The sequence below is a fragment of the Oscillibacter sp. MSJ-31 genome, from assembly GCF_018918025.1.
GTDB lineage: Bacteria > Bacillota > Clostridia > Oscillospirales > Oscillospiraceae > Hominicoprocola.
The window spans coordinates 169,141-225,073 of the sequence record NZ_JAHLPT010000003.1 but is presented as its reverse complement, the minus strand read 5'-3'; the positions used below and the strand labels follow the sequence as shown (position 1 = coordinate 225,073).

The window sequence follows — 55,933 nt, the reverse complement described above, 5'->3', positions numbered from 1 at the left end:
CGATCTCGCTGCACACGGAGGAGTATAAGCCGTTCGAGGGCAAATCTCTCGCGGAGATCGCGGACACGCTCGGCAAGGACCCCTATGACGCACTCTTCGACCTGCTCGCCGCCGAGCGCTGCGAGGCTGGCATGATCGACTTCATCGCCGCGGAGGAGGACATCGAGGCCATCCTGCGCGCGCCGTTCTCCGTGCCCATTTCCGACGCGACCTATCCCGTCGAGGGGCTGTGCCACCCGCGCGTGTACGGCAGCGCGGCGCGCTTTCTCGCGCACTATGTCCGCGAGCGCGGCATCCTCACGCTGCCGCAGGCCGTGCACAAGCTCACGATGCAGTCTGCCGACCGGCTCGGTCTTTCCCGCAAGGGACGCATCGCCGTCGGCGCGGACGCCGACCTGTGCCTGTTCTCGCCGGAAAATATCCGGGAGAACGGCACCTATACCGCCCCGCGGCAGCTCGCCGCAGGCATGGACGCCGTGTTCATCGCGGGCGTACCGGAGATCATGGACGGGCAGTTTACCGGCGAGACACGGGGACGCGTGCTGCGGGCACACTAACGAACGCTTCATTATTTCGGAGGAAGCTATGACAAAACGTATGTTGACAGCCGTTCTGACTGTGGCGCTCGCGCTGTCCCTTACCGCCTGCGGCGGGAGAACGCAGCAGGAAGCGGGCGAAACGCGCACGGTCTACACGATGGACACGGTGATGAATCTGACCGCCTACGGCGAAAACGCCTCCGCCGCACTCGACGCGGCGGAGGAAACGCTGCGCACGCTCGACGCGAAGCTCGACCGCCACGACAAGGCAAGCGCGGTGAGCGCGCTCAACCGCGACGGCACGGTCGAGGACGCGGAGCTTGCCCAACTCACGGACATCGCGCGGACCATCGGCGAGCTTTCGGGCGGGGCGTTCGATCCTACCGTCGCGCCCGTGATGGACGCATGGGACTTCACCGGCGATGCGCCGCGCGTGCCGTCGGACGAGGAGCTGTCCGCGCTGCTCGCGCACGTCGGTTTGGAAAAGCTGTCGGTGGACGGCAATACGATCGCCCTCTCGGACGGTGCGCAGCTCGACCTCGGCGGCATCGCCAAGGGCTATGCGGGCGATGCGGTACGCACCGTCCTCGCGGAGCTCAACGTAACGAGCGCGGTCATCGACCTCGGCGGCGACGTCGGGCTGCTCGGCGCGAAGCCGGACGGCAGCGACTGGCGCGTCGCGGTCAAGGACCCTGCCGACCCGTCGGAATTTCTCGGCGTGCTGACGGCGGCGGACACCTTCGTGGTGACCTCCGGCATCTATGAGCGCGGCTTTGAGGAAAACGGCGTGCGCTACCACCACATCATCGACCCCAAGACCGGGAAGCCTGCCGAGAGCGGGCTGGTAAGCGTGACGGTCGTGTGCGGCGACGGCGCGTGGGCCGACGCGCTCTCCACCGCCTGCTTCGTGCTCGGCGAGGCGGGAAGCCTTGCACTGCGTGATACGCTCGCGGCAGAGAAAAATCTGCGCATCGAGCTGATCCTTGTGACCGATGACGGCCATGTGCGCTATACTGCGGGACTGGCGGAACGCTTTGAGCCGAGCGAGGAGGGAACCTATGTCTACGAAGCCATCATCGCCTGAGCTGCGCCCCAACCGCTATGACGCGCTCGTGGTGCTCGTCGTGCTGGCGCTCGCCGCGGCGCTGGCGGTCAGGCCGTTTCTCGCCGCCCGCGCGCCGCAGAGCGGTGCGCTGACGGTCGTGGTCTCCGCCGACGGACAGGAGCTCGACCGGCTCCCGCTCGCGCAGTTCGGCACGCATACCTATGCGAACAACGGCTACACGCTGACGGTCACGGCGGCGGGCGGCGCGGTGTCGGTCACGCAGAGCGACTGCCCGGGGCAGGACTGCGTCCACTCCGGCGCGATCTCCCGCGCGGGGCAGAGCATCGTGTGCCTGCCCGCGCGCATCGTGGTGGAGCTGGTCGGCGCCGCCGACGGCTACGACCTCGTGACGGGTTAGGAGGGGCGGCATGAGGTTCTCAACGAAAGCTATCACGACCTGCGCCGTGCTTGCCGCGCTGGCGCTCGCGCTCTCCTATCTGGAAGCCTTTTTCCCTCCGCTGCTGCCGCTGCCCGGCGTAAAGCTCGGGCTCGCGAACATCGTGACGGTCTACGCGCTCTATGCCCTCGGCGCGTCGAGCGCGCTCGCCATCCTCGTGGTGCGCTGTCTGCTCGGCTCGCTCTTTGCGGGCAATGCCTCGTCGCTCCTTTTCTCTCTGCTCGGGGGACTTGCCGCCATGCTGGTGATGATCGCGCTGCACGCTCTGCCGCGGCTTTCGGTCTACGGCGTGTCCGTCGGCGGCGCGGCGGCGCACAACTGCGGACAGGTCGCCGCCGCGATGCTCACGCTCGGCTCGGCCGCGCCGCTCGCTTACCTGCCGTTTCTGCTGCTCGTGTCGGTGTTCACCGGCGCGCTGACCGGCTTTGTCGCCGCGCTGCTGTTCCGCGCCATGCGTCACGCGCGGGCGAAATGAAGTGTAAAAATCAAACGCTCCGACGAAGGTCGGAGCGTTTGATTTTTATTTGGGGACTGTTTTTCACAGATCGTGCACGCGCAGGGCGCGGATGGCGTTGAGCACCGCAAGGACCATCACGCCGACGTCGGCGAAAATGCCCATCCACATATTGGCGAAGCCGAGGGCGACGAGCAGCAGGCACAGCAGCTTCACGCCGAGGGAAAAGACGATGTTCTCATGCACGATGCGGATGCACTTGCGGGAGATCTTGATGGCCTTGGCGATCTTCATCGGATCGTCGTCCATCAGCACCACGTCGGCGGCCTCGATAGCCGCGTCGCTGCCCATCGCGCCCATGGCGATGCCGATGTCCGCGCGGGAGAGCACGGGCGCGTCGTTGATGCCGTCGCCGACGAAGGCGAGCTTCGCGCCCTCCGGCTCGGCCTTGAGCAGTTCCTCGACCCGCGCGACCTTATCGGCGGGCAGCAGCTCCGCGCGGACCTCATCCACCCCGAGGTCACGCGCCACATAGTCCGCGACCTTCTGAATGTCGCCGGTGAGCATGACGGTCTTGGTGACGCCCGCCGCCTTGAGCGCGGCGATGGCGTCGCGGGAATGGGGCTTTTCCACATCGGAGATGACGATGTGGCCCGCATACTCGCCGTTCACCGCGATATGGACGATGGTGCCGACGCTGTGGCACTCGTGCCACGCGACGCCCAGCTCCTCCATGAGCTTACCGTTTCCGGCGGCGACGGTCACGCCGTCCACCACCGCGGTCACGCCGCGGCCGCTGTGCTCCTGAATGTCCGTGACGCGGGAGCGGTCCAACGCACCGCCGGCAGCCTTCTGCAAGCTCTTGCTGATGGGGTGCGAGGACGCGCACTCGGCAAGCGCCGCGTATTCGAGCAGCTTTTCCTGCGCCATCGGGCTGTGATGCACGGCGCTGACCTCAAACACACCCTGCGTGAGCGTGCCGGTCTTGTCGAACACGACGGTCTTCGTCTGGGAGAGGGCCTCGAGGTAGTTGGATCCCTTGATGAGCACGCCCTCCTTGCCCGCGCCGCCGAGGCCGGCGAAGAAGCTGAGCGGGATACTGATGACGAGCGCGCAGGGGCAGGAGATGACGAGGAAGGTCAGCGCACGGTAGACCCAGGTGCCCCAGTCCGCGTCCGCGCCGGAGACGGTCAGCGCCAGCGGCGGCAGAATGGCGAGCGCGAGCGCGCTGTAGCACACGGCGGGAGTGTAGACCTTAGCAAAGCGGGAAATGAAGCTCTCGGAGCGGGACTTGTGGCTGCTGGAATTTTCCATCAGCTCCAGAATTTTGGAAACCGTGGATTCGCCGAACGCCTTCGTTGTGTGGACTTTCAGAACGCCCGTCATGTTGATGCAGCCGCTGATGATCTCGTCGCCCGCGCTCACATCGCGCGGCAGGCTCTCGCCGGTCAGCGCGGCGGTGTTGAGCGTGGAGACGCCGTCCTCGACCACGCCGTCGATGGGCACCTTTTCGCCCGGCTGGACGGTGATGACCGTGCCGACGGCGACGTCGTCGGGGTCGACCTGCTCGAGCTTACCGTCGCGCTCGATGTTCGCGTAGTCGGGGCGGATGTCCATGAGCGCGGTGATGCTGCGGCGGGACTTTCCGACCGCGTAGCTCTGGAACAGCTCGCCGATCTGATAAAAGAGCATAACGGCGACCGCCTCGGAATAGTCGCCGCTCCTTTCATAGAGTGCCAGCGCGATGGCACCGACGGTCGCAACCGCCATGAGGAAATTTTCGTCGAACACCTGCCGGTTGCAGATGCCCTTCCACGCCTTGCGCAGGATGTCGCAGCCGACCGTCAGGTAGGCCGCGAAATAGAGCGCGGCGGAGACGGGCGCCGGCAGGGGAATCAATTTCGCCGCGAGGAACAGCACCGCCGCGGCCAGGATGCGATAGAGCATCTTTTTCTGTTTCTTCGTCATGGGAAAGCCCTCCGTAGAAGTCCGCCCCGAGGTCTGTCCCCGGGGCGGTGTGATTTACAGGTAGATCTCGCAGTCGTCCTCGACCTTTTTGCAGTTCTTCAAAACGGCCTTCATCACGGTCTTGGGGTCCTGACCGTCGGCAAATTCCACCGTCATCTTCTGCGTCATGAAGTTGACCACCGCATCCGCGACGCCCTCGGTCTTCTTCGCGGCATCCTCCATCAGGTTCGCGCAGTTGGCGCAGTCCACTTCGATCGGATAGGTCTTTTTCATCCTAAAATGCCCCTTTCTTTTTTGTCGCTTAAACAATTAAGCACTTGTTTAATTCTTATGGCTGTACTATACTGAAGATACCCGAAAAAGTCAAGGACTTCGCCGCGTTCTCTGCCGAACGGGCGAAAAGTCCTGCCAAACGGGAGATTCGGCACACAGGGACTACCGGAAAAGGAGCGGAAATATGCAACCGTTTGAGCTTCCCCATCAGCACGAGGACGCCTCGCATCTGCATGAATTGGAGGAGTACCTCCGCAGGACCGAGTATTTTCAAACCGTCGCGCTGGTCTTTCGCCAGCTCTCCGACGCAAACCGCGTGCGGCTCTTCTGGCTTTTGTGCCACTGCGAGGAGTGCGTGGTCAACCTCGCGGCCATGATGGGCATGAGCCCGCCCGCGCTCTCGCATCACCTGCGCCAGCTGCGTGAGAGCGGACTGATCGTCAGCCGCCGCGACGGCAAGGAGGTCTACTACAAGGCTGCGGAGAGCGAACAGGCGCAGCTGCTGCACCGCATGATCGAGCGCACCGTGGAGATCGCCTGCCCCGAGGAGGGCGAGGACGTCGCCTCCGCCCCGCACCTGCCGCCGCTCGACGCGCACGCGCTCGAGGGCGCGCACGGGTGCAGCGCCGAGCAGCTTGAGACCATCCGCCGCGTCCACGAGGCGCTGACCGCAGACCTCTCCAGCCGCATCACCATCGACGAGCTCTCGCGCCGCTTCCTGATGAACCCCTCCACGATGAAGGAGGTCTTCAAGACCGTTTACGGGCAGTCCATCGCCGCGCACATCCGCGAGCACCGCATGGAGCGCGCGGCAGAGCTGCTGCGCGAAACGGACGCGAGCATGGCGGAGATCGCCGCTGCCATCGGCTACGAGAGCGCGAGCAAATTCTCCGCCGAATTCCGCAAAGCCTACGGCGCGCTGCCGACGGAGTATCGCCGCGCCGCACGCGTGGAAAAAGGATAGGGGCTTGCAGTCCGCGGAAAGTATGTTATCATGGAAACAGAAACCAACGAAACGGAGAGAAGAGAAATGGGTATTGTCGTTTTGGGCGCGGTCTTTGTGGACATCAAGGGCTATCCCTCGGACGTTTACATTCCCGGCGGGCGCAACGCCGGTCGGGTGGAGCAGATGCACGGCGGCGTGAGCCGCAACATTGTGGAGGACATTGCCAACGTCGAGCTGCAGCCGACCTTCATCGGTCTGGTGGACGACACCGGCGCGGGCGCGGATGTGGTGCGCAAGCTCAAGGCGCATAAGGTCAACACGGACTACATCCGCGTAACGAAGGACGGCATGGGCACCTGGCTCGCCATCTTCGACAACGGCGGCGACGTGGTGGCGGCCATCTCCAAGCGGCCCGACCTCCGTCCGATCCTGAGCATTTTAGAGGAGCAGGGCGACGAGATCGTTTCCCGCGCCGACAGCATCGCCTTTGAGATCGACATGGATAAGGAGATCGTGAAGAAGGTCTTTGCCCTTGCCGAGAAATATCACAAGCCGGTGTACGCGGTGGTGTCGAACATGAGCATCGCGGTGGAGCGGCGCGACTTCTTCCGCTCAACGCACTGCTTCGTCTGCAACCAGCAGGAGGCTGGCATCCTTTTCTCCGAGGATTACGACGACAAGACGCCGGAGGAGATGCAGAAGCTCCTCGCCGCGCGCATCCGCAGCGCGCAGATCCCGCGCATGGTGGTGACGATGGGCGCGCAGGGCGCGGTGTATGCCACGAACGACGGTGAGGAGGGCTGGTGCCCCGCCAAGAAGGTGGACGTGAAGGACACCACCGGCGCGGGCGACGCCTTCTTCGCGGGCGTGACCATCGGCCTGACCTACGGCAAGACAATGGCGGAGGCCTGCGAGATCGGCACGCGGCTGGCCGCGTCGGTCATCTGCACATCGGAAAACGTCTGCCCGCGCTTTCTGCCGAGCGAGTTCGGCATCGACCCGAGCGGGCTTGAGCGCGAGCAGCTTTCGCTGGAGCTGTAATAGGGGAGAGGAGAAGGCCGCAGCCTTCTCCTCTTTCGCGTCAAAAGGTCTTTCCCAGCGCATCGGCGCGGGCAAGGGCCTCGTCCATCCGCGCTTGCGCGTCCACGCGCTCGTCGTCCAGCCCCTCGGCACAGAGCAGCTCAAATTTCGGGATGCCGAACATGGCGCACAGCGCCTTGAGCTGGCGCGCGCCCATCTCCATCCATTCCGTTTCCGGCAGGGAGTAATCCCCGCCGCGCGTGGTGACGAGCAGCAGCTTTTCCGCGCGGCAGCGGCCGACAAGCCCGCTTTCCTCGTAGCCGAAGGTGATGTCGCGCATGGAAACGCGCTCAAGGTAAATTTTCAGAATGGCGGGGAAGGATAATTCCCAGAACGGCGCAGCGAGCACGATGCGGTCCGCGCGGGCAAACTGCCATGCGTCGGCGAACAGCGGATCGTCGAGCTTCCCCGCTGCGGCGAGCGCGTCGCGGCGGGCCAGCACCTCGGGGTACTGCGGCTCGAGACGGTCGCGCATGAGATTGCGGTGAAGGATCGCTGCGTCCGGATTCGCAGCAGCGTAGGACGATAAAAAGCGTTCGGCGAGCATACGGGAGCGGGACTCCGCGCCCCGCACACAGGCATCCACAAACAAAAGCTGCGGCATAGTCGGCCTCCTTTGGTCGGGAAAATCTTGCTCCCATTATATCCGCTTTGCCGCGGCGCGGCAAGCCGCGCTGAAAATTTTTCGCGCGGGCGTTGCCAAACGGCGAAAAACAGCGTATCATGCTTGCAGATCAATGCTCAAGAGGTGCCGTATGTTTCTTCTTTACATGAATCCCATTCTGATCGCCGCAGCGGTCGTGCCGGCGGTCTTTCTGCTCATCAGGGTCTATCACGCCGACCGTCTGGAGCCGGAGCCGTCAGGGCTTCTGCTCTCGCTGATCCTGCGCGGCGTGTTCGCCACGGTCATCGCGATGGTGCTCGAGGAGCTTGGCTCAGCCCTGCTTGGGAGCGTCTATGCGGAAAACTCCCTGCCCTACAACGTCATCATGTACTTTGTCATCGTCGCCTTTTCCGAGGAGGGCGCGAAGTATATCCTGCTCCGCCGCCGGACATGGCGCTCGGACGCCTTCAACTGCCAGTTCGACGGCGTGGTGTACGCCGTGTTTGTCTCGCTCGGCTTCGCCCTGTGGGAGAATCTCGGCTACGTCGCCATGTACGGCCTGAGCACCGCGCTCGTGCGCGCCGTGACCGCAGTCCCCGGCCACGCCTGCTTCGGCGTGTTCATGGGCGTCTACTACGGCCGCGCCAAGCGCTATGACAACGACGGCGACTTCGTGAAGGCCAAGCGCTGCCGCACGATGGCGGTTCTGATGCCCGCGCTGCTGCACGGCGCCTATGATTTCATCGCCACGATGGAGGACCCTAACTGCGAATGGATGTTCCTTGTCTTTGTCCTTGCGCTGTTCGCCGTGTCGCTGAAGCTCGTGCGTGTCGGCTCGCGCAGCGACCGCTACATCGATGGCGGCGAGGGTCCGCTGTTCTTCGGATAACGGCATAAGAAAAGAGACGAAAGCGCGTGCTTTCGTCTCTTATTTCATCGCATCCGCCGCTTATTCGGCGGCGTATTCCAGACCGTTCATGCGGCAGAGCGTGTTGATGACCGCAAAGATGATGACCGCGCCGAGGTTGGCGGTGGTGTTGTCCTGATCGAAACGAGGGGATATCTCGCAGATGTCGAAGCCACGGACCTTGCGCGTGCGCAGAACGTGCTTGAGCAGCGGCAGCACGACCTCGGGATCGAGTCCCAGCGACTGCGGCGCGCTGACGCCGGGCGCGAAGGCCGAGGAGAACACGTCCGTGCAAACGGTGATGTAGGCGTCGCGGCAGCGGTAGAGGAAGGTGTCCATGCGCTCCAAAATGGACTCCATGTTGCTGCCCTGGATCTCCTTGGCGAGCACATAGTCCACGCCCAGCTCCCGCGCCTTTTTGAACAGGCTCACGGTGTTGCTGTGCTGCTGGATGCCGATGGGGAAGTAGTGGTACGGCGTGCCCTCGGCCCTGCACACGTCCGCCATCTGGCGGAACATCGTGCCGGAGGAATTGCCCATGTCGTAGGGGCGCAGGTCAAAGTGCGCGTCGAAGTTCACGATGCCGAGCTCCGGCGTGCGGCCCTTGTCCTTGAGGTAATTGTGCTGGCCCTGAAAGTGGCCGAAGGTCGTCTCGTGACCGCCGCCGAGCACGATGGGGAAGAGCTTGCGGCGCAATATCTCCTCGACCGCGAGGCCCAGCTCACGCTGGCCCTCCTCAAGAGAGATCTCGTCGCAGACGATATCGCCCGCGTCGAAGAGCTTGACCTCCTGCGAAAAGGTGCAGGGGAGGTTCGACATCTGACCGCGCACGAAGTCCGGCGCGAGCGCCGTGCCGGTGCGGCCCTTGTTGCGCGCCACGCCCTTGTCGCTGCAAAAGCCGACAAAGGCAAAGCCGAGCGCCCCGTCGAACGGCGCGCCGCCGTCGTTGAGATCGAGCGGCTGCACCCACTGGTGCCATCGGAAGGCGTCGTAATCGCTGTCGCTGTCTACGCGGCCCTTCCAGCAGGGCATGGCGCTGACATAATGATCCAAAAGCATGAAAAAGCCTCCAATCCGAAAAATCACTCGTCCAGCTTGAGGACGGCAAGGAACGCCTCCGTCGGCACCTGCACCGTGCCAAGGCTGCGCATCTTCTTTTTGCTCGAAAGGGCTGCGCCCTTTCGGCGGCTCCGCCGCCGTCATTCAACGCACGCCGCTGCCGCGGCGGCTCGCTTGCGCTCGCAGGAGGGCAAAAATCACTCGTCCAGCTTGAGGACGGCAAGGAACGCCTCCGTCGGCACCTGCACCGTGCCGAGGTTCCGCATCTTCTTTTTGCCCTCCTTCTGCTTCTCGAGCAGCTTCTTTTTGCGCGTGATGTCGCCGCCGTAGCACTTGGCGAGCACGTCCTTGCGCATGGCCTTGACCGTCTCGCGCGCGATGACGCGTCCGCCGATGGCGGCCTGCACCGGCACCTCGAAAAGCTGGCGGGGAATGTTATCCTTGAGCTTTTCGCACAGGCGGCGCGCACGGGGATACGCCTTATCCTTATGTGCGATGAAGCTCAGCGCGTCCACCTGGTCGCCGTTGAGCAGCATATCGACCTTCACCAGCTCGCTGCGGCGGTAGCCGGAAAGCTCGTAGTCAAGCGAGGCGTAGCCCTTGGTGTTGGCCTTGAGCGCATCGAAGAAATCGTAGATGATCTCGTTGAGCGGCATTTCGTAGTGCAGCTCGACGAGGTAGGTATCAAGATACTGCATATCCTTGAACTCGCCGCGGCGCTCCTGACACATCGGCATAATGTTGCCGACGTAGTCGGGCGGCGTGACGATGGTGACCTTGACGTAGGGCTCCTCCGCGTGCTCGATGACGCTCGGGTCGGGGTAGTTGTGCGGATTGTCCACGCGCACCATCGTGCCGTCGGTCTTGTAGACCTCGTAAATAACGCTCGGCAGCGTGGTGACGAGGTCGAGGTCAAATTCGCGCTCAAGCCGCTCCTGAATGACCTCCATGTGCAGCATTCCGAGGAAGCCGCAGCGGAAGCCGAAGCCGAGGGCGACGGAGCTTTCCGGCTCGAAGGTCAGGCTGGCGTCGTTGAGCTGGAGCTTTTCCAGCGCGTCGCGCAGGTCGGGGTACTTGCTGCCGTCCTCGGTGTAGATGCCGCAGTAGACCATCGAGCGCACCTTGCGGTAGCCGGGCAGCGGCTCGCTCGCGGGGTTCTCCGCGCCGGTCACGGTGTCGCCGATCTGCGTTTCGTGGACGTCCTTGATGCTGGCGGTGAAGTAGCCGACCTGACCGGCCTCGAGCTGCTTCGCCGGCTCAAGCCCCAGCGGGCGCATCAGACCGCATTCGAGCACCTTGAAGGTCGCGCCGGTCGCCATCATTTTGATCTCCATGCCGGGCCTGATGGTGCCGTCCTTGAGGCGCATATAGACGATCACGCCGCGGTAGGCGTCGTAATAGCTGTCGAAGATCAGCGCCTTGAGCGGGGCGTTCGGGTCGCCCTTGGGTGCGGGGAGGTTGTGGACGATGTCCTCAAGCACCGCGTCGATGTTGATGCCGAGCTTGGCGGAGATCTCCGGCGCGTCCTCGGCGGGGATGGCAAGGATATTCTCGATCTCCTCCTTCACACGCTTGGGATCGGCGGCAGGCAGGTCGATCTTGTTGATGACGGGGCGGATCTCCAAATCGTGCTCCATCGCAAGATAGGTGTTCGCGAGCGTCTGGGCCTCGATGCCCTGTGAGGCGTCCACGATGAGCAGCGCGCCCTCGCAGGCGGCGAGAGAGCGCGAGACCTCGTAGTTGAAGTCCACATGACCCGGGGTGTCGATGAGGTTGAGCGTGTAGACCTGCCCGTCCTGCGCGGTGTAGTCAAAGGTGACGGCGCGGGCCTTGATGGTGATGCCGCGCTCGCGCTCGAGGTCCATATTGTCGAGGATCTGATCCTCCATCTCACGCGCGGAGACGGCGTTGCACTTTTCCAGCAGGCGGTCCGCCAGCGTGGACTTGCCATGGTCGATATGCGCGATGATGCTGAAGTTGCGGATGTTTTTTTCGTTCATAGCGGTTGCTCCTGCATGGTGTTAATGGGAAGATGGCATCTGCGCGATCCATTTATTAGCCTGCTCGTCGGCGGCGTGCAGCACCTGCGTCATGCTCTGCGCGAGGCCGGGGTAGCTGCCGGTCAGCGTCTCGGCGTCCATCGCGGGAAACGCGCCGTCCCCAGCGGCGTGCCGCTCGAGCGCAAGGCGGTAGAGCGCGCGGCTTTGCAGCATCGCGGCGTCGCTTGCGCCGGCGGAGAAGGCCGCCGCGTCGAGCGCGAAGAAGGCGTCCTTCCCGCCCGCGGCGCGGTGCAGCGCACGGTAGAGCGGATAGATTGCCGCGCCGAGATACTGTCCCGCCGCGGTGACGGCCTCACGGCAATTCGTCTTGCCGAGCAGCTCGAAGAGCAGGTTGACGGTGTTCACCAGCAGCTTCTTTTGCAGCGTAGCGGCGATGCTGCCGCGCAGGGTGCCCTTCTCGTCGCTCGAGTCGTACAGCTCGTCGGAGTCGATCATGCCGCCGTCGCGGTCGAGCGTGCGGCCGAGCAGATAGTCCGCGGAGACATGATAGTAGTCGCACGCCTTCTTCACAAAGGCGAGGCCCGGCTCGCGGACGCCGTTTTCATAGTGGCTCAAAAGCGCCTGCGAGATGCCGAGGTCGGCAGCCGCCTTGCGCTGGGAGATCTCTTTCTCCTGCCGCAGCAGGGCCAGGGTGCGCGAAAAATCAGCGTTCATGCGCGTTTTTCTTCCTCATTTCTACAGATTGCAATTACAGCTCGTAGAGTATAGCAGGTTTTATACAGCTTGTAAATGATTTTTTAGAACTCCGGCGTGTAGCTGCTGCGATCCTGCCGCGGCGGCTCCTCCGGCGCGGTGGCGCGCAGGTAGAACCCGCATTCCGAGAGGGCGAAGTAGGGCGTGAGGTAAATGTCCACGACTCCGGTGAGCACCGTGAGGATCAGCGAGCCGAGCATGATGCCGAGGAAGCTGTCCGGCATGAGCGCGAGGATAACGCCCTCGTAAACGCCGACGATCACAAAAACGATGAGGTACCAGCCGATGAAGCTCAGATGCAGACCGAACAGCTGGCCCTTGTAGCCGATCGTCTGCCGCTTGCTGCGGTTAAGCGCCTCCATCACGCCAAGCTCCGGATCCTGGCAGAGGTTCCAGATGGCGAAGGAGTAGCGGTAGACCGCAATGATTCCGGGGATCACGAAAAGCATCGACCACAGGGCGACGAAAAATCCCTCGACGATGTACAGGGCGATGACCTTGCCGGCAAAGGTGAAGCCGTCGAACAGGCTCTCGTAGGGCATCTCCTCGCGGCGGTGGACGCCGAGACAGTAGCACTTATAGCCCGCGTCGAGCACCTGCGTAATGAGGCCGACGAGGATGCTGACGAAGGAAACGGACACAAAGGCCACGCCGACGATGCGGCCGGTCAGGCTCGTGAGCGCCGTGTCGAGCAGGCTCAGGGCAAGCGAAACGGCAAGAAACAGCAGCGTGAATTTGATGGGCGAGACCCTCGCCGTGCGGATCAGTTCTCTGGCCTCGCGCCTGATCGCAGCGCGGTCGAGCTGACGGATGGGCATGATACGGTCCTCCTTATCCTTTGTAGAAAAAGTATAGCACCCGCTCTCCGGCGCGTCAAGCGGGCATAGCCGGCGGCGCGGGGACATAGCATGGTTCGGCGGAAGAGGCAAAATCGGAAGCCGCTTCGCATACAGGAAGCGTAAAAATTCAACAAATTTCGATAAACTGCCGGAAAATATGCGTTTTGGCAAAAAGTTATGACTGGACAACGCTTTGCAGTTGATGTATAATCTCAACGATTATGGAGTAGTGTGCGCATTGCTCCAAGCAGTAAAAGATGAGGTGAAGACAATGGCACAAGCTTTCTTTGGCGGCGTTCATCCCAACGACATGAAGGCCGCAACGAATGAGAAGGCCATCGAGCAGCTCTCTCCCCCGCCCGCTCAGGTGGTCATTCCCATGTCGATGCACTTCGGTGCACCGTGTACCCCCATCGTGTCTGTCGGTGACTATGTGAAGGTCGGTCAGAAGATCGGCGAGTTCAAGGGTCTCGGCGCTCCCATCCATGCCAGCGTTTCCGGCAAGGTGGTCGCGATCGAGCCGCGCCCGTATTCCATGGGCGGCAACATGACCTCCGTCGTGATCGAGAACGATTATCAGAACACCGTCAGCGAAGAGGTCAAGGCTCCGGCCGACCCGAACGCTCTGACCACGGAGGAGATGATCGAGATCGTCAAGAACGCCGGTATCGTCGGTATGGGCGGCGCGACGTTCCCGACCCACGTCAAGATCTCCGGCGGCATCGGCCAGGTCACGACCGTGATCATCAACGGCGCGGAGTGCGAGCCCTACATCACCGGCGACCATCGCGCGATGCTCGAGCGCACCGAGGAGATCATCGGCGGCGCGAGCTATCTCGTCAAGATGTTCGGCGTGGATAAAGCCATCATCGGCGTGGAGGACAACAAGAAGAACGGCATCGACGCGCTCAACAGGGTCATTGCGGAGACCAAGGCGCCCGTCATCGTCGTGCCTCTGCACTGCCGTTACCCGCAGGGCGGTGAAAAGCAGCTCTGCCAGGCCATCACCGGCAAGCAGGTGCCCCCCGGCGGCCTGCCCAGCGCCATCGGCTGCGCCGTGTTCAACATCAACACGACCATCGCCATCTTCCGCGCCATCACGACCGGTATGCCCGTTGTGAGCAAGGTCGTCACCGTGTCCGGCTCCGGCGTGATCGAGCCGAAGAACGTCGAGTGCCCCATCGGCACCCCCGTTTCCTGCCTGTTTGATTACTGCGGCGGTCTGAAGGACGAGACCTTCAAGATCATCGCGGGCGGCCCGATGATGGGTATGGCGCAGTACACCTGCGATATTCCCGTCGCCAAGGGCACCGGCGCGATGCTCGCCTTCGCCGCCGACGAGGACAAGACCGTTGAGAACCCCACCTGCATCCGCTGCGGCCGCTGCGTGGAGGCCTGCCCCGTGCATCTCGAGCCCCTCTATATGTATATGTATGAGCAGAAGGGCATGATCGAGGAGCTGGAGGCCGCCAACATCATGGACTGCATGGAATGCGGCGCCTGCGCCTACATCTGCCCGGGCCGTCTGCACCTGACGCAGACCTTCAAGACCGGCAAGCAGAAGGTCAAGGACGCTGCCGCCAAGAGAAAAGCCGCCGCCGAGGCCGCCAAGGCTGCCGAGGCTGCGAAGAAGGAGGCATAAGAGAAATGACTGATTATAAGAATCTGAAGCTCAGAGCTTCCTCCAACCCCCACATCCGCAACGGCGAGGACACGCGCGGGCTGATGCTCGACGTCATCATCGCCCTGATGCCCGCCCTGCTCTTCGGCGTGTGGCAATTCGGCGTCCGCGTGGCGATCTCCGCGGTCGTTTCCGTCGCCTCCGCCATCTTCTTTGAGTGGCTCTACCGCAAGCTGCTGCACAAGCCCCAGATGATCGGCGACCTGTCCGCCGCCGTCACGGGCCTGCTGCTGAGCATGGTCTGCCCGCCGGAGCTTCCCGTGTGGATGCTCGTGGTCGGCAACTTCTTCGCCATCTTCGTCGTCAAGCAGCTCTACGGCGGTCTGGGCAAGAACTTCCTCAACCCCGCGCTCGCCGCGCGTGCCGCGCTCGTCGCGTGCTACGCCTCCGCCATGACCAGCTGGAGCAAGGTCGACGCCGCCACCGGCGCGACCCCGATGGCTCTGCTCAAGGCCGGCGACATGGAGGCGCTGACCGCCGCCTATCCCATCAAGGATATGGCCATCGGCTTCATCAGCGGCTCTGCCGGTGAGGTCTCCGCGCTGATGCTGCTCATCGGCGGCGTTTACCTCATCGTCCGCAAGGTCATCTCCTGGCAGACTCCGGTCGCCTACATTGCCACCGTCGCGGTCGTCACCTTCCTGTTCCCGCGCGGCAACGACCCCATGACCTTCATGCTCTACAACGTGCTCGGCGGCGGTCTGTTCCTCGGCGCCTTCTTCATGGCGACCGACTATGTGACCTCCCCTGTCACCAAGAAGGGCCAGCTCATCTTCGGTCTCGGCTGCGGCCTGATCACGGTGTTCATCCGCTACTTCGGCTCCTATCCCGAGGGCGTGTGCTACTCCATCCTGATCATGAACTGCTGCACCTGGATCATCGACAAATACACCAAGCCCACCCGCTTCGGCGTTGACAAGAAAGCCAAGAAGGAGGCGGCAAAATAATGAAGATCGAAGGTAAATTCATTCTCAAGGTCGCCGGCACGCTGACCGCCATTTCTCTGGTCGTCGCGGCGCTGCTCGGCGCGACCAACGCGCTCACCGAGGACAAGATCGCAGCCATCAACAAGGCGAACACCGAGGTCGCTCTCGCGGCGGTCGTCAGCTCGCCCGACTGCGAGTTCCCGCCCATCGAGGAGATCCCGCAGGCCGCTATCGACGCCGCCAAGACGCAGAGCGGCAAGCTCACCGAGGCCTACCGCGTCGTCGTGAACGGCGAGGACGCCGGCTATGCGTTCAAGATCGTCGCCGGCGGCTCGCAGGGCGACATCGAAATGATCGTCGGCGTGGACGCCGACCTGGCCATCACGGGCATCTCCGTGGTCGACGCCGCCGAAACGAGCGGCATCGGCACCAAGGTCATCGCCAATGAGGCGACCACCGCCGGCACCGGCGCGCTCGATCAGTTCGTTGGCAAGTCCGGCGCGGGCTCGCTCGTCGTCAAGACCAACATCGACGCCGTTTCCGGCGCGACCGTGACCACCAAGGGCATCACCAAGGGCGCGAATGCCGCTTTGGCCGCCGCGGAAGCCATGGCTTAAGAAAGGGGGACGAGATCAATGAATTTTAAGAAACAGCTCAAAGACGGTCTTATCTATCAAAACCCCGTTCTGGTGCAGGTCCTCGGTATGTGCTCCACCATGGCCATCACCACCAGCATCTCCAACGGCGTCGGCATGGGCATTTCCGTCCTCATTATCCTGACGCTCTCCAACATCTTTATTTCGCTCCTGCGCAAGATCATCCCCAATGAAGTGCGTATCGCGTGCTACATCGTCGTCATCGCGGGCTTCGTCACCATCGTTGACCTGTGCCTGCAGGCGTTCTTCCCCGACATCGCCAAGAGCCTCGGCGTGTTCATTCCGCTGATCGTCGTCAACTGCATCGTGCTCGGCCGTGCCGAGGCCTTCGCCAGCAAGAACTCCGTCGCCGCCTCCGCGGTGGACGGCATCTGCCAGGGCATTGGCTACACCGTCGTTCTAGTCATCATGTGCACGGTGCGCGAGCTGCTCGGCGCCGGCACCCTGATGGGCATTCAGATCATGCCCGCGTCCTACACGCCGGCTCTGATGCTCGTGCTGCCCGTCGGCGGCTTCCTGTGCCTCGGCACGCTCATTGCCGTGATGCAGTGGGCGCTCGCCAAGGGCGAGAAGAAGGCCGCGGAAAAGAACGAAAAGGAGGGCAACTAAATGAGTATCACGTCCTTGCTTGCCATTTCCCTCGGCGCGATCCTGACCAATAACTTCATCTTCGCACAGTTCCTCGGTATCTGCCCGTTCCTCGGTGTCTCCAAGAAGAGCGACACCGCCATCGGCATGGGTCTCGCGGTCACCTTCGTCATGGGCATCGCCTCCGCCGTCTGCTTCGGCGTGAACAAGCTGCTCATCGCGCTGGACCTCGGCTATATGCAGACCGTGGCGTTCATTCTCGTCATCGCCGGTCTCGTGCAGTTCATCGAGATGTTCCTCAAGAAGTCCATGCCGTCTCTGTACACGGCTCTGGGCGTGTATCTGCCGCTCATCACCACCAACTGCGCCGTGCTCGGCGTGGTGCTGCTGAACGTGCAGAACGACTACACCTTCATCGCATCTGTGGTCTACGGCATCACCGGCGGCCTCGGCTTCCTGCTGGCGATCTACCTGTTCTCCACCATCCGTGAGCGCGTGCAGTTCGCCGACTATCCCAAGTGCTTTGAAGGCTTCCCCATCGCGCTGATCACCGCAGGTCTGATCGCCCTGGCATTCATGGGCTTCTCCGGCCTGCAGGTCTGGCCCGTGTAAGGAGGGTAATGGAATATGGAAAATATCATTTTTGCTGTCCTCGTTCTGGGCGCGATCGCGATCGTGTTCGGCCTGATCCTCTCGGTCGCCGCAAAGGTCTTTGAGGTCAAGGTCGACGAGCGTCTGCCCAAGATCCAGGAGTGCCTGGCCGGCGCGAACTGCGGCGGCTGCGGCTACCCCGGCTGCGCCGGCTGCGCGGAAGCGATCCTCGCCGGCAAGGCTCCCGTCACCGCCTGCGCGCCCGCCGGCGCGGAGGGCGCTGCCAAGATCGCCGCGATCATGGGCATGGAAGCGCCCAGCGGTGAGAAGATGGTCGCTCACGTCATCTGCAACGGCGGCGATGCCGCTGTGAAAAACTTCGAGTACGTCGGCATTGCCGACTGCGTGGGCGCGCTCAAGGTCGCCGGCGGCCCGACCGCCTGCTCCTTCGGCTGCCTGGGCTTCGGCTCCTGCGTCGCCGCCTGCCAGTTCGACGCTCTGCACATCAACGACAAGGGTGTTGCCGAGGTCGACAAGGAAAAGTGCACCAACTGCGGCGCCTGCCGTGAGGCCTGCCCGCGCAAGCTGATCGTCGAGGTCCCCTACAAGCAGAAGGTGTTCGTCAACTGCGCGAACAAGAACAAGGGTCCCGCCGTCACCAAGGTCTGCGCCAACTCCTGCATCGCCTGCGGTATGTGCGAGCGCACCTGCAAGTTCGACGCCATCCATGTTGTGAACAACGTGGCTGTCATCGACTACACCAAGTGCCGCAACTGCACCATGTGCGCCAAGGCCTGCCCGAAGAACGCCATCGAACCCATTCCTACTCCCGAGGAGAAGGAGAAGTTCAAGGCCGCGCAGAAGGCCATGGCCGAGAAGAAGGCCGCTGCCGCCAAGGCTGCTGCCGAGGCTGCCGCCGCCGCGAAGGCTGCGGAGGCTCCGAAAGCCGAATAAGGCATCCTATTGCAAAAAGGAAGAGGAAAACCGGAAACGGTTTTCCTCTTCCTTTTATTATCCAATCTTAGTTCACAAACTGTTTACACACCGCCCTATTGACATTGGCATACACTGGTGGTACACTGCGTTTAGCACTCGAGGATAAGGAGTGCTAAATCTATGAGAGAGGGTCGGAGGCATGGAGCTGAGCGCACGCAAAAAGCAGATACTCAAGCGTGTGATCGAGGATTACATTGCCTCCGCCGAGCCGGTCGGCTCGAAGGCCATCGCGCAGGAGATGGGCGGGAGCGTTTCCTCCGCCACCGTGCGCAATGAGCTTGCCGAGCTGTCCGATCTGGGCTACCTTGAGCAGCCGCACACCTCCGCCGGCCGCGTGCCGTCCCCCAAGGGCTACCGGCTGTATGTCAACGAGCTGATGGAGCGGCGCGAGGTCTCCGCGGCGGAGGCCGAGGAGATCAATGAGACCCTACAGGACAAAATGTCCGCCGCGGGCAGCATGATCTCGCAGGCCGGGCAGATGGTATCCTCCATCGTCGATTATCCCGCCTACGCGGTCGCCGAGGGCAAAAGCGGCGTGACCGTCAAGCGCTTCGAGCTGCTGGGCGTGGACGACACGAGCTTCATCACCGTCGTGATGACGGACGACAGCCGCGTGAAGTCCCAGCTGCAGCGCTCGCCGCTCGCGTTCGACCGCGCGCGGCTCACCGATCTGAGCGCTCTGCTCAACACGCACTTCACCAAGCAGTCCCGCGAGGAGATGAGCGCGAAGCTCATGGGGCTTTCCGATCAGATCGCGCCGGAGCTGTTTCTGGTGCTCTCCGCGACGGTCGGCTATGCCGCCGAAATTCTGGAGGAGACCGCCAAAAAGGACGTGTTCACCACCGGCGCGAGCCAGATTCTGAAGATGCCCGAGTACCGCGACCTCGATAAAGCGCACGACCTGATGACGTTCTTTGTGGACAACAAGGAAAATCTCCCGGTCCCCGAGGACGACACCCCGCTGAAGATCCTCATCGGGCCGGAAAACGTCAACGAGGCACTGCGCGACACGAGCGTCGTCGTCGCCAGCTATGACATCGGCGACGGGATGCGCGGGCTGGTCGGTGTGGTCGGTCCCACAAGAATGGATTACGCCACCGTGACCGCACGGTTGAGCTACTTTGCAGACAGTCTGACGCGGATGTTCGGGAAAAGCGAGCTTCCGCCCAAGGAAGAGAAGGAGTAAGAAATGCCGAAGAAGGATAAGCAGAACGCACAGCCCGAGACCCCCGAAAAGGAGCCGCAGGCCGCGGCTGCCGAGGAAAAGGAGCTTCCCCCCGAGGATAAGAAGGAGGAGGCGAAGGCCGAGACCTTCACCGTCACGCGCGAGCAGATGGAGAAGATGGAGGGCCTTGCCAAGCAGCTTGCCGAGGAGCATGACCAGTATCTGCGGCTCGCCGCCGAATACGATAACTACCGCAAGCGCACCGCCAAGGAAAAGGAAGGCATCTACGCCAACGCGAAGATCGACACCATCAAGGGTATGCTTCCGGTGTACGACAATCTCGAGCGCGGCCTCGCCCAGTTCGGCGCGGAGGACGACGATCCCCACAAGAAGGGGCTTGAGATGATCTTCAACCAATATAAAGAAGCGCTCACCAAGCTCGGTGTCACGCCGATCGACTGCGTGGGCAAGGAATTTGATCCCGAGCGGCACAACGCCGTGATGCACATTGAGGACGAGAGCTGCGGCGAAAATACCGTGGTCGAGGTCCTGCAGCAGGGCTTCATGCTCGGCGACAAGGTCCTGCGCTTTGCGATCGTCAAGGTCGCCAATTAAAATCGCAAACAAATAAAATTAAGATAGATTTAGGAGGACAAAATTATGTCTAAAGTCATCGGTATTGATTTAGGTACTACCAATAGCTGCGTTGCCGTTATGGAAGGCGGCGAAGCCGTCGTTATCCCCAACGCGGAAGGCAACCGCACCACGCCGTCCGTCGTCGCGTTCTCCAAGACCGGCGAGCGTATGGTCGGTCAGGTCGCCAAGCGTCAGGCCATCACCAATCCCGACCGCACCATCTCCTCCATCAAGCGTGAGATGGGCACGGATCACAAGGTCACCATCGACGGCAAGGCCTATACCCCGCAGGAGATCAGCGCAATGATCCTGCAGAAGCTCAAGAGCGACGCCGAGGCCTATCTGGGCCAGACCGTCACCGAGGCGGTCATCACCGTCCCCGCGTACTTCACCGACTCTCAGCGTCAGGCCACCAAGGACGCCGGCAAGATCGCCGGTCTTGAGGTCAAGCGTATCATCAACGAGCCGACCGCTGCCGCCCTCGCCTACGGCGTGGATAAGGAGCAGAGCCAGAAGGTCATGGTCTACGACCTCGGCGGCGGCACGTTCGATGTCTCCATCCTCGACATCGACGACGGCGTGATCGAAGTTCTTGCCACCGCCGGCAACAACCGTCTCGGCGGCGACGACTTCGACGAGTGCATCATGAAGTGGATGGTCAGCGAGTTCAAGCGCACCGACGGCGTGGACCTCAGCGGCGACAAGGTCGCCATGCAGCGCCTGAAGGAAGCCGCCGAGAAGGCCAAGATCGAGCTGTCCGGCGTGACCTCCACCAACATCAACCTGCCCTATATCACCGCCGACGCCACCGGCCCGAAGCACCTCGACCTCACCCTCACCCGCGCGAAGTTCAACGAGCTGACCGCGCATCTGGTCGAAGCGACCGCCGGCCCCGTCAAGCAGGCCATGAGCGACGCCGGTCTTACCGGAAACGATATTCACAAGGTCCTGATGGTGGGCGGCTCCAGCCGTATCCCCGCCGTGCAGGAAATGGTCAAGAAGCTCACCGGCAAGGAAGGCTTCAAGGGCATCAACCCCGATGAGTGCGTCGCCATGGGCGCGGCTCTTCAGGCGGGCGTGCTGACCGGCGACGTCAAGGGCCTGCTGCTGCTCGACGTCACCCCGCTGAGCCTCGGCATCGAGACCATGGGCGGCGTGTGCACCAAGCTCATCGACCGCAACACCACCATCCCCGTGAAGAAGAGCCAGATCTTCTCCACCGCCGCCGACAACCAGACCAGCGTTGAGGTCAACGTCCTGCAGGGCGAGCGTGAGATGGCTGCCGCCAATAAGAGCCTCGGCCGCTTCCACCTCGACGGCATCGCTCCGGCGCGCCGCGGCGTGCCGCAGATCGAGGTCACCTTTGACATCGACGCGAACGGCATCGTGAACGTCAGCGCGAAGGATCTCGGCACCGGCAAGGAGCAGCACATCACCATCACCTCCTCCACCAACATGAGCAAGGAGGACATTGAGAAGGCCGTCAAGGAAGCGGAGCAGTATGCCGCCGAGGACGCCAAGGTCAAGGAGAAGGTCGAGGTCCGCAATCAGGCCGACCAGATGGTCTACCAGAGCGAGAAGACCCTCGGCGAGGTGGGCGACAAGATCCCCGCAGACGAGAAGAGCAAGGTCCAGGCGGGCATCGACAAGCTCAAGGAGACCCTCAAGGGCGACGACACCGACGCCATCAAGGCCGCGACCGAGGAGCTCACGCAGCTCTTCTACGCGATGAGCGAGAAGCTCTACCAGCAGGCGAATCCGCAGGGCGCGCAGGGCGCAGGCCCCGACATGGGTGGCGCTCAGGGCGGCGCTCAGACCGGCCCCGACGGTCAGCAGTATTACGACGCCGACTACAAGGTGGTTGACGACGACGAGAACAAGAAGTAAAATAGACCAACCAACGCAGCGGGGACAGTATTCTACTGCCCCCGATTGCGGCGTTTTTAGGAGCATAGTCTATGGCTGAGAATAAAAGAGACTATTATGAGGTCCTCGGCGTCTCCAAGGGCGCTTCCGAGGAAGAGATCAAAAAAGCATACAAAAAGCTGGCGCGCAAGTACCACCCCGACATGAACCCCGGCGACAAGGAAGCCGAGGAGAAGTTCAAGGAGGTCAACGAGGCCAACGAGGTGCTCTCCGATCCTGAGAAGAAGGCGCGCTACGACCAGTTCGGCTTTGCCGGCGTGGACCCGAGCTACGGCGCGGGTGCGGGCGGCGGAGCCTACGGCGCGGGCGGCTTCGACTTCGGCGACCTCGGCGACATCTTCGGCAGCTTTTTCGGCGGCGGCTTCGGCGGCACACGGGCGAATCCCAACGCGCCGCAGCGCGGCGAGAGCCTGCGCACGAGCGTCACCATCAGCTTTGAGGAGGCTGCCTTCGGCTGCGAAAAGGAGATCAGCATCGAGCGCGTCGAGCAGTGCGACACCTGCCGCGGCACCGGCTGCGAAAAGGGCACGACCGCCGAGGTCTGTCCCGACTGCCGCGGCACCGGCATGGTGCAGCAGCGCCGCCAGACGCCGCTCGGCTTCATGTCCACCTCCGCGCCCTGCGGGCGCTGCGGCGGCAAGGGCAGGATCATCCACCAGCCCTGCAAGGCCTGTCACGGCAGCGGCCAGCTCCGCCGCCGCAAGACGCTCAAGGTCACCATTCCCGCGGGCATTGACAACGGGCAGACCATCTCCCTGCGCGGGCAGGGCAACGCCGGCAGGAACGGCGGCCCGGCGGGCGATCTGCTGATCGTCATTGCCGTGCGTCCGCACGAGATCTTCCGCCGCGAGGGCACGAGCGTGCTGTGCGAGGCGCCCATCACCTTCACGCAGGCGGTGCTCGGCGCGGAGCTGGAGATCCCGACCATCGACGGCAAGGTGAAGTATTCCATCCCCGAGGGAACGCAGAGCGGCACGACCTTCCGTCTCAAGGGCAAGGGTATCCCCGGCCTGAACGGCCGCGCGCGCGGCGACCAGTACGTGACCGTTTACATCGAGACCCCGCGCAACCTCAACCGCGAGCAGAAGGAGGCGCTGCGCAAGTTCAGCGACACGCTCGGCGAGAGCAACTATGAGCAGCGCAAGAGCTTCTTCGGGAAATTCAAGCTATGAGAAACGGACATTTTATCACCGATTACCATTGCCATTCCACCGTCTCGCCCGACGGGCACAACACCATGCGCGAGATGGCGGAGGCCGCGGTGCGGCTGGGTGTAGACGACCTGTGTTTCACCGACCACATCGAGCCCCTGCCGTGGGACCGCTGGAACGAGCCGCCCAGAGAAAAGCACAGCTACGACTGGGCCCCCATGCTCGCGCAGTTCCGCGAGGCACAGGAGGCCGTTGGCGACCGCATCAAGCTGCACATGGGCACGGAACTGGGCGAATGCTCCTTTGCTCCCGACGTGGCAGACAGCTTTCTGGACGACGCGCCGCCGCTGGACTTCACCATCGGCTCGGTCCACTGCTACCGCACGGCCTCGGGCGAGGTCAATGACCTCACCTGGATCACGAGCACCGATCCCGCGGTGTGGTACGCCGCCTGCGAGAGCTACTTTGAGGAGATGGAAAAGCTGATCGACTGGGGCCGCTTTCAGGTCCTCGGACACATCACCCTCCCGCTGCGCTGGGCGAAGGAGCTGCGCGGCGTGGAGTTGGATTTCGACCGCTACGAGGAGCAGCTGCGCCATGTGATGCGCCGCGCCATCGAAAAGGGGCTCGGCATCGAGTGCAACACCAACCGCGGCCATCTCCCCCTGCCGGACGGCAAATGGCTGAAAATGTATCACGAGCTGGGCGGCGAGCTGATCACGCTCGGCAGCGACGCCCACACGCCGGAGTACATCTCCTGCGCGATGGAGGAGCGGCAGGAGCTGCTCAAGGACTGCGGCCTGCGCTACCTTGCGACCTACGACCGGAAAAAGCCCATTTTCCACAAAATTTAACGATAGGAGAACGAACGATGAAAATTTCTCTCGGCTGCGACCACGGCGGCTACGCCCTCAAGGAGCACGTCAAGGCATATCTGGAGTCCAAGGGCCACGAGGTCGTGGACTGCGGCACCTATTCCACCGACAGCTGCGACTATCCCATCTTCGGCGAGGCCGCGGCCCGCAAGGTCCAGAGCGGCGAGTGCGAGCGCGGCATCGTCATCTGTACCACCGGCATTGGCATTTCCATCGCCGCCAACAAGGTCAGGGGCATCCGCTGCGCGCTGTGCAGCGAGCCGCTGAGCGCGGAGATGACCCGCCGCCACAACAACGCCAATATGCTCGCCATGGGCGCCGGCATGATCGGCAAAAATATGGCCGAGCGCATCGTTGAGGTCTTTCTCTCCACCGAATTCGAGGGCGGCCGCCACGAGCGCCGCGTCGGTCTGCTGGACGCCATCGAGGGCTGAAACCGGAAAATTCGACGAAAATCAACAGGAATTTACGAATTTCTGTTGATTTTCTTTTTCCATGCTTGTAAAATGTCCGTACAGCTTGAAAGGCAGGTGAGACGGATGCCATCGACAAAGGGATACCGCAGCTACCACGGCAGGGGCGGTGCGGGACGGATCGTTCTGATCGTTCTGCTGTGCCTGATCCTGCTCGCGGCGGTCGGCTTTCTGGTCCTGCAGCGCTACGCGGTGTACGGCTCCGACGGCAGCATCCGCTTTGACCTGCCGTGGAAGCAGACCGAGGAGCCGTCCGACCCCTCCGCGCCCGACGGCGGGAGCCGGACGCCGAATGCTCCCGACGATAGCCCCGACGTCATCATCGACGAGCCCGAGCCGCCGGCCAAGCCGGAGCTTACGGAGCTTCACGGTGCCGAGCTGAGTGAGAGCGTGCTGCGCGGCAACGCGGACGCGGCTCTTGCCGCAGTCCCCGAGGGCGCAAACGCCGTCGCGCTGCGCATGAAAAACGCGCGGGGCGAGCTGCTGTATGACTCCGCCCTGCAGGAAGCCATCGACGTCAATGCCGTCAAGGGCAGCAGCGGCGCGAATGCCGTCATTGCGGTGCTGACCGGGAGCGAGGTCTACACCATCGCCCGCATCAACGCCACGCACGACAGCCTCTATTCCTTTGCCCACATGGCCGACGCCGGTGTGCTGCAGCTCAACTACGCCGGCTACATCTGGTACGATCCCGACAGCACCTTCTATCTCGCGCCGGAAAAGAGCACCGCACGGCAGTACATCGTCTCCGTCGCGCGCGAATGCGCGGAGCTTGGCTTTGACGAGCTGCTTTTTGACGAGTTCGGCTATCCCACCCGCGGACGGCTCAACAACATCGACGAATCCGCGCGCACACTCTCCAAGAGCGCCGCGCTCGCGCAGCTCACGGAGGAGCTTCGCAGCGGGACGGAGGCATACGGCGTCCGCCTTTCCGTGCAGCTCGACGCGGCGACCGTGCTCGCCGGTGGAAACGAGGCGGCGGGGCAGGACCTCGCCGCACTTGCCGCGGTCTTCGACCGCATCTATGTGGAAACGACGGCGGAGCAGCTCCCCGCGCTCACCGCGGCTCTGGAGCCGTATGACGCCGAGCTGGTGCCCATTCTCAGCGAAGCGCCCGCCTCGGGCAGCTATCTGCTGACAGCCTGAAGATAAAACGGAACGGTAAGCGGTGCTTACCGTTCCGTTTTCTTGTATCGCTCAGACCTCGAAGCTCTCTCCGTCCGCCGTGATGCGCACGACGCGCGCGGCGAGCGCGGGATATGCCGCACGGAAGCGGTCAATGGCTTCAAAATGCTTCCACAGGTGCATGGGAAAGACATGGCGGACAGGGACGCTTTTCAGCAGGCCCTCGATGCCCATGCCCTCGGCCTCCTCGCCCAGACGCGGATCGAGCGGCGCCATCGCCGCCGTGATCGCGGGCGCGATGCCGTTGTCCGCCGCCTCGTCGCGCACGGCGGAGGCGAGCTTTTCTATGGCGGCCTTGTAGTGGACGGCCATATTATTGCAGTAGGCCTTGCCCTCGCTCTCCCAATGCCACCAGTTCAGGTCGCCGCCGTGGTAGACCATTTTGCCCTCGGCGCGGAGCAGATAGGCGTTGCCGATGTCGGTGGACTTGATGGCGCGGACGCTCAGCTCCTCGCCCGCGGCCTCCGTGAGCAGAATGCTGTCGGGCCGCAGAACGGTCGTGCGGGCAAAGGCCTCGTCGGAGATGCCCAGCCACTTGCGGCGGCGCTCGGTCAGGCGCGTGTCGCGCGAGACAAAAAACTGCGTGAGCGGATATTGCTCCAGCAGGCCGAACACCTTCCCGTCAAAATGGTCCTCATGGCTGTGGCTGGAAAAGACCAGCAGCGGCTTTTGGGGATCGAGCGGCGGCAGCGTGCCGGTGTAGTCCGGCTCATAAACGTAGTCGAACAGCGTATAAAACTTGTCCCACTCAACGAGAAACGCGCTGTGGGCGATGAATGTGATCTTCATGGGAAAGACTCCTTTGCTCGGGTGCCGCCATTGTAACAGAAAAATACCGTATTGGCAAGGGCGCGGCGTTGTGCTATACTGAGAAAAATAAAGGGAGGACGGGCGCGGATGCTGAAAAAAGCGTACATTGAGATCACGAACCGCTGCAACCTGCGCTGCTCGTTCTGTCCCGGCACAAAGCGAGCGCCGCGCACGATGACGCCCGCCGAGTTCGACCTCGTGCTCGAGCGCCTCACGGGGCAGGTAAAATATGTGTATCTGCATGTGATGGGCGAGCCGCTGAGCCACCCGCAGCTTGCGGAGCTGCTCTCTCTCGCCGCCGCGCGGGAGAGGAAGGTCTGCATCACGACGAACGGGACGCTCCTCGCGCGGCAGACGGAAACGCTGCTCGCCGCACGGACGCTCCATAAGGTGAGCGTATCGCTCCACAGCTTTGAGGGGAACGACGGCGCACAGGAGCGCGAGCGGCAGTATCTGGAGGAGGTCTGGAGCTTTGCTGCCCGCGCCACCGCGCAGGGCGTTATTGTTGCGCTGCGGCTGTGGAATGAGGGCGGCGCGGAGACGCGCAATGGCGTGATCGAAGCCTTTCTTCACGAAAAGTGTCCGGGCGAGTGGCCCGAGCCGCGCGGCGGCAGCTTCCGCCTGCGGGACAATTTGTACCTTGAGCGCGCGAAAAAATTCGACTGGCCCGACCTTAGCGCACAGGAGCGCGGCACACAGTTCTGCTACGGCCTGCGCGACCAGCTCGGCGTGCTCGCCGACGGCACGGCGGTGCCGTGCTGTCTCGATCACGAGGGCGACATCGCGCTGGGGAATCTGTTCACGCAACCGCTTGCGGAAATTCTGCAAAGCGAACGCGTGTGCGCGCTGCGCGAGGGCTTTTCGCGCCGCCGTCCGAGCGAGGAGCTCTGCCGCCGCTGCGGCTTCGCCGCACGCTTTTGACCGATAGGAGAAGCATGAACGAACAGGAACGACTCAACGCCCTCACCGCGCCGCTGCTGATGTGGTACGACAGCAGCAAGCGCGTCCTGCCGTGGCGCGGCATCCGCGACCCTTACCGCATCTGGGTGTCGGAGATCATGCTGCAGCAGACGCGCGTGCAGGCGGTGCTGGAATACTATGCCCGCTTTATGGCAGAGCTGCCCGACGTGTACGCGCTCGCGGCAGTGGGCGAGGAGCGGCTTTTCAAGCTCTGGGAGGGTCTGGGCTACTACTCCCGCGCACGGAACCTGCACCGTGCGGCGCAGGTTCTCGTAAACGACTGCGGCGGGGAATTTCCCCGCACGCGCGAGGAGCTTCTTCGCCTCCCCGGCGTCGGCGACTATACGGCGAGCGCCATCGCCTCCATTGCCTTCGGCGAGCCGGAGCCTGCGGTGGACGGCAATCTCCTGCGCGTCGCCGCCCGGGTCGGCGGCATCGCGGAGGACATCATGGACGCCAGGGTGCGCAAGCGTTTTCGCGCCATGCTCACCGAAAGCATCGACTGCGAGCGTCCCGGCGAATGGAACCAGGCGATGATGGATCTCGGCGCGACGGTTTGCCTGCCGAACGGCGCGCCGCTGTGCGAAAAATGCCCCGCCCGCGCCTTCTGCGCGGCGTACCAAAACGGCATGACCGATGTGCTCCCCGTGCGCGCGGCGAAAAAACCGCGCAGGGACGAGGAGCGGACTGTGTTCCTGCTCGTGCGGGACGGCAGGCTCGCCCTGCGCAAGCGTCCCGCCAAGGGGCTGCTCGCGGGACTGTGGGAGCTTCCGAATGTCCCCGGGAATCTTGACGAGGCCGGGGCGGCCATTACGCTCGCGCAATGGGGGCTTACGGCGCGGACGCTCACGCCGGTCGGTGCAGCAAAGCATATTTTTTCCCATGTGGAATGGGATATGCACGGCTATCTTGCCGTGGCAGCGGGCGAGAACAATGAATTTCTCTGGGCGGACGGCGCGGCGCTGCAAGCGGCAGCGATCCCCTCGGCATTCCGATACTACTTCGACACGGCGGTCCGATGGCTCGCCGCACAACAGGGAGGAACCGATCATGGCACAGCTTTACTTTAAGTACGGCGCGATGGGCTCGAGCAAGACCGCGAACGCGCTTATGGCGCGCTTCAACTATGAGGAGCGCGGGCAGCAGACGCTGCTCGTCAAGCCGCAGCTCGACACGCGCGACGGCGACCACATGGTCCACTCACGCATCGGGCTGGAGTTCCCCTGCGTCTATTTCCACGAAATGCGCGAGATGGGGGAGGACGAGCTGAAGAAGAACGCCTGCATCATCGTCGATGAGGCGCAGTTCCTCACGCGCGAGGAGGTCATGTATCTCGTCCATCTGGTGGACGACTGCGGCATCCCCGTGATGTGCTACGGTCTGCGCGCGGACTTCCGCGGCGAGCTGTTTCCCGGCAGCTATGAGCTGCTCGTGATGGCGGATAAGCTCGAGGAGGTCAAAACGATCTGCTGGTGCGGCAAGAAGGCGGCGTTCAACGCCCGCTTCGACGCGAACGGCAAGGTCCTCAAGGAGGGCGAGCAGGTCGTGCTCGGCGCAAACGACCAGTATATCGGTCTGTGCCGCCGCCATTGGATGGCCGGCGACCTCGGCCCCGACTTCAACGGACAGGGGACGGGCGACTGATGCTCTGCAATATCTGTCCGCGCCGCTGCGGTGCGGAGCGCACGGAGACGCGCGGCGGGGGAGTCTGCGCCATGCCCGCAGGCATCGTAGCGGCAAAGGCCATGCTCCACCAATGGGAGGAGCCGGTGCTCAGCGGCACGAACGGCGCGGGCTGCGTCTTCTTCTCCGGCTGTAATCTCGGCTGCGTGTTCTGCCAGAACGGTAAGATCAGCCACGAGAATTTCGGCAAGGTCCTTTCCCCCGCACGGCTGCGAGAGATTTTCTTCGAGCTCATCGCGCAGGGCGCGCACTGCATCGACCTGGTTTCGCCCACGCACTTCACGCCTTGGGTGCTGGAGACTCTGGAAGATCCGCTGCCCGTGCCGGTGGTGTGGAACAGCGGCGGCTATGAGCGCGTGGAAACACTCAAAACGCTGGAGGGCAGGGTGCAGATCTATCTGCCCGACCTCAAGTACGCGCTGGAAAAGCCCGCGCGGGAGCTGAGCTGCGCGGGCGATTACTTTCCCGTCGCCGCCGCGGCCATCGACGAGATGCTGCGGCAGGTGGGGCCCTACCGGATCGGAGACGACGGCTTGATGAAGTCCGGCGTCATCATCCGCCACCTCGTCCTGCCCGGTCAGCTCGAGAACACCAAGGCGGTCATCGACTATGTATCCGCGCACTTCCCGCCGCACACGGTGCTTTTTTCCCTTATGAGCCAGTACACGCCGCAGCTCGGCGCGAGCGGAGCGCTCGCGCGGCGATTGAACCACGCGGAGTACCGCGCGGCGGTGCGGTACATGACTGACTGTGGCATCACGGACGGCTTCTGTCAGGAGCTTTCCAGCGCGAAAGAGGAATATACACCGATCTTTGATCTGCAGGGGGTCTAACATGACGGATAAGCGACAGCTCAGCTGCAGGCACGAGTTTTGATAACGCTATGCAATATTTATTAAAAAAATTACGAGGAGGATTCGCCATGCCGCGCATCAGCAAGGAAAACTATTACCTCGACATTGCCGAAACGGTGCTCGAACGCGCGACCTGCCTGCGGCGGGTCTACGGCGCTATCATCGTCAAGAACGATGAGATCATTTCCACCGGCTACAACGGCGCGCCCCGCGGGCGGAAAAACTGCGTCGACCTCGGCTTCTGCACACGCGAGGAGCTGCAGGTCCCGCGCGGCGAGCGCTACGAGCTCTGCCGCAGCGTCCACGCTGAGGCGAACGCCATTATCTCGGCGTCCCGGCGTGACATGGTCGGCGGCACCATCTATCTTGTGGGCCGCGACGCGCGCACGGGCGAGCTGCTGCACGACGCGACGAGCTGTGCCATGTGCCGCCGCCAGATCATCAACGCGGGGCTCGAAAAGGTCGTCATCCGCCGCACGGAGACGGAGTTCGAGGTCGTGCCCGTGCGGCAGTGGATCGACGAGGACGATTCTCTTCCCGAAGCATAAGAAAAGAAGGTCTCTTTTCAAGAGGCCTTCTTTTTTCTGTTCCGCTTTCAGCGGCAGTATTTCTCGATGTAGGCGTTCTGGCACTTGATGATGATCTTCACGGCCTCGTCGCGGCCGAGCACGTCACTCACCACGGTCTCCTTGCCCTCAAGGCTTTTATAGACGCGGAAGAAGTGCTTGATCTCGCTGGCGACGTGGTCGGGCAGCTCGGAAATGTCCTGATACGTATTGTAGGTCGGGTCCTGAAAGGGAATGGCAATGATCTTCTCGTCGAGCGAGCCGCCGTCCTCCATCGTGATGACACCGATGGGGTAGCACTCAACGAGGCTCAGCGGACGGATGCACTCCGAGCAGAGCACCAGCACGTCCAGCGGGTCGCCGTCGTCCGCCCAGGTGCGGGGGATAAAGCCGTAGTTCGCCGGATAGTGTGTGGAGGTATAAAGGATACGGTCGAGGCGCAGGGCGCCGGTCTCCTTATCCATTTCGTATTTGTTCTTGCTGCCCTTTTCGATCTCGATGACGGCGAGAAAGTCCTCGGGGCGCACGCGGTGGGGCGCAACATCATGCCAAAGGTTCATAGACAGGCCCTTCTTTCTTTACAAAAATAATAGATATCTTTAATAAAAGATTATAATATGCCCGTGCCGCGATTGCAAGGGCGGGACGCACAAACTTTGTGTAAAAATCTCCGCGGTTTCCGAAAAATGCAGCAAAACGCCCATCGCGCCGGCACGACAAAATTTTCGCTTCATCTTGTCAGGGCGCGCGCTCCGTGTTATAATTTATCAGTTAAAGTATATCAACCGGGAGGATAGCCCCTTGGAACGTGAAAAGGTATTGGTCAGCGCCGAGGAAACGGCGCGGCAAAAGGAATATATGGATAAGGTGCGCGCGCTGCACGAGCGGCGCACGACGAAGCCGCTGGCCTACGTCCACACCTACGGCTGCCAGCAGAACGTGGCGGACGGCGAGCGGCTGATGGGAATGCTGCGCGAGATGGGCTGCGAGTTCACCGACGACACAAAGCGCGCCGACATCGTGCTGATGAACACCTGCGCCATCCGCGAGAACGCGGAGAAAACCGTTTACGGGATGCTCGGCCAGCTCACGCACACCAAGGCGGCGAATCCCGACCAAATCATCTGCCTGTGCGGGTGCATGGCACAGCAGCCGCGCGTGGCGGAAAAGGTGAAAACCAGCTACCGCCACGTCGATCTCGTGCTCGGTCCGCAGGCCGAGTGGCGCTTCCCCGAGCTCTTGTACCGCGCCTACACCGAGCGCGGCCGTGTCTTTTCCATCGACGACGAGCCAGGCCGCATCGCAGAGGACATCCCCGTCTACCGCGTCGGCGGCGTGAGCGCGTGGGTGAGCATTATGTACGGCTGCAACAACTTCTGCTCGTACTGCATCGTGCCCTACGTCCGCGGCCGCGAACGCAGCCGCGAGCCGGAGCAGATCGTGCGCGAGGTCCGCGAGCTGGTCGCGGCGGGCTATAAAGAGATCACGCTGCTCGGTCAGAACGTCAACAGCTACGGCAAGGATCTCGGCACGGGCTATGATTTTGCCGACCTTCTCGCGGAGATCGACCGGATCGACGGCGACTACTGGGTGCGCTTCATGTCCAGCCAGCCCAAGGACGCGACGCCCAAGCTCTTTGACACGATGGCGGCGAGCCGCCATGTGACGCATCAGCTGCACCTGCCCGTCCAAAGCGGCAATGACCGCGTGCTGCGCGCGATGAACCGCCCCTATACCCGCGCGGGCTATCTTGAGCTGATCAACTACGCGCGTAAGGCCATGCCCGACCTCGTGCTCACGAGCGACATCATCATCGGCTTCCCCGGCGAGACCGAGGCGGAAGCGATGGACACCGTAAGTCTGATCAACGAAGTCCATTTCGACGCGCTCTTTACGTTTATCTTCTCTCCTCGCCCGGGCACGCCCGCGGCGAAGCTGGACGATCCCACGCCGCGCGAGGAAAAGCAGAAGTGGTTCGACGCGCTCTGCAACACCCAGAACGCCATCAGCGCGGAGAAGCACGCCGCCTACATCGGCAGGACCGTGCGCGTGCTGGTCGAGGGCGAGAGCGACGACGCAGACTGGCCGCTCTCCGCGCGCACCGAGGGCAACCGCCTCGTGCGCATGAAGGGCGACAAGAGTCTTATCGGAACGTTCACCACAGCAAAAATTTCGGGCAGCAACACCTGGGCGCTCTACGGAGCCGCGGAGGAAACGATATGAAGATCACCACCTTACTGGAAAACAAGACCACCTGCGATGCGCTCCGCTGCGAGCACGGGCTTTCGCTCTACATCGAAACGGAAAAGCACAATATCCTCTTTGACTCCGGCGCGAGCGACGCTTTCTGGGAAAACGCCAGGGCGCTCGGCATCGACCTCGCACAGGTCGATATCGCCTTTCTCTCCCACGCGCACAACGACCACTGCGGCGGCCTGCTGACCTTCCTGCGGGGCAACCGCACCGCGAAGGTCTATCTTCAGAAGGAGGCCTTCGGTGATTACTATGTCGTGACGCCGACGAAATGCGCCTTCATCGGTCTCGATCCCAAGCTGCACGAGTACGCCGACCGCTTCGTGATGGCCGAGGGTGTGACGAAGCTCGACGAGGAGCTGACGCTCTTCTCCGGCATCCGGACGCACGAGCTCCTGAGCGAGGCAAACGCCACGCTGCGCGAAAAGGTCGGCGGGGACTATCCCCGCGACACCTTCCGCCACGAGCAGGACCTGCTGGTGACGGAGCACGGAAAAACCGTCCTCTTTGCCGGCTGCGCCCACAGCGGCATCGTCAACATCATCAACCGCGCGGAGGACATTCTGGGCCGTGCGCCGGACTATGTGTTCGCGGGCTTCCATCTCTACAATCCTTCACTTGGTCAAAGCGAGCCGAGAGCCCTTGTGGACGCGGTGGGCGAGCGCCTGCGCGCGCGGAAAGCGACACGCTATGTCACCGGCCACTGCACCGGCGACGACGCTTACGCCTGGCTGCACGAAACGCTGGGCGACCGCCTCGCCTACATGGCGACCGGAACGACCTTTACGATCTGATTTTTTAGAAAGTGAGCAACGAACATGGCAGACCTCACGCCGATGATGCGCCAATATCTTGAGATCAAGGAGCAGAATAAGGATTCCATCCTCTTTTTCCGTCTCGGCGACTTCTACGAGATGTTCAACGAGGACGCGAAGCTCGCCGCGCGCGAGCTGGATCTCGTTCTCACCACGCGCGACCGCGGCAAATCCGCCGAGGAGCAGACGCCGATGTGCGGCATCCCGTACCATTCGAGCGACGGCTACATCGCGCGGCTCATCGCCAAGGGCTACAAGGTCGCCATCTGTGAGCAGACCGAGGACCCCGCGCTCGCCAAGGGACTCGTCAAGCGCGACATCATCCGCGTCGTCACCCCCGGCACGGTGATTGACAGCGCGTGTCTGGACGACCGGCGCGGCAACTTCCTGTGCGGCGTGTTCCTCGACGAGCAGAACGCGGGCGTCGCGTTCTGTGATATGTCCACAGGCCACACGCACGTCACCGCCTTTTCCGGCGCGGACCGTGCGGAGCATCTGTGCAATGAGCTTGCGCGCTTCTCGCCCGCCGAAGCGGTGCTGAGCGCGGGCGCGTATGCGGACGAGGAGCTGAAAGCCCTGCTTGCCGACAAGCTCTCCTGCCGCGTGGAGCGCGGTGACGCGCGCTTCGACTTGAAGGCGGCGGAAAAAGCCGTGCTCGCGCAGTACGGTGAAGATGCCTATGCCTCGCTCCCGCGCAATAACCCCGCCGCGGCGCTCGCGCTCGGCGGCCTTCTGAGCTATCTGCACGAAACGCAGAAGAGCGACCTATCCTACATCAGCGATCTTGAATACTACGAGCAGGGCCGCTTCATGGAGCTGGACCTCTCCGCCCGCCGCAACCTGGAGCTGACGGAGACCATCCGCGGCAAGGAAAAGCGCGGGAGTCTGCTTTGGGTACTTGACAAAACGAAAACCGCCATGGGCGCGCGCTGCCTGCGTTCCTGGCTGGAGCGTCCTCTGCGCGAGGTCGCTGCCATCACACGCCGCTCAAACGCCGTCGGCGCGCTGGTGAACGACACAATGGCGCGCGAGGAGCTGGTCCTCGCTCTCTCCGGCATCAGCGACATGGAGCGGCTCATCGGCCGCATCGTCTACGGCACGGCGGGCGGGCGCGACCTCGTCTCGCTGCGTAATTCCATCGAGCAGCTCGCCGCCGTGCGCGAGCAGCTCACGCACTTCACCACAGGCCGGCTCGGCGAGCTTTCGCAGGAGCTTGACCCGCTCACGGACATCGCCGCGCGCATCGCCGAGACCATCGTGGACGAGCCGCCGTTCTCCGTGCGCGAGGGCGGCTTCATCCGCAAGGGCTTCAACGCCGAGGTCGACCGCCTGCACGACATTCTCTCCGGCGGCAAGGGGCTGCTCGCCTCCATTGAAACGAAGGAAAAGGAACGCACCGGCATCCGCACGCTGAAGATCGGCTACAACAAGGTCTTCGGCTACTACATCGAGGTCTCCAATTCCTTCAAGGATCAGGTGCCCGACACCTACATCCGCAAGCAGACGCTCGTCAACGGCGAGCGCTACATCACGCAGGAGCTCAAGGACCTGGAGCAGGAGATCCTGACCGCGGGGGAGCGTGACAACGCGCTCGAATACGAGCTCTTCTCCGCCCTGCGCGACGAGATCTGCGCGGGCGCCGAGCGCATCCAGAAGACCGCCGCCGCGGTGGCGGAGCTGGACACGCTCGCGTCGCTTGCCGTCGTCGCGGTCAAAAACAGCTACTGCTGCCCGGTGGTGGACGATTCCGGCGTGATCGAGATCCACGACGGCCGCCATCCGGTCGTCGAGCGCGTGCTGAAGGACGCTCTCTTTGTGCCGAACGACACCTACATGGGCGAAAAGGAAAACCGCGTCGCCATCATCACAGGCCCCAACATGGCGGGTAAATCCACCTATATGCGTCAGGTCGCGCTCATCACGCTCATGGCGCAGATTGGCTCGTTCGTTCCCGCCCGCGCCGCCCGCATCGGCGTGGTGGACCGCATCTTTACCCGCATTGGCGCGAGCGACGACCTGGCCGGCGGCCAGTCCACCTTCATGGTCGAAATGAGCGAGGTCGCGGAAATCCTGCGGCAGGCGACGGCGCACTCGCTGCTGATCTTAGACGAGATCGGCCGCGGCACCTCGACCTTCGACGGCATGAGCATCGCCCGTGCGGTGCTCGAGTTCTGTGCCGACCGCAAAAGGCTCGGCGCAAAAACGCTCTTCGCCACCCATTACCACGAGCTCACCGAGCTGGAGGGCACGCTCGCGGGCGTGAAAAACTACAACATCGCCATCAAAAAGCGCGGGGAGGACCTTGTGTTCCTCCGCAAGATCATTCCCGGCGGAGCCGACCGCAGCTACGGCATCGAGGTCGCTAAGCTCGCGGGACTGCCGAAGGAGGTCGTCTCCCGCGCGAAGAAAATACTGGAGGAGCTGGAAGCCGGCGGCAGCTATATCCCGCCGCGCGAGGAGCGCGAGCAGGTGAGCCTTGACGCCATCGGCGAAGCCGAGGTGCTCGACGCGCTGCGCCGCGCCCAGCCGGACACCATGTCGCCCATCGAGGCGATGCAGCTGCTCTACGACCTGAAAAAGAAGCTCCCGAACTAACCCCGAAACAGACAGAAAGGGTCTATCCACATGGCAAAAAAAGCCGCTACCTCCCACATGAACCAGACCGAGCGCGTCGCGGGGACAATCTTCTTTATCGTCTATCTGCTCGTGCTGCCGCTGCTGGCCAACAAGCTCTTTGGCATTGTCGAGGTCCTGCTCGACACGAAGATCAGCGACTCGCTGGCGAACATCATCTACTACTATGTGCTCTTCGCCATCGTACTGCTGCTCTTTCACTCGTTCCTCGCGCACACGACGAGCCGCTTCCTCGGCGGCGTGAGCCGCGCGATGACGACGTTCTGCATGGGCCTTCTGGTCTTTTACGGCGCGAACGAGCTCTTCTACCGCGTGGCGAACGTGCTCTTCAACAGCCGCACCAACCTCAACGACATGACCATCGCCGCGTCCATCAACGCCGCGCCGCGCCTGACGGCGCTCATCATCGTCTTTCTCGCCCCCTTTGTGGAGGAGGTCCTTTTCCGCGGTCTCGTGTTCGGCTGCCTGAAGGAAAAGAGCCGCGTCGCCGCCTACGTCATCTCCTGCGTGCTCTTCGCGTTCATGCACGTGTGGACCTTCGCTCTCTCCTCGTGGGACTGGAGCTATCTCATCCTCATGCTGCAATACCTCGTTCCCGGCCTCGTCTTCGCGTGGGCGTTCGACCACTCCGGCACGCTCTGGACGTCCATCCTGCTCCACGCGACCGTCAACGCGCTGGCTCTCTGGGCCATCGTCGGATAAGGAGAATACCATGCCGCACATCGAACAGCTATCCCCCCATATCGCCAATCTCATTGCCGCCGGCGAGGTCGTCGAGCGTCCCGCGAGCGTTGTCAAGGAGCTTTTGGAAAACGCCATCGACGCGGGCGCGAGGAACGTCACCGTCGAGCTGCAAAACGGCGGGCTGACCTATCTGCGCGTCACGGACGACGGCTGCGGCATCGCGCCCGACGAGCTGCCCACCGCCTTTCTGCGCCACGCGACGAGCAAGCTCCGCACCGCCGCCGATCTGGCCGCCATCGGCACGCTCGGCTTCCGCGGCGAAGCGCTCGCCGCCATCGCGTCCGTTTCTCACCTGGATATTTTCTCGCGTCAGACGGGCGCCGCGAGCGGCGCGACGCTGCATCTTGACGGCGGCAAGCCGCTCTCCGTCGAGCCCGCGGGCTGTCCCGAGGGCACGAGCATCATCGTGCGCGACCTTTTTTACAACACGCCCGCGCGGCTGAAGTTCATGAAGCAGGACCGCGCCGAGGCAACCGCCATTGCGGGCCTTGCCGCGCACATCGCGCTCTCGCACCCCGATATCTCCTTCCGTCTCATCAAGGACGGCAGGGAGGAGCTGCACACCCCGGGCGACGGCAAGTCCCTCAGCGCCGTCTACGCCGCGCTGGGCCGCGATTTTGCCCTCGCGCTGGTCGAGGTCCACGGGCGCGACGGTCAGCTCGCCGTTGACGGCTTTGTGACCAAGCCCCTCGCGGGCCGCGGCACGCGAGGGATGCAGACCTTTTTCGTCAACGGCCGCTTCATCAAATCCCAGCTTCTCACCGCTGCGGTGGAGGAAGCCTACGCAAACCGTCTGATGAAGGGCAAATTCCCCGGCTGCGTGCTGAACGTCACGCTGCCGGCGGACATGGTGGACGTGAACGTCCACCCCGCCAAGACGGTCGTGAAATTCCTCAATGAAAAGCAGATCTTCGACCTTGTGTACCACGCCGCGTCCGACGCGCTCGACCGCGACGGTGCGCCCGAGCCGCTGCACACACCGCCAAAGCCGACCGCGCAGGCTCCCAAGCCGCAGGAATTTTACCGCAGCATGACGGCGCAGGAGTGGCGTGCGCAGAACGAGGTCAAAAGGCCGGAGCCGCCCAAAAAGGACGCGCCGTTCATCGCCGTCACGTCCGCCTCGAGCGAGCTGGGCGGGCGCGTGAGTGTCAGCGACTTCGTCCGCCGCACACCGGCTCCCCCGGCGAAAAAGCCGGAGGACGGGCACATCCTTCCGAAGATGGTCGAGGCGGCCTTCATGCCGCCGCGCGATGAAGCGGCAAAGCCGGAAACGCCCGCCGCACCCGTTTTCGCCGCGCAGACCACGCTCGAGACCGCGCCCGCCGAGCCGGAGCAGACGGCGATCGAGCCGGAGCCGGTCATACCGTGGCGCATCGCGGGCGAGGTGCTCGACACCTACATCGTCTGCGAGGACGCGGAGAAAACCGTTTGGCTCATCGACAAGCACGCCGCGCACGAGCGCGTGAATTTCGACCGCTTCAAGGCGAATCTTGAGCCCATCATGTCGCAGGAGCTGCTGACTCCCGTGGTCGCGCAGTTCGCCGCAGCGGAGTACACCGCGCTTGTCGGGCAGCTCGCGCTGCTGCGCGAGTTCGGCTTTGCCTGCGAGGAGTTCGGCGACGGCGCGATTTTGATCCGCGCCCTGCCCGCCGACATTCCCGCCGAGGACGCCGCGGCAAGTCTTGAGGACCTTGCAGGCCGCCTCGTCGAGACGCACCACGCCGACCCCGAGAGCGCCCGCGACGCACTGCTGCACACCATGGCCTGCAAGGCCGCCATCAAGGGCGGCTGGAAGAGCGATGAGCGAGAGCTTCGCGTGCTGGTGGATAAGGTACAGTCGGGCGAGGTCCGATTCTGCCCGCACGGACGACCCGTGGCCGTCAAGCTCACCAAATACGAGCTGGAAAAAATGTTCAAGCGCGCCTGAGCGCGGAAAGGAGACGTCATGCCGCCCAAGGTAGTTTGCATCGTCGGCCCGACCGGCTGCGGAAAGACCGGACTCGGCGTCGCGCTGGCCGAAAGGCTCGGCGGCGAGGTCGTCTCCTGCGATTCCATGCAGCTCTACCGCGGCATGGTCATCGGCACCGCCGCACCGACGGAGGCGGAGACGCGGGGCGTGCCGCACCACATGGTCGGCGTGATCGACCCGCGCGAGGATTACTCCGTGGCGCGCTACGCTGCGGACGCCGCTGAATGTGTGGACGGCATCCTCGCGCGCGGCAAGCTGCCCATCCTCGTCGGCGGCACGGGGCTGTACCTCGACGCGCTCCTGCGCGGACACGGTTACGCTCCCGGCACGACCGGCGGAGAGACGCGCAGGCTTCTGGAGCGGCGCTGGGACAACGAGGGCGGCGAGGCCCTCTTCGCCGAGCTGCGCTCCATTGATCCGGAAAGCGCCGCCGCGCTGCACCCGAACGACAAAAAGCGCGTCATCCGCGCGCTCGAGGTCTACCGCGAGACAGGGAAGACCATGTCGCGGCACAATGCCGACACCCGGCTCGTCCCGCCGCGCTACGAGCCCGTCTACCTCGGTCTTGCCTACGCCGACCGCGAGGAGATGAAGCGCATCATTGACCTCCGCGTGGACCGGATGGTCGCACAGGGTCTGTTCGACGAGGTGCGCGCTCTGGTCGAGAGTGGCGTGCCGCGCACGGCGACGGCAATGCAGGCCATCGGCTATAAGGAATGTCTGGGCTGTCTCGCGGGCGAATGCACGCAGGACGAGGCCGTCGCCGAGATCAAGCTCCGCTCGCGGCAGTACGCCAAGCGCCAGCTCACCTGGCTGCGGCGGAACAAGGAAATTCACTGGTTCTACCGGAAAAATTCCCGCGATCTTCCCGCCGCTTTACAATTTTCGACAGAAATTCTCACGAACCTTGGCGTATCCTGATTTTATACGGACGGCACCCATAAAACCGCCGCCCGAATAAAAAGAAAGGGTACATCCAACATGAAAAAGACAGCCAATCTTCAGGACATTTTCCTCACCAAAGCCCGCAAGCAGGGCGTGCCGCTGACCGTGTTCCTCGTCAACGGCTTCCAGATGCGCGGCAGCGTGACCGGCTTTGACAGCTTCACCGTCGTTCTTTTGAGCGAGGGTCGGCAGCAGATGATCTACAAGCACGCGATCTCGACCATCGCGCCGCTGAGCCCCATCGACCTGCACGAGGCGGACGAGACCGGGGAGGAATGACCTGAGCCTCCCGAGGTGCCTATGAGATCCCGATCCCTATCGACAAAACTGATCTTTGTTTTTCTGTTTCTCGCGGTGGCCGCCTACTTCAGCGTGCAGGCCTACCGCTACTTCGTCGACCCGCAGACCACCACGCTCGTCTACGCTTACTCCAGCGAGGACGCCATCGCCGCGACCGGCTATTTCGCGCGCGACGAGCAGGTGATCGCGTGCAGCGAAACGCTTCTGGAGCTCGAGCGCGCCGAGGGTGAACGCGTGAACGCGGGCGGCGCGCTCGCAACGGTCTACCGCAGCGAGAGCGCGCTGAACGACCACCGTCAGCTCCGCGCGCTCCGGTCCCGGCTCGAGCAGCTGCGCTACGCGCGCGAGGCGTCCCGCGACGCCGAGACCGCGCTCAAGCTCGACGGCGACATCCGCGAAGACCTCTTTGCGCTGCGCGCTTCCCTTGCCGCCGGAAGCTGGACAAGCGTCGAGTCCACCGGCGAGGAGCTGCGCACGACAGTCCTCAAGCGCGAATACGCCTACGCGGGCACGGACGATCTGGATGTGCGCATCGACGCGCTCAATGCCGAGATCAGCACGCTCTCTGGCCGTCTGGAGGGCGGCACACAAACGATCCGCGCGCCGTTTGCCGGCACCTACAGCGCCGTCGCCGACGGCTACGAGGCCGTTCTCACCCCCGCGGCGCTGGAGAATATGACCGTCGCGCAGTACGACGCCATCGCCCCGGAGGCGGCAAGCTCGACCGTGGGCCGGCTGATCGCCGGCGAGGAGTGGCGCTTCGTCACCGTGCTGAGCGCCGCAGACGCCGCGCGGCTGCAAAAGGGACAGGCCCTCAGCCTGCGCGCCGCGACCGGCGTGGACTTCGATCTTGACGTCACCGTCGAGCGCATCGGGCGTGAGGAGAACGGCCGCGTGATCGTCGTCCTGCGCGGCGGCAGCCATCTGGCCTATGTCACGCTCCTGCGCGCGCAGAACGTCGAGCTGATCCTCGCGCGCTACGAGGGACTGCGCATCCCCAAAAATGCTCTCCGCGTGGATGCGGACGGCAGCAGCGGCGTCTACTGCCTTGTGGGGCTGCGCGCCTACCGCAAGCCGGTGGAGGTCCTCTGGCAGGGCGAGGATTACTGCCTTGTCCGGCCCGTCGGCATCGAAACGACCAGTGAAAGCCTGCGCCAGCTCTACACGCTGCGCGCCGGCGACGAGGCGATCGTCTCGGCAAACGATCTATACGATGGAAAGGTGGTCGAATGAACATGAGCATTCGGGAAAACATTCAGCAGGTACGGGAAAATATTGCCGCCGCGGCGCTCTCCGCCGGGCGCAGGCCCGAGGACATCACGCTTGTCGGCGCGAGCAAGATGAACGACGCCTCGGCCTGCCGCGAGGCCATCGCCGCGGGCATCGACGCGCTCGGCGAGAACCGCGTGCAGGAGATGACGCAGAAGCTCGCGGAGAACGCCTACGACGGCGCGCCTCTGCACTTCATCGGTCATCTCCAGCGCAACAAGGTGAAGCAGGTCGTCGGCAAGGTCGCGCTCATCGAATCCGTCGGCTCCTATGAGCTGCTTGAGGATATCGACCGGCAGGCCGAAAAGCTCGGCATCGTCCAGCCCATTCTCCTTGAGGTCAACGTCGGCGGGGAGGAGGCCAAGAGCGGCTTTGCCGTCTCCGAGGTCCGCGCCGCCGCCGAAAGGGCCAAGAGCCTCTCCCACGTCGTGCTGCGCGGGCTGATGACCATTCCGCCGGTCGCCGAGAGCGAGCACGGGAGCGTGCCCTACTTTGAAAAAGTTCATGCGCTTTATGTTGACATCAACGCGAGTTTGTATGATAATAAGCTTGATATATTATCTATGGGCATGAGCGGCGATTATGAGGACGCCGTCCGCTGCGGCGCGACGATGGTGCGCGTCGGCACGGCGATCTTCGGCGCGCGCCACTATACGCTTTGATACAGGGAGGTTTTTTCCATGGGACTCATTGACGATCTGAAGAAATGGGCGCATCCCTACGAGGATGAGGACGAAGAATACGAAGACGATTTTGCCGAGCTCGGCTCCCGCGACACGGGCGCCTTTGCCGACGAGCGGCCCAGCCGCCGCGAGCGCGACCGCGACGAGGATCGCCGCAACAAGGTCGTCAACATCCACGCGACGACGCAGCTCAAGGTCGTGCTCGTCAAGCCCGAGCGCTTTGAGAATGCCAGCGAGATCGCCGACCACCTGAAGGAAAAGCGCACGGTGGTCATCAATCTCGAATCCACGAACAAGGACATTGCCCGCCGCCTGATCGACTTCCTCTCCGGCGTCGCCTACGCGGGCGAGGGCAAGATCAAGAAGGTCGCGGCCAACACCTACATCATCACGCCCTACCACGTCGATATCATGGGCGACCTGATCGACGAGCTGGAAAACAACGGACTGTACTTATAAGAGACGGAGGGCTGCACGATGCTGACACCGCAGGAGGTTTCCAACCACGCATTCGCCAAGGCCGTCATGGGCGGCTACAACATGGCCATGGTCGATGAGTTCCTTGACGAGCTGACCGACGACTATACCTCGCTTTACAAGGAAAACGCCGCGCTCAAGGCGAAGATGAAGGTGCTCGTGGACAAGGTCGAGGAATACCGCTCGACCGAGGACGCCATGCGCGCCGCGCTGCTGACCGCGCAGAAGATGGCCGACAGCATGGTCGCCGAGGCGGAGGAGAAGAAAAAGTCCCTGCTCGAAAACGCCGAAAGCGAGGCCAACCGCAAGATCGGCGCGCTGCGCGACGAGGTCGCGCAGGAGGAGCGCCGCCTGACCGCCGCCAAGGCCGAGACCGCGGACTTCCTCGCCCGCGTGCGCGAGCTTTACGAGCGTGAAATGAAGCTCCTCGAGGAGCTTCCCGAAGCGGACCTCGCCCCCGCGGCTCCGCTGGAGCTCGCCAAGCCCGCCGCCGACGTCAGCGAGATCGAAAAGAGCATCATGGATTCCTTCAAGCTCCCCGACCTCACAAAGGCGGCGGAGGTCGAGCCGGAGGCCGAGGAAGCGCCCGAGGAGCCAGAGGAAAACCCGGAGGAGGGCAATCCCTTCCTCGATTCCGCGACCCGCGCCATCAAGCTCAGCGACCTCAAGTTCGGCCGCAACTACCACGGCGAAGAATAAAACGCACTTCAAAAGAGCGGCTCTCTCTGAGCCGCTTTTTTCACAGGAGGACACCATGACCAAACGCCCTATCGTCGCGTTCCTTTACGACTTCGATAAGACCCTCTGCACCACCGATATGGAGGATTACGCCTTCATTCCATCCCTCGGCTACACGCCCTCGGAGTTCTGGGCCAAGGCCAACGGCTTCGGCTATGAGAACAAAATGGACGGCCTGCTCGCCTATATGTACACCATGATCCGCGAGTGCGCCGCGCAGGGCATCCGTCTCGACCGCGATTATCTGGTCCGTTCGGGCGAGGCCATCGAGCTGTTTCCCGGCGTGCGCGAGTGGTTCGCGCGCATCACCGCCTATGGCGCGGACCTCGGCGTGGACGTGGAGCACTACGTCATCTCCTCCGGTCTGCGCGAGATCATCGAGGGCAGCGGCATCGCCCATGAGTTCAAGCAGATCTACGCCTGCGAGTTCTATTACGACGAAAGCGGCCTCGCCGCCTGGCCGAAGCTGGACGTCAACTTCACGAACAAGACGCAGTTCGTCTACCGCATCAACAAGGGCATTCTCGACATCGCCCGCGACAAGGAGCTCAACGACTCCATGCCCGACGACTCCAAGCGCGTGCCGTTCACCAACATGGTCTACGTCGGCGACGGACTTTCCGACGTGCCGTGCATGAAGATGATGCGTGCCTACGGCGGACAGGCCGTCGCGGTCTATCAGAAGAGCAACCGCGCGGGCGTGGAAAAGCTTTTGCAGGACGGGCGTGTAGACTTCATTTTCCCCGCCGACTACCGCGAGGGAACGGAGTTCGATAAAACGGTACACAACATTCTGCGCAAAATGGCAGTCTCCGACGCGCTGAGCGAGAAGAACGCCGAGCAGCTGCGCGCCATCGGGCAGGGCGACGACCCCGACCAGATCATGCTATTCTAAGAGGAGAACGCTATGGACGAAATGAACACCGTCGGCACGCTCTACATCGTGTCGACGCCCATCGGCAACGCGCGCGACATGACCGAGCGCGGCCGCCAAATTTTAGAGACGGCGGACATCATCGCGGCGGAGGACACCCGCCGCAGCGTCGTGCTGCTCAACAAGCTCGGCATCCGCGGCAACCAGCTCTCCGCCAACCACAAGTTCAACGAATACGGCAAGGCCAAGTGGTTCATCGAGCAGCTCCGGCAGGGCAAGAGCATCGCCGTCATCACCGACGCGGGCACGCCCTGCATCTCCGACCCCGGCAACGAGCTGATCCGCGCCGCCATCGACGCGGGCATCCGCGTGGTCGGCGTGCCCGGCTGCTGCGCCGCGGTCACGGCGCTGTCCATCTCGGGCTTCGACCTTTCGACCTTCTTTTTCTTCGGCTTCTTCCCGCGGGAGGCCGCCGACCGCCGCCGTGCGATCGCCATGATGCGCCGCGGCGACACGCGCACCTACTGCTTTTACGAAAGCCCCAAGCGCATCATGGACGCGGTGGAGTTCTTTATCTCGGAGCACGCCGGCGTGCGGCTGTGCCTGTGCAACGACATGACGAAGCTCCACGAGATGACCTTCCGCGGCACGCCCGCCGAGGTGCGCGATCAACTGCTCGCCAAGGGCAGCTACGATAAGGGCGAATACGTCCTGCTCTGCGAGGTGGAGGAGGATTATCTCATCACCGAGGTCGAGCACGTCTCCTCGCCCGAGGCGCTGCTGGTGGACTGCATGGTACAGCATGACTGCACCGCCAAGGACGCCATCAAGCTGCTTTTGAAGGACGACAACAACACCTACAGCAAAAACGAGCTCTACGCCGCGCATCTTGCCCTGAAAGAGAGGTTCGGCGCATGAGCATCGTGTTGGACGACCTCACCGCGCGGCTCGACACGCTCACCAAGGCCGTGCTTTCTCAGCCGCTCGCGCGCATCGGCTGCTCCAAGGTGACCATCCGCCCGCTGTCGCTGCGCGGCAAGGCGTTTTTTCAGCTCGAATACCAGCATGGGCAGAAGGTCACGCACCGCAACGTGACGAAGGGCGAGCTGCCCGGGCTGTTCGCGCAGGAGCTGGACGGTCTTTATCTTCAGGCCGTGCTCTGCACCGAAACGGAGACGCGCCAGTACATCCGCAAAACGAACGGCAGCTACAAATGCACCGCGAAAGGCGAGGCGCAGCGCACCGCCGCGCCGAAGGCGCATGACCGCCGAAAGGAATACATCCTTGCCGAGGGCGAGAACATTCCCGCGCTCGTCGACCTCGGCGTGTTTACGCCGGACCTCCGCATCGTCAAGGCGAAGTATGATAAGTACAAGCAGATCAACCGCTTCATCGAGCTGGTGGATGATGCCTTCCGCGCCTCGGAGCAGCAGGAGATCACCATTCTCGACTTTGGCTGCGGCAAATCGTACCTCACGTTCATTCTCTACTATTACTTCACCGTCAAGCGCGGCGTGAAGGCGACCATCCTCGGCTACGACCTCAAGGAGGATGTGGTGGAGCATTGCAACGCCATCGCGCAAAAGTACGGCTACGACGGCCTGCGCTTCGTCGTGAGCGACGTCACGCGCGACACGCTCGCGGACACCCATGTGGATATGGTCGTCACGCTCCACGCCTGCGACACCGCCACGGACTACGCCCTCTGGTACGCCGTCGAAAAGGGCGTGAAGCACATTTTCTCCGTTCCCTGCTGCCAGCACGAGATCAACGCCACCATCCACAAGGGCGGCGATTTCGACGTGCTTCTGCGTCACGGTCTTTTGCAGGAGCGCTTTTCCGCGCTGCTGACCGATTCCATCCGCGCCGCCGTGCTCGAGGACATGGGCTACACGGTGGACGTGATCGAATTCATCGACTTCGCCCACTCGCCGAAAAACCTCATGCTCCGCTGCGTCAAGGACCGCCGCGCGGGCGAGAGGAACCTTTCCGCCGCGCGGGAGCTCGCGGAAAAATACGGCTTCCGCCAGACGCTTCTGGAGCTTGCGGAGAAAAAATGTCACAGCGCGCAAAACGCCGCCTTTTAAGCGGTGTTTTCTCTTCTTGACAGGGGAATGCTTTCGCAGTAAGATAATGCCCGCCGTTCCACAAAACGGCGGCAGGAGTGATATTCATGGACTATTATCTATTGACGGATATGGCCGCGCAGATCGGCTACGAGCTGGCCGTCAGCGGTGCGGAGACCTTCCGCATCGAGGAGACGATGCGCCGCGTGCTCGCCGCCTACGGCATCGAATGCGAGGCCTTTGCGATCCCCAACTGCGTCATGGTCAGCCTTGAGGCGGACAACGGCAAGCCGCTGATGGTGATGAAGCGCGTCGGCTTCCACGGCAACGATCTTGACGCGGTCGAGCGGCTCAACGCGCTCTCGCGCCGCATCTGCGCCGAAACGCCCGACCCCGCCGTTGCCGCGCAATGGCTGGAGGAGACAAGAAACGATCGCCGCAGCTATTCCGTTCCCGTTTATTACCTTGGCAATCTTCTTGCCGCGTCCGGCTTCTGCCCCGTCTTTGGCGGAACCCTGCGCGACAGCCTGTGGGCGGGCCTGATGGGGCTTATCATCGGCTTTGTCACGCGCCGGATGGATAAGCTCGAGGCCAACCCCTTTTTCAGCACCATCGCCGCCGCCTTCGCCATGGCGGTGCCCGCCTACCTCGCCGCCGCCTTCGGGCTGGTCGACTATGCGGACGCGGTCATCATCGGCTCGCTGATGATCCTGGTCCCCGGTCTGCTCATCACCAACTCCATGCGCGACATCATCTACGGCGACACAAACTCCGGCGTCAATCGCATCGTGCAGGTGCTCCTCTCGGCGCTCGCCATCGCCATGGGCACTGCGGCCGCGTGGCACATAACATCCTCCCTCTACGGCCAGACCGCCGCCAGCACGCTTTCCTATCCCTTCTGGCTTCAGGCCATCGCCATCGCGGTCGCCTGCACCGGCTTTGTTATCCTCTTCAACGTCCACGGCTGGGGGCGCTGCCTGTGCGCGCTCGGCGGCGTCGTGACGTGGATGGCGTATCTGCTGTGCGGCGAGCTCGGTCTCGGTCCCTACGGCGCAAACTTCATCGCCGCCGCGGTCGCCGCCGTCTATGCCGAGGGCATGGCCCGCGCCCGCAAGTATCCGGTCACCTCGTATCAGGTCATCTCCGCCGTACCGCTGCTGCCCGGCGCCGGTATTTACTACACCATGTCCCTCGGGCTGAACGGCAGCACCCAGCTCGCCCTCCAGCGGGGCTTCGCCACCGCAGGCATCGCCGGCAGTATCGCCGCCGCGATCCTGCTCGTCTCATCCGTCGTTCGCCTGTTCACCGCGCAGCGGAAAAAATAAGGCAATATAAGGCAAAGGGAAGACACGCGCTGCGTATCTTCCCTTTATTCTTTCTTCGCGCGGCGGAATGAAGAAAGGGGACGGGCATTGCGCCCGACCCTGCCGGTATGGCAGAACATGACCTCAAAGCGATCCGTTCAATCCAGAAAATACATATTCATCTGCGCGCAGGCGACGAGCGCGCCGGTGTCGTCGGTGATATTGACTTCAAAAAAGCCAACGTGTCCGCCGACCTTGATCTCGCGCCCGACCGCCGTCAACGTCCTGCTGCGCGTGGTGGGCCGCAGGTAATTCATCGAGCCGTTGAGCGTGACGTTGCGCCGCCCGTACTTGATGCGCGCAAAGGCTCCAGCGGCGGTGTCCGCCATCGTGTAGAGAAAGCCTCCGTGGACGCTGCCCCAAACGTTGCGGCTGTTGTCGGTGATCTCGGCCTCCAGCACGCTTCTTTCCTCATCAACGGAAACGATGCGGATGCCGTTGTGCCGGATAAATCCATTGGATTCGTGCTTGATTTTTTCTGCATAATTCTCTATCATAGCTATCGTGCTCCTCTGCTCCTTGGCTGTGCTTCTGCCAAAGATCATAGCAGAAGTGCGCGCGGCCTGCAAGGCAAATTCAAAAGAAATCACTACCGGCAAAGAGAGGTCAGATCACCATGCGCTCCATTCTCGCTCAAATCAAAAGCTACGCGCCGGGCTTCGCGCTCGCGCTCGTCATCGCGCTGCTCGCCAAGGGCATCGAGGCCCTGCTGCCGTTCGACGTCATCGGCGCGTCCGTCATCGCCATGTTCATCGGTATGCTCATCAACGGCTACCGCAAGCCCGGCAGGACCACCACGCCCGGCGTGAAGTTCACGGCGAAGAAGATCCTGAAATTTGCCATCATTCTCCTCGGCGCGAGCCTGAATGTCACGACCATCCTGAACGTCGGCAGAATGTCGCTGACCGTCATGCTCTTTACGCTCCTTACCTGCTTCGGCGGCGGCTACTTCATCGGCCGCGCGCTGGGTCTGGACTGGAAGCTCTCGAACCTCATCTCCGCGGGCACCGGCATCTGCGGCGGCAGCGCCATCGCGGCGGTCGCACCCGTCATCGACGCCAAGGACAGCGACATCGCCTACGCCCTCTCCGCCACCTTCCTCTTTGATATGGCGATGATCGTGCTCTTTCCCATCATGGGCCGCGCGATGGGCCTTTCCGACATGGCCTACGGCCTGTGGGCGGGCACGGCAGTCAACGACACCTCCAGCGTCGTCGCCGCAGGCTATGCCTTCAGCGAGGGCGCGGGCGACTTCGCCACCATGGTCAAGCTCACGCGCACGCTCGCCATCATCCCGACGGTGGTGGTGTTCTCGTTTGTGAGTATGCACCTGAAGAAAAAGGAAGCCGCCGCGTCCGGCGGCGCGGTGCAGATCAGGTGGAGGAGCGTCTTTCCGTGGTTCATTCTCGGCTTTCTCGCCATGGCGGTGCTCAGCAGCGTGGGCGTGATCCCCGCGGCAGCCGCGGCGGCGCTCAAGAAGGTCAGCAAGTTCCTCATGGTCACGGCGCTCGCCGCCGTGGGACTCAACACGAGCTTCGCCGAAATGAAGAAATCCGGCGCGGCGCCGATGGTGCACGGCTTCCTGATCTCCGCGCTCGTCGTCCTCGTGGCGCTGGCCGTGGAGTATTTCATGGGCATCCTGCCGTTCTGACATACCGCAGCGCCCGGGGAGATCGCCCCGTGAGCGGCGCTTACAAGGAAAGGGGAACCTCCAATGAAAAAACAGTTATGCTCTCTGCTGACAGCTCTCGCTCTGGCCGTCGGCCTTCTGCCGTCCGCGGCTCGCGCCGCGGAAAATGCGCCGTCCTTTGCCGACGTTCCCGCTGCCGCGTGGTACGCGGACGCGGTGCAGTACGTCTATGAAAACGGTCTTATGACCGGCGTTTCGGAGAGCGAGTTTGCGCCGGACGGCACAGCGATGCGCGGCCAGATCGTCACCATTCTCTGGCGTCTCGCGGGCAGTCCCGTCGTCAACTATGCCATGCGCTACGCCGATGCGGACGAGGGCGCGTGGTACGGCGAGGCCGTGCGCTGGGCGGCTTCGACCGGCGTCGTTACCGGCTATACCGAGAGCAGCTTCGGCCCGAACAACGCCATTACGCGCGAGCAGCTCGCCGCGATCCTCTACCGCTATATTAAAACGCAGGGGCAGGGCTTTACCGGAACGTGGTACTTCGCACTGCGCTATGACGATGCGGCCAGCATCAGCGATTGGGCGGACGAGGCGATGCACTGGTGCGTGATGAAGGGTGTCCTCAACGGCACGGGCGAAACGACGCTCAGCCCCCAGCTTACCGCGACGCGCGCGCAGCTGGCAATCATTCTCCGGCGCTTCTGTGAGCTGCCCAAGGATACCGCGAGCAAGAGCGCCGCACAGACCGCCTATGACCGTGCGTCGGCCTACCTGACCGCCGCCGTGAGCGCGCCGCGCTACGGCAGTCTCGGCGGCGAGTGGACGGTGCTCGCCCTCGCCCGCGGCGGCGCGGACACCGAGACCGCTTATTTCACCGACTATTACGCCGCGCTCGAGCAGACCGTGCGTGAAAATAAGGGCGTGCTCAGCGAGCGCAAGTACACCGAGTACAGCCGCATCATCCTCGCGCTCTCCGCGCTCGGGAAGGACGCGCGGGACGTCGCGGGCTATGATCTGACGCTTCCGCTCGGCGACTACGAAAAGACGGCGGCGCAGGGCGTGAACGGCGTGATCTACGCGCTCCTCGCGCTCGACAGCCGTGACTATCCCATGCCGCAGAACGCGGCGGCAAGCACGCAGGCGACGCGGCAGCTGTATGTGGACGCTATCCTGGCCGCTCAGCTTGCAAACGGCGGCTGGAGCTTCATGGGCGAGGACGCCGATCCCGACCTGACCTCCATGGCCTTACAGGCGCTGGCGAGGTATCGGGAGCAGAGCAGCGTCCGGCCGGCAGTCGACCGCGCGCTTGTGTGCCTGAGCGCCATGCAGAACGCGGACGGCGGCTTCTCTTCCTGGGGGAGCGAGAATGCCGAGAGCTGCGCGCAGGTGCTCCTTGCGCTCAACGCGCTGGGCCTTGACACGGACGACAGCCGCTTCGTGAAGAATGGGCACAGTGTGCTTGACGCGCTGCTGACCTATCAGAACGCAGACGGCGGCTTCTGCCACGAGCGCGGCGGGGAAACGAATCTCATGGCAAGCGAGCAGGCAGCCTGCGCCCTCGCGTCGCTCGTCCGCGCCGAGCGCGGCGAGAGCAGCTTCTACCGGATGGCAGCGCTGACGCAGCCTACCGCCTGATGGCATAGCAGCACCGAAAAGAAAGGAGGGAGACGGACATGAAAACGGCAAAGCGCCTTTGTGCGGCGCTGCTGGCGCTTGCACTGATATTCACTCTTGCGGGCTGCAATGCACAAACGACGGAGCCGACGCCGACACCCACGCCGGCGCAGAGCGAAACGCCCGCGCCCGATGCGGCGCAGGATGCGCCCGCCACGTCCGCTCCATCCGAGACCGAGCGGCAGGAGGAGACTCCTGCCGAGCCGTCGAAGCAGGCTGAAGCACCGTCACAGACGGCCGACACACCTGCTTCGCCGGACGAGACGGACACACCGTCGGAGAACGCCGCGCCGACGTGTACGGTCTCCATCTCCTGCGCGGCGATTCTGGAAAATCTCGACCGGCTCAACGCGGAGAAGGCTGACCTGATCCCTGCGGACGGCGTTCTGCTGGCTCCGACCGCGGTGGAATTTACCGAGGGCGAGAGCGTGTTTGACGTGCTCAAGCGCGTGTGCCGCGAGAACAAAATACACATGGAGTTTTCCGAAACGCCGGTCTATCAGTCCGCCTACATCGAGGGCATCGGCAACCTCTATGAGTTCGACTGCGGCGAGGGCTCGGGCTGGATGTACCGCGTGAACGGCGAATTTCCCAACTACGGCTGCTCGCGTTATACCCTCGCGGACGGCGACACCGTCGAGTGGGTCTACACCTGCGACTTCGGCGCGGATGTGGGCGGAGGGCTCGGCGCATGAAGCATCACGCCTTTCTCGCCTGCCATCCGGCGGTGAACCTTCTGTACTTTGTACTGGTGCTGACGTTTTCCATGTTCTTCCTGCACCCCCTCTGCATTGCCGTCTCGCTCTGTGCTGCGCTCCGGTGCGCCGCGCAGTTAAACGGCGGCACGGCGGTGCGGCGCACCGCGCGCTGGCTCGCGCCGTCGGCGCTGCTCGCCGCGCTGGTGAACCTCGCCTTCAACCACGAGGGCGCGACCATTCTGGCCTATCTGCCCTCGGGCAACCCTCTGACGCTGGAGTCCATCGCCTACGGCTTCGCCGCCGCGGCGATGCTCGCCGCCGTGGTGCTGTGGTTTTCCTGCTGGAACACAGTCATGACCTCGGATAAGCTCATGCACCTTTTCGGGCGCGTCGTGCCCGCGCTCTCGCTGCTGCTCTCCATGACGCTGCGCTTTGTGCCGCGCTTTCAGGCAAAGCTCCGCGAGGTGACAGCGGCGCGTCGCGGCATGGGGCTGTACGCGGAAAAGGGTCGGCTTCAAAAGCTCAAGAGCGCCGTGACGGTCTTTTCCGTCATGGTGACGTGGAGCCTTGAGAACGCCGTGGAGACGGCGGACAGCATGAAAAGCCGCGGCTACGGACTGCCGGGCCGCACGGCGTTTTCCCTTTACCGCTTCAGCCGCCGCGACAGGCTGCTGCTTTTGTGGCTGGTGCTCTGCGGCGCTTACATCGCCATGGGCTGGGCACTCGGCGGCGTGAAGTGGCGCTACTATCCCACGGCGCGCGGCGTGCTGACGCCGTATTTCGCGAGCGTGCTGCTCGCGTATTTTCTGCTCTGCCTGACGCCGGTGCTGCTGCAAAGAAAGGAGGCGCGCACATGGAGCTCTATCGCGTCGAAAACCTGACCTTTACCTACCCCGGGCAGTTCGCGCCCGCCCTGCGGGATGTGAGCCTGACGCTCTGCGCGGGCGAATTCGTCACGCTCTGCGGGCTTTCCGGCAGCGGCAAAAGCACGCTCCTCCGCCAGCTCAAGACCGCGCTTGCGCCCAACGGCGTCCGCCGGGGCGCGGTCCTTTTCGCCGCCCGCCCGCTCTCCGACGTTTCGCAGCGCGAGCAGGCGGAGCGCATCGGCTTTGTGCAGCAAAGCCCGGAAAACCAAATCGTCACCGACAAGGTCTGGCACGAGCTGGCCTTCGGGCCGGAGAGCCTCGGGTACGATACGCCCACCATCCGCCGCCGCGTCGCCGAGATGGCGGGCTTTTTCGGCATGGAGAGCTGGTTCCACAGGGAGGCGGCGTCGCTCTCCGGCGGGCAGAAGCAGCTTTTGAACCTGGCCGCCGTGCTGACCCTGCAGCCGGACGTGCTCATTTTAGACGAGCCAACCGCGCAGCTTGACCCCATCGCGGCGGCGGACTTCCTTGCCGCACTCGCGCGGGTCAACCGGGAGCTGGGCACAACGGTGCTGCTCTCCGAGCAGCGGCTGGAGGAGGCGCTGCCCCTCTCCGACCGCGCCGTTGTGCTGGACGGCGGGGCGGTCCTCGCGGACGGCGCGCCCCGCGCCGTGGGCGCGCAGCTGCGCACGGCGGGACACGAGCTGTTCCGCGCCATGCCCGCCGCCATGCGCGTGTGGGCGGCGGTGGAGAACGACCTTCCCTGTCCTGTCTCCGTGCGTGAGGGGCGGGACTGGCTGGCGGACTTTGCCGCCTCGCACCCCCTCAAGAGCGTGCCGGAGCGCCCGCTGCCCGCGCCCTCGGAGGAGACGGTCGTAACCGTCTCGGATGCGTGGTTCCGATATACGCCGGACGCGCCGGACGTGCTGCGCGGGCTGGAGCTGACGGTGCGGCGGGGCGAGCTTTTCGCCATCCTCGGCGGCAACGGCGCGGGCAAGTCCACCACGCTCAAGCTGCTCGCTGGCCTGCAAAAGCCCTATCGCGGAGAGGTCCGCGTCACCGGCAAAACGGCGCTCCTGCCCCAGGAGGTGCAGACGCTTTTTGCCAAAAAAACCGTGCGCGAGGACCTTGCCGAGATCGTCTCCGACGGGGCGATACTCGCCTACGTCACCGCACTCTGCCGTCTGGACGCGCTGCTGGACCGTCACCCCTACGACCTTTCCGGCGGCGAGCAGCAGCGCGCGGCGCTGGCAAAGGTTTTGCTCACGCGGCCCGATATCCTGCTCCTCGACGAACCGACGCGCGGACTGGACGCGGCCTTCAAGGCGGAGCTGGCTGAGCTGCTGCATGATCTGCTCGCGCAGGGGGTGACCGTCGTTCTGGTCAGCCACGACGTGGAGTTCTGCGCCGCCTACGCGCAGCGCTGCGCGCTCTTTTTCGACGGCTCCATCGCCTCCGATGGCGCGCCCCGGGAGTTTTTCGCGCTCAACCGCTTCTACACCACGGCGGCGAACCGCATGGCGCGGGACCATCTGCCCGCAGCCGTGACGGCGGAGGACATCATCGCCGCCTGCGGCGGCAGGGAAGCGCCTCCAAAAGAGCGGCGGGAGCCCCCACCGCAGCCGCCGAAGGCGGCGGACATACCCGCCGCGCCGCCGGAAAAGCGAAGGCTTTCCCCGCGCACGGCCGTCTCCGCCCTGATGGCCCTTCTGCTCATCCCCCTGACGCTGGTGTTCGGTCCCAAGTTGCTGGGCGACCGGAGCTACTACGCCGTTTCGCTGCTGATGGTGCTGGAGGCCATGCTGCCGTTCTTCCTTACCTTCGAGAGGCGCAAACCCCGCGCGCGGGAGCTGGTCGTGACCGCGGTGCTCTGTGCGCTGGGCGTGGCGGGCCGCGCGGCCTTCTTCATGCTGCCCCAGTGTAAGCCGGTGCTGGCGCTCACCGTCCTCGCGGGCGCAGCTCTGGGCGGGGAGACGGGCTTTCTTGTGGGCGCGGTGACCATGCTGGTCTCCAACATTCTCTTTTCGCAGGGACCGTGGACGCCGTGGCAGATGCTGGGCATGGGGCTGTGCGGCTTTCTCGCGGGGCTGGTGTTCCGCAGGGGCGGTCTGCCAAGGAAGCGGGAGGCGCTTTGCGCCTACGGCGCGGTGAGCGCATTCCTCGTCTATGGCATTCTGCTCAACGCCTACTCCGCGCTGCTCGCCACGGGAACGCTGACGTGGCGGAGCCTTGCGGTCTACTGTGTCTCCGGCTTTTCGATGGATGCGGTGCAGGCCGGATCCACGGCGGTTTTCCTCTGGTTCTTCGCCGAGCCGATGCTCGATAAGCTCGAGCGCGTCAAAATCAAATACGGCTTCGCGTGATGACCGCTCGCCGCATCGCCCCCGAAAATACGGCCGGAGACAGCGACGAGCCGTTCTACCCAGCCGCGCAATGCCGGCAGCGCGTTACGCCACGCCGATACTCGCAAAAAATGCCTGTGATGCTGTAACATCACAGGCATTTTGTCATGGCATATCGGTATGGATGCCGACCGAACCGGGACCCCACAAGGCGGGGCGGCGCGGGTGCGCCGTCACAAGTATTTTGCGCAGCAAGATCTTGGCGCAGGGGCAATTCACTTGCCCCGAGCATGTTCGATTTCCTTGGGGTGGAGCGACCCCAGAGAGCGGAACCCAAAAATAAGACCATCTGCCAAAGGCAGATGGTCTTATTTTTGTCATACCTCAACACTATAGATTTTTTCGAAATTTACTTTCAAAAAATCGTCGTATGACGGCAAGAAAACCTTGACGTGCAACGCTCACTTGTCTTTCGGTTTTTCCTTTGTGTCGGAGACTGCGCCCTCCAGCAGGTCCGTTACGACTTGATTGAGCTGTGCGGCGTTCTTGGGTGTGATGACAGGAACACCCGTGCGCTCCTCCACTGCTTTCCGGGCAATTCCAGCGGCCTCACCGCCTTCACGAGCGACTGCCATATTCTCCGAAAATGTACTCGGTGCTTTCTGCTTGGATATCTCCGTAGTAGTGGCCTCCGCCAGCATATTCAGTACCAGTTCCAGCGTAGTCATGTTATCACGAAGGTTTTCCTTTTTCAAGCCCTTCAGATTTTTGTACTGCCGGGTGGACATGCCAGACCAGGCTCGGGAAATCTCGTCCGTGAGGATGGCGTACTCTACGCCTTTCTGCACACCGCGGGCATCCCATTCATCCGTCAGTTCTTTACGGACCTGGATGGCCTGCAGCCGCTGATTGATCCACTCACGGCTGTAACCCTTCTTGAGAT

Annotated in this window: 56 protein-coding genes (2 of these 56 running past the window's edge); 45 read left to right on the top strand and 11 right to left on the bottom strand. The window is 63.2% G+C overall.

The window, feature by feature from the left end:
* The 4 genes in view from KQI17_RS04380 to KQI17_RS04365 are tightly spaced (at most 28 nt apart) and all read left to right on the top strand, a layout consistent with a single transcriptional unit that may run on beyond the window.
* Window positions 1-557, top strand: partial view of an amidohydrolase family protein gene (locus KQI17_RS04380; RefSeq protein ID WP_216494976.1) — the final stretch only. The gene continues 1,036 nt to the left of window position 1, outside the view; 557 of the gene's 1,593 nt are visible here — the last part of the coding sequence; the start codon falls outside the window, past its left edge; it ends in the stop codon at window positions 555-557.
* A gap of 28 nt (window positions 558-585) precedes the next feature.
* Window positions 586-1,623 carry an FAD:protein FMN transferase gene (locus tag KQI17_RS04375; protein WP_216494975.1) on the top strand — a complete coding sequence of 346 codons (1,038 nt, stop codon included), beginning with the start codon at window positions 586-588 and terminating at the stop codon, window positions 1,621-1,623.
* On the top strand, window positions 1,598-2,002 hold the full coding sequence (locus KQI17_RS04370; protein ID WP_216494974.1) for a NusG domain II-containing protein: 405 nt from the start codon (window positions 1,598-1,600) through the stop codon (window positions 2,000-2,002). The genes KQI17_RS04375 and KQI17_RS04370 overlap by 26 nt, the downstream gene beginning before the upstream one ends.
* A gap of 10 nt (window positions 2,003-2,012) precedes the next feature.
* The gene (locus tag KQI17_RS04365; protein WP_216494973.1) at window positions 2,013-2,516 is read left to right on the top strand and encodes a Gx transporter family protein; all 504 of its coding nucleotides are present in this window, start codon (window positions 2,013-2,015) and stop codon (window positions 2,514-2,516) included.
* 63 nt (window positions 2,517-2,579) lie between these two features.
* Here KQI17_RS04365 and KQI17_RS04360 read toward each other — a convergent pair whose 3' ends face one another.
* Window positions 2,580-4,463: a heavy metal translocating P-type ATPase gene (locus KQI17_RS04360; RefSeq protein WP_216494972.1), complete on the bottom strand. Its 1,884-nt coding sequence runs from the start codon at window positions 4,461-4,463 to the stop codon at window positions 2,580-2,582.
* 54 nt (window positions 4,464-4,517) lie between these two features.
* Window positions 4,518-4,736 carry a cation transporter gene (locus KQI17_RS04355; RefSeq protein ID WP_022018703.1) on the bottom strand — a complete coding sequence of 73 codons (219 nt, stop codon included), beginning with the start codon at window positions 4,734-4,736 and terminating at the stop codon, window positions 4,518-4,520.
* A gap of 184 nt (window positions 4,737-4,920) precedes the next feature.
* On the opposite strand from KQI17_RS04355, the gene KQI17_RS13850 reads away from it, so the two are divergent.
* Window positions 4,921-5,700, top strand: a complete 780-nt coding sequence (locus KQI17_RS13850; protein ID WP_216494971.1) for a metalloregulator ArsR/SmtB family transcription factor — start codon at window positions 4,921-4,923, stop codon at window positions 5,698-5,700.
* Between the two features lie 30 nt (window positions 5,701-5,730).
* Window positions 5,731-6,723 (top strand): carbohydrate kinase family protein, encoded by a 993-nt coding sequence (locus KQI17_RS04345; RefSeq protein WP_371821947.1) that lies wholly within the window; start codon window positions 5,731-5,733, stop codon window positions 6,721-6,723.
* Window positions 6,724-6,763: 40 nt separating this feature from the next.
* On the opposite strand, the gene KQI17_RS04340 is transcribed toward KQI17_RS04345, so the two are convergent.
* Window positions 6,764-7,366 carry an NAD(P)H-dependent oxidoreductase gene (locus KQI17_RS04340; protein ID WP_216494970.1) on the bottom strand — a complete coding sequence of 201 codons (603 nt, stop codon included), beginning with the start codon at window positions 7,364-7,366 and terminating at the stop codon, window positions 6,764-6,766.
* A gap of 151 nt (window positions 7,367-7,517) precedes the next feature.
* Here KQI17_RS04340 and KQI17_RS04335 point away from each other — a divergent pair, with 151 nt between their 5' ends.
* On the top strand, window positions 7,518-8,255 hold the full coding sequence (locus KQI17_RS04335) for a PrsW family intramembrane metalloprotease (protein ID WP_216494969.1): 738 nt from the start codon (window positions 7,518-7,520) through the stop codon (window positions 8,253-8,255).
* 60 nt (window positions 8,256-8,315) lie between these two features.
* Here KQI17_RS04335 and hutG read toward each other — a convergent pair whose 3' ends face one another.
* From hutG to KQI17_RS04315, 4 genes are all read right to left on the bottom strand, one after another.
* A complete protein-coding gene (gene hutG / locus KQI17_RS04330) occupies window positions 8,316-9,332 on the bottom strand; it encodes a formimidoylglutamase (RefSeq protein WP_216494968.1) in 1,017 nt (338 codons plus the stop codon).
* Window positions 9,333-9,529: 197 nt separating this feature from the next.
* Window positions 9,530-11,332, bottom strand: a complete 1,803-nt coding sequence (gene lepA / locus KQI17_RS04325) for a translation elongation factor 4 (RefSeq protein WP_216494967.1) — start codon at window positions 11,330-11,332, stop codon at window positions 9,530-9,532.
* Window positions 11,333-11,353: 21 nt separating this feature from the next.
* A complete protein-coding gene (locus KQI17_RS04320; protein WP_216494966.1) occupies window positions 11,354-12,046 on the bottom strand; it encodes a helix-turn-helix domain-containing protein in 693 nt (230 codons plus the stop codon).
* An 83-nt stretch (window positions 12,047-12,129) separates the two neighbouring features.
* Window positions 12,130-12,903: a DUF975 family protein gene (locus KQI17_RS04315; RefSeq protein WP_216494965.1), complete on the bottom strand. Its 774-nt coding sequence runs from the start codon at window positions 12,901-12,903 to the stop codon at window positions 12,130-12,132.
* A 292-nt stretch (window positions 12,904-13,195) separates the two neighbouring features.
* On the opposite strand from KQI17_RS04315, the gene rsxC reads away from it, so the two are divergent.
* From rsxC to KQI17_RS04250, 13 genes are all read left to right on the top strand, one after another.
* Window positions 13,196-14,566 (top strand): electron transport complex subunit RsxC, encoded by a 1,371-nt coding sequence (rsxC, locus tag KQI17_RS04310; RefSeq protein ID WP_216494964.1) that lies wholly within the window; start codon window positions 13,196-13,198, stop codon window positions 14,564-14,566.
* A gap of 5 nt (window positions 14,567-14,571) precedes the next feature.
* The gene (locus KQI17_RS04305) at window positions 14,572-15,552 is read left to right on the top strand and encodes an RnfABCDGE type electron transport complex subunit D (RefSeq protein WP_216494963.1); all 981 of its coding nucleotides are present in this window, start codon (window positions 14,572-14,574) and stop codon (window positions 15,550-15,552) included.
* A complete protein-coding gene (locus KQI17_RS04300; protein ID WP_216494962.1) occupies window positions 15,552-16,148 on the top strand; it encodes an FMN-binding protein in 597 nt (198 codons plus the stop codon). The genes KQI17_RS04305 and KQI17_RS04300 overlap by 1 nt, the downstream gene beginning before the upstream one ends.
* Before the next feature lie 18 nt (window positions 16,149-16,166).
* Window positions 16,167-16,796: an electron transport complex subunit RsxE gene (gene rsxE, locus KQI17_RS04295; protein WP_022018691.1), complete on the top strand. Its 630-nt coding sequence runs from the start codon at window positions 16,167-16,169 to the stop codon at window positions 16,794-16,796.
* A complete protein-coding gene (locus tag KQI17_RS04290; protein WP_022018690.1) occupies window positions 16,797-17,387 on the top strand; it encodes an electron transport complex protein RnfA in 591 nt (196 codons plus the stop codon).
* A 15-nt stretch (window positions 17,388-17,402) separates the two neighbouring features.
* Window positions 17,403-18,320: an RnfABCDGE type electron transport complex subunit B gene (locus KQI17_RS04285; RefSeq protein ID WP_022018689.1), complete on the top strand. Its 918-nt coding sequence runs from the start codon at window positions 17,403-17,405 to the stop codon at window positions 18,318-18,320.
* Window positions 18,321-18,501: 181 nt separating this feature from the next.
* The gene (gene hrcA, locus KQI17_RS04280) at window positions 18,502-19,548 is read left to right on the top strand and encodes a heat-inducible transcriptional repressor HrcA (RefSeq protein ID WP_216494961.1); all 1,047 of its coding nucleotides are present in this window, start codon (window positions 18,502-18,504) and stop codon (window positions 19,546-19,548) included.
* A 3-nt stretch (window positions 19,549-19,551) separates the two neighbouring features.
* On the top strand, window positions 19,552-20,142 hold the full coding sequence (grpE, locus tag KQI17_RS04275; RefSeq protein WP_216494960.1) for a nucleotide exchange factor GrpE: 591 nt from the start codon (window positions 19,552-19,554) through the stop codon (window positions 20,140-20,142).
* A 45-nt stretch (window positions 20,143-20,187) separates the two neighbouring features.
* The gene (gene dnaK, locus KQI17_RS04270) at window positions 20,188-22,050 is read left to right on the top strand and encodes a molecular chaperone DnaK (RefSeq protein WP_022018686.1); all 1,863 of its coding nucleotides are present in this window, start codon (window positions 20,188-20,190) and stop codon (window positions 22,048-22,050) included.
* 71 nt (window positions 22,051-22,121) lie between these two features.
* Window positions 22,122-23,261 (top strand): molecular chaperone DnaJ, encoded by a 1,140-nt coding sequence (gene dnaJ / locus KQI17_RS04265; protein ID WP_022018685.1) that lies wholly within the window; start codon window positions 22,122-22,124, stop codon window positions 23,259-23,261.
* Window positions 23,258-24,094, top strand: a complete 837-nt coding sequence (locus KQI17_RS04260; protein WP_216494959.1) for a histidinol-phosphatase HisJ family protein — start codon at window positions 23,258-23,260, stop codon at window positions 24,092-24,094. Before dnaJ ends, KQI17_RS04260 begins: the two co-directional genes overlap by 4 nt.
* Before the next feature lie 17 nt (window positions 24,095-24,111).
* Entirely contained in the window at window positions 24,112-24,549 is a 438-nt protein-coding gene (gene rpiB / locus KQI17_RS04255) for a ribose 5-phosphate isomerase B (protein ID WP_216494958.1), read from the top strand.
* A 105-nt stretch (window positions 24,550-24,654) separates the two neighbouring features.
* Window positions 24,655-25,734 (top strand): putative glycoside hydrolase, encoded by a 1,080-nt coding sequence (locus KQI17_RS04250; RefSeq protein ID WP_216494957.1) that lies wholly within the window; start codon window positions 24,655-24,657, stop codon window positions 25,732-25,734.
* 51 nt (window positions 25,735-25,785) lie between these two features.
* Here the strand turns inward: KQI17_RS04250 and KQI17_RS04245 are convergent, their stop codons facing one another.
* Window positions 25,786-26,562 carry an MBL fold metallo-hydrolase gene (locus tag KQI17_RS04245; protein ID WP_216494956.1) on the bottom strand — a complete coding sequence of 259 codons (777 nt, stop codon included), beginning with the start codon at window positions 26,560-26,562 and terminating at the stop codon, window positions 25,786-25,788.
* 108 nt (window positions 26,563-26,670) lie between these two features.
* Between KQI17_RS04245 and KQI17_RS04240 the strand changes: the two genes are divergently transcribed.
* The 5 genes from KQI17_RS04240 to KQI17_RS04220 all read left to right on the top strand — a co-directional run bounded on the left by KQI17_RS04240 (window position 26,671) and on the right by KQI17_RS04220 (window position 30,628).
* A complete protein-coding gene (locus KQI17_RS04240) occupies window positions 26,671-27,504 on the top strand; it encodes a radical SAM/SPASM domain-containing protein (protein WP_216494955.1) in 834 nt (277 codons plus the stop codon).
* Between the two features lie 14 nt (window positions 27,505-27,518).
* A complete protein-coding gene (mutY, locus tag KQI17_RS04235) occupies window positions 27,519-28,613 on the top strand; it encodes an A/G-specific adenine glycosylase (RefSeq protein ID WP_216494954.1) in 1,095 nt (364 codons plus the stop codon).
* Window positions 28,594-29,187, top strand: a complete 594-nt coding sequence (locus tag KQI17_RS04230) for a thymidine kinase (RefSeq protein ID WP_216494953.1) — start codon at window positions 28,594-28,596, stop codon at window positions 29,185-29,187. The genes mutY and KQI17_RS04230 overlap by 20 nt, the downstream gene beginning before the upstream one ends.
* A complete protein-coding gene (locus KQI17_RS04225; RefSeq protein ID WP_216494952.1) occupies window positions 29,187-30,059 on the top strand; it encodes a radical SAM protein in 873 nt (290 codons plus the stop codon). Before KQI17_RS04230 ends, KQI17_RS04225 begins: the two co-directional genes overlap by 1 nt.
* 89 nt (window positions 30,060-30,148) lie before the next feature.
* Window positions 30,149-30,628 carry a deaminase gene (locus KQI17_RS04220; RefSeq protein ID WP_022018675.1) on the top strand — a complete coding sequence of 160 codons (480 nt, stop codon included), beginning with the start codon at window positions 30,149-30,151 and terminating at the stop codon, window positions 30,626-30,628.
* 47 nt (window positions 30,629-30,675) lie between these two features.
* On the opposite strand, the gene KQI17_RS04215 is transcribed toward KQI17_RS04220, so the two are convergent.
* Window positions 30,676-31,206, bottom strand: a complete 531-nt coding sequence (locus tag KQI17_RS04215; RefSeq protein WP_216494951.1) for an inorganic diphosphatase — start codon at window positions 31,204-31,206, stop codon at window positions 30,676-30,678.
* Between the two features lie 241 nt (window positions 31,207-31,447).
* Here KQI17_RS04215 and miaB point away from each other — a divergent pair, with 241 nt between their 5' ends.
* The 15 genes from miaB to KQI17_RS04140 all read left to right on the top strand — a co-directional run bounded on the left by miaB (window position 31,448) and on the right by KQI17_RS04140 (window position 47,738).
* Complete coding sequence (miaB, locus tag KQI17_RS04210) at window positions 31,448-32,869, top strand: tRNA (N6-isopentenyl adenosine(37)-C2)-methylthiotransferase MiaB (RefSeq protein ID WP_253285677.1); 1,422 nt, start codon at window positions 31,448-31,450, stop codon at window positions 32,867-32,869.
* On the top strand, window positions 32,866-33,693 hold the full coding sequence (locus tag KQI17_RS04205) for an MBL fold metallo-hydrolase (protein WP_216494950.1): 828 nt from the start codon (window positions 32,866-32,868) through the stop codon (window positions 33,691-33,693). Before miaB ends, KQI17_RS04205 begins: the two co-directional genes overlap by 4 nt.
* A 24-nt stretch (window positions 33,694-33,717) precedes the next feature.
* Window positions 33,718-36,309 (top strand): DNA mismatch repair protein MutS, encoded by a 2,592-nt coding sequence (gene mutS, locus KQI17_RS04200; protein ID WP_216494949.1) that lies wholly within the window; start codon window positions 33,718-33,720, stop codon window positions 36,307-36,309.
* Window positions 36,310-36,339: 30 nt separating this feature from the next.
* On the top strand, window positions 36,340-37,050 hold the full coding sequence (locus KQI17_RS04195) for a CPBP family intramembrane glutamic endopeptidase (RefSeq protein WP_022018669.1): 711 nt from the start codon (window positions 36,340-36,342) through the stop codon (window positions 37,048-37,050).
* Window positions 37,051-37,060: 10 nt separating this feature from the next.
* Entirely contained in the window at window positions 37,061-39,019 is a 1,959-nt protein-coding gene (gene mutL / locus KQI17_RS04190; protein WP_216494948.1) for a DNA mismatch repair endonuclease MutL, read from the top strand.
* An 18-nt stretch (window positions 39,020-39,037) separates the two neighbouring features.
* Complete coding sequence (miaA, locus tag KQI17_RS04185) at window positions 39,038-39,982, top strand: tRNA (adenosine(37)-N6)-dimethylallyltransferase MiaA (RefSeq protein WP_216494947.1); 945 nt, start codon at window positions 39,038-39,040, stop codon at window positions 39,980-39,982.
* 60 nt (window positions 39,983-40,042) lie between these two features.
* Entirely contained in the window at window positions 40,043-40,285 is a 243-nt protein-coding gene (hfq, locus tag KQI17_RS04180; RefSeq protein ID WP_022018666.1) for an RNA chaperone Hfq, read from the top strand.
* Between the two features lie 21 nt (window positions 40,286-40,306).
* On the top strand, window positions 40,307-41,539 hold the full coding sequence (locus KQI17_RS04175) for an HlyD family efflux transporter periplasmic adaptor subunit (protein WP_216494946.1): 1,233 nt from the start codon (window positions 40,307-40,309) through the stop codon (window positions 41,537-41,539).
* Between the two features lie 2 nt (window positions 41,540-41,541).
* Window positions 41,542-42,237 carry a YggS family pyridoxal phosphate-dependent enzyme gene (locus tag KQI17_RS04170; RefSeq protein ID WP_216494945.1) on the top strand — a complete coding sequence of 232 codons (696 nt, stop codon included), beginning with the start codon at window positions 41,542-41,544 and terminating at the stop codon, window positions 42,235-42,237.
* A gap of 18 nt (window positions 42,238-42,255) precedes the next feature.
* Entirely contained in the window at window positions 42,256-42,717 is a 462-nt protein-coding gene (locus KQI17_RS04165; protein ID WP_022018663.1) for a cell division protein SepF, read from the top strand.
* Window positions 42,718-42,735: 18 nt separating this feature from the next.
* The gene (locus KQI17_RS04160; protein WP_216494944.1) at window positions 42,736-43,434 is read left to right on the top strand and encodes a DivIVA domain-containing protein; all 699 of its coding nucleotides are present in this window, start codon (window positions 42,736-42,738) and stop codon (window positions 43,432-43,434) included.
* 55 nt (window positions 43,435-43,489) lie between these two features.
* Window positions 43,490-44,368 carry an HAD family hydrolase gene (locus KQI17_RS04155; protein WP_216494943.1) on the top strand — a complete coding sequence of 293 codons (879 nt, stop codon included), beginning with the start codon at window positions 43,490-43,492 and terminating at the stop codon, window positions 44,366-44,368.
* A gap of 12 nt (window positions 44,369-44,380) precedes the next feature.
* A complete protein-coding gene (rsmI, locus tag KQI17_RS04150; protein ID WP_216494942.1) occupies window positions 44,381-45,265 on the top strand; it encodes a 16S rRNA (cytidine(1402)-2'-O)-methyltransferase in 885 nt (294 codons plus the stop codon).
* On the top strand, window positions 45,262-46,434 hold the full coding sequence (locus KQI17_RS04145) for an SAM-dependent methyltransferase (protein ID WP_216494941.1): 1,173 nt from the start codon (window positions 45,262-45,264) through the stop codon (window positions 46,432-46,434). The genes rsmI and KQI17_RS04145 overlap by 4 nt, the downstream gene beginning before the upstream one ends.
* Window positions 46,435-46,520: 86 nt before the next feature.
* On the top strand, window positions 46,521-47,738 hold the full coding sequence (locus KQI17_RS04140; protein WP_216494940.1) for a threonine/serine exporter ThrE family protein: 1,218 nt from the start codon (window positions 46,521-46,523) through the stop codon (window positions 47,736-47,738).
* Between the two features lie 137 nt (window positions 47,739-47,875).
* On the opposite strand, the gene KQI17_RS04135 is transcribed toward KQI17_RS04140, so the two are convergent.
* A complete protein-coding gene (locus tag KQI17_RS04135) occupies window positions 47,876-48,274 on the bottom strand; it encodes a PaaI family thioesterase (RefSeq protein WP_216494939.1) in 399 nt (132 codons plus the stop codon).
* 119 nt (window positions 48,275-48,393) lie between these two features.
* On the opposite strand from KQI17_RS04135, the gene KQI17_RS04130 reads away from it, so the two are divergent.
* The 5 genes from KQI17_RS04130 (at window position 48,394) to KQI17_RS04110 (ending at window position 55,011) form a co-directional block, all read left to right on the top strand.
* Window positions 48,394-49,428 carry a YeiH family protein gene (locus KQI17_RS04130; protein WP_216494938.1) on the top strand — a complete coding sequence of 345 codons (1,035 nt, stop codon included), beginning with the start codon at window positions 48,394-48,396 and terminating at the stop codon, window positions 49,426-49,428.
* Between the two features lie 63 nt (window positions 49,429-49,491).
* Window positions 49,492-51,045, top strand: a complete 1,554-nt coding sequence (locus KQI17_RS04125; RefSeq protein WP_216494937.1) for an S-layer homology domain-containing protein — start codon at window positions 49,492-49,494, stop codon at window positions 51,043-51,045.
* A gap of 38 nt (window positions 51,046-51,083) precedes the next feature.
* Window positions 51,084-51,779, top strand: coding sequence for a DUF4430 domain-containing protein (locus tag KQI17_RS04120; RefSeq protein WP_216494936.1), 696 nt, complete (start codon window positions 51,084-51,086; stop codon window positions 51,777-51,779).
* The gene (locus tag KQI17_RS04115; protein WP_216494935.1) at window positions 51,776-52,663 is read left to right on the top strand and encodes an energy-coupling factor transporter transmembrane component T; all 888 of its coding nucleotides are present in this window, start codon (window positions 51,776-51,778) and stop codon (window positions 52,661-52,663) included. The genes KQI17_RS04120 and KQI17_RS04115 overlap by 4 nt, the downstream gene beginning before the upstream one ends.
* A complete protein-coding gene (locus KQI17_RS04110; protein WP_216494934.1) occupies window positions 52,636-55,011 on the top strand; it encodes an ATP-binding cassette domain-containing protein in 2,376 nt (791 codons plus the stop codon). Before KQI17_RS04115 ends, KQI17_RS04110 begins: the two co-directional genes overlap by 28 nt.
* 440 nt (window positions 55,012-55,451) lie before the next feature.
* Here the strand turns inward: KQI17_RS04110 and KQI17_RS04105 are convergent, their stop codons facing one another.
* Window positions 55,452-55,933: the 3' portion of a Bro-N domain-containing protein gene (locus KQI17_RS04105; RefSeq protein ID WP_216494933.1), read on the bottom strand. It continues 403 nt past the right edge of the window; only the last 482 of its 885 coding nucleotides appear in the window; its start codon lies beyond the right edge, outside the window; it ends in the stop codon at window positions 55,452-55,454.

Bases quoted from the DNA above. Each gene is read 5' to 3' on its own strand.
- KQI17_RS04370 (WP_216494974.1), top strand. From the start codon at position 1,598: ATGTCTACGAAGCCATCATCGCCTGAGCTGCGCCCCAACCGCTATGAC.
- KQI17_RS04230 (WP_216494953.1), top strand. From the start codon at position 28,594: ATGGCACAGCTTTACTTTAAGTACGGCGCGATGGGCTCGAGCAAGACC.
- hutG (WP_216494968.1), bottom strand. From the start codon at position 9,332: ATGCTTTTGGATCATTATGTCAGCGCCATGCCCTGCTGGAAGGGCCGC.
- hrcA (WP_216494961.1), top strand. From the start codon at position 18,502: ATGGAGCTGAGCGCACGCAAAAAGCAGATACTCAAGCGTGTGATCGAG.
- KQI17_RS04285 (WP_022018689.1), top strand. From the start codon at position 17,403: ATGGAAAATATCATTTTTGCTGTCCTCGTTCTGGGCGCGATCGCGATC.
- mutL (WP_216494948.1), top strand. From the start codon at position 37,061: ATGCCGCACATCGAACAGCTATCCCCCCATATCGCCAATCTCATTGCC.
- KQI17_RS04240 (WP_216494955.1), top strand. From the start codon at position 26,671: ATGCTGAAAAAAGCGTACATTGAGATCACGAACCGCTGCAACCTGCGC.
- KQI17_RS04360 (WP_216494972.1), bottom strand. From the start codon at position 4,463: ATGACGAAGAAACAGAAAAAGATGCTCTATCGCATCCTGGCCGCGGCG.
- KQI17_RS04375 (WP_216494975.1), top strand. From the start codon at position 586: ATGACAAAACGTATGTTGACAGCCGTTCTGACTGTGGCGCTCGCGCTG.
- KQI17_RS04355 (WP_022018703.1), bottom strand. From the start codon at position 4,736: ATGAAAAAGACCTATCCGATCGAAGTGGACTGCGCCAACTGCGCGAAC.
- KQI17_RS04175 (WP_216494946.1), top strand. From the start codon at position 40,307: ATGAGATCCCGATCCCTATCGACAAAACTGATCTTTGTTTTTCTGTTT.
- KQI17_RS04225 (WP_216494952.1), top strand. From the start codon at position 29,187: ATGCTCTGCAATATCTGTCCGCGCCGCTGCGGTGCGGAGCGCACGGAG.
- KQI17_RS04245 (WP_216494956.1), bottom strand. From the start codon at position 26,562: ATGAAGATCACATTCATCGCCCACAGCGCGTTTCTCGTTGAGTGGGAC.
- KQI17_RS13850 (WP_216494971.1), top strand. From the start codon at position 4,921: ATGCAACCGTTTGAGCTTCCCCATCAGCACGAGGACGCCTCGCATCTG.
- KQI17_RS04290 (WP_022018690.1), top strand. From the start codon at position 16,797: ATGAGTATCACGTCCTTGCTTGCCATTTCCCTCGGCGCGATCCTGACC.
- dnaK (WP_022018686.1), top strand. From the start codon at position 20,188: ATGTCTAAAGTCATCGGTATTGATTTAGGTACTACCAATAGCTGCGTT.
- KQI17_RS04145 (WP_216494941.1), top strand. From the start codon at position 45,262: ATGAGCATCGTGTTGGACGACCTCACCGCGCGGCTCGACACGCTCACC.
- KQI17_RS04120 (WP_216494936.1), top strand. From the start codon at position 51,084: ATGAAAACGGCAAAGCGCCTTTGTGCGGCGCTGCTGGCGCTTGCACTG.
- KQI17_RS04305 (WP_216494963.1), top strand. From the start codon at position 14,572: ATGACTGATTATAAGAATCTGAAGCTCAGAGCTTCCTCCAACCCCCAC.
- KQI17_RS04170 (WP_216494945.1), top strand. From the start codon at position 41,542: ATGAGCATTCGGGAAAACATTCAGCAGGTACGGGAAAATATTGCCGCC.
- KQI17_RS04335 (WP_216494969.1), top strand. From the start codon at position 7,518: ATGTTTCTTCTTTACATGAATCCCATTCTGATCGCCGCAGCGGTCGTG.
- grpE (WP_216494960.1), top strand. From the start codon at position 19,552: ATGCCGAAGAAGGATAAGCAGAACGCACAGCCCGAGACCCCCGAAAAG.
- rsxC (WP_216494964.1), top strand. From the start codon at position 13,196: ATGGCACAAGCTTTCTTTGGCGGCGTTCATCCCAACGACATGAAGGCC.
- KQI17_RS04140 (WP_216494940.1), top strand. From the start codon at position 46,521: ATGGACTATTATCTATTGACGGATATGGCCGCGCAGATCGGCTACGAG.
- mutY (WP_216494954.1), top strand. From the start codon at position 27,519: ATGAACGAACAGGAACGACTCAACGCCCTCACCGCGCCGCTGCTGATG.
- KQI17_RS04300 (WP_216494962.1), top strand. From the start codon at position 15,552: ATGAAGATCGAAGGTAAATTCATTCTCAAGGTCGCCGGCACGCTGACC.
- KQI17_RS04125 (WP_216494937.1), top strand. From the start codon at position 49,492: ATGAAAAAACAGTTATGCTCTCTGCTGACAGCTCTCGCTCTGGCCGTC.
- KQI17_RS04345 (WP_371821947.1), top strand. From the start codon at position 5,731: ATGGAAACAGAAACCAACGAAACGGAGAGAAGAGAAATGGGTATTGTC.
- KQI17_RS04260 (WP_216494959.1), top strand. From the start codon at position 23,258: ATGAGAAACGGACATTTTATCACCGATTACCATTGCCATTCCACCGTC.
- KQI17_RS04215 (WP_216494951.1), bottom strand. From the start codon at position 31,206: ATGAACCTTTGGCATGATGTTGCGCCCCACCGCGTGCGCCCCGAGGAC.
- KQI17_RS04110 (WP_216494934.1), top strand. From the start codon at position 52,636: ATGGAGCTCTATCGCGTCGAAAACCTGACCTTTACCTACCCCGGGCAG.
- KQI17_RS04205 (WP_216494950.1), top strand. From the start codon at position 32,866: ATGAAGATCACCACCTTACTGGAAAACAAGACCACCTGCGATGCGCTC.
- KQI17_RS04220 (WP_022018675.1), top strand. From the start codon at position 30,149: ATGCCGCGCATCAGCAAGGAAAACTATTACCTCGACATTGCCGAAACG.
- hfq (WP_022018666.1), top strand. From the start codon at position 40,043: ATGAAAAAGACAGCCAATCTTCAGGACATTTTCCTCACCAAAGCCCGC.
- miaA (WP_216494947.1), top strand. From the start codon at position 39,038: ATGCCGCCCAAGGTAGTTTGCATCGTCGGCCCGACCGGCTGCGGAAAG.
- KQI17_RS04195 (WP_022018669.1), top strand. From the start codon at position 36,340: ATGGCAAAAAAAGCCGCTACCTCCCACATGAACCAGACCGAGCGCGTC.
- KQI17_RS04135 (WP_216494939.1), bottom strand. From the start codon at position 48,274: ATGATAGAGAATTATGCAGAAAAAATCAAGCACGAATCCAATGGATTT.
- rpiB (WP_216494958.1), top strand. From the start codon at position 24,112: ATGAAAATTTCTCTCGGCTGCGACCACGGCGGCTACGCCCTCAAGGAG.
- KQI17_RS04130 (WP_216494938.1), top strand. From the start codon at position 48,394: ATGCGCTCCATTCTCGCTCAAATCAAAAGCTACGCGCCGGGCTTCGCG.
- KQI17_RS04320 (WP_216494966.1), bottom strand. From the start codon at position 12,046: ATGAACGCTGATTTTTCGCGCACCCTGGCCCTGCTGCGGCAGGAGAAA.
- KQI17_RS04340 (WP_216494970.1), bottom strand. From the start codon at position 7,366: ATGCCGCAGCTTTTGTTTGTGGATGCCTGTGTGCGGGGCGCGGAGTCC.
- KQI17_RS04250 (WP_216494957.1), top strand. From the start codon at position 24,655: ATGCCATCGACAAAGGGATACCGCAGCTACCACGGCAGGGGCGGTGCG.
- rsmI (WP_216494942.1), top strand. From the start codon at position 44,381: ATGGACGAAATGAACACCGTCGGCACGCTCTACATCGTGTCGACGCCC.
- KQI17_RS04155 (WP_216494943.1), top strand. From the start codon at position 43,490: ATGACCAAACGCCCTATCGTCGCGTTCCTTTACGACTTCGATAAGACC.
- KQI17_RS04165 (WP_022018663.1), top strand. From the start codon at position 42,256: ATGGGACTCATTGACGATCTGAAGAAATGGGCGCATCCCTACGAGGAT.
- KQI17_RS04365 (WP_216494973.1), top strand. From the start codon at position 2,013: ATGAGGTTCTCAACGAAAGCTATCACGACCTGCGCCGTGCTTGCCGCG.
- KQI17_RS04115 (WP_216494935.1), top strand. From the start codon at position 51,776: ATGAAGCATCACGCCTTTCTCGCCTGCCATCCGGCGGTGAACCTTCTG.
- dnaJ (WP_022018685.1), top strand. From the start codon at position 22,122: ATGGCTGAGAATAAAAGAGACTATTATGAGGTCCTCGGCGTCTCCAAG.
- rsxE (WP_022018691.1), top strand. From the start codon at position 16,167: ATGAATTTTAAGAAACAGCTCAAAGACGGTCTTATCTATCAAAACCCC.
- mutS (WP_216494949.1), top strand. From the start codon at position 33,718: ATGGCAGACCTCACGCCGATGATGCGCCAATATCTTGAGATCAAGGAG.
- KQI17_RS04160 (WP_216494944.1), top strand. From the start codon at position 42,736: ATGCTGACACCGCAGGAGGTTTCCAACCACGCATTCGCCAAGGCCGTC.
- lepA (WP_216494967.1), bottom strand. From the start codon at position 11,332: ATGAACGAAAAAAACATCCGCAACTTCAGCATCATCGCGCATATCGAC.
- KQI17_RS04315 (WP_216494965.1), bottom strand. From the start codon at position 12,903: ATGCCCATCCGTCAGCTCGACCGCGCTGCGATCAGGCGCGAGGCCAGA.